48 protein-coding genes (2 of these 48 cut by a window edge) are annotated in these 57671 nt (G+C 37.4%); 14 read left to right on the top strand and 34 right to left on the bottom strand.

What is annotated here, in order from left to right; translation table 11 throughout:
• From AC59HC_RS16375 to AC59HC_RS16360, 4 genes are all read right to left on the bottom strand, one after another.
• Positions 1 to 345, bottom strand: the 5' portion of a protein-coding gene (locus AC59HC_RS16375) for a GxxExxY protein (RefSeq protein ID WP_496559006.1). 42 nt of this gene lie to the left of the window's left edge; 345 of the gene's 387 nt are visible here — the first part of the coding sequence; it begins with the start codon at positions 343 to 345; its stop codon lies off the left edge, out of view.
• A gap of 228 nt (positions 346 to 573) precedes the next feature.
• Entirely contained in the window at positions 574 to 1236 is a 663-nt protein-coding gene (locus AC59HC_RS16370) for a copper homeostasis protein CutC (RefSeq protein WP_496559005.1), read from the bottom strand.
• 14 nt (positions 1237 to 1250) lie between these two features.
• The gene (locus tag AC59HC_RS16365; protein ID WP_496559004.1) at positions 1251 to 1811 is read right to left on the bottom strand and encodes a hypothetical protein; all 561 of its coding nucleotides are present in this window, start codon (positions 1809 to 1811) and stop codon (positions 1251 to 1253) included.
• Positions 1812 to 1894: 83 nt separating this feature from the next.
• Entirely contained in the window at positions 1895 to 2890 is a 996-nt protein-coding gene (locus AC59HC_RS16360) for an isoaspartyl peptidase/L-asparaginase family protein (protein WP_496559003.1), read from the bottom strand.
• A 148-nt stretch (positions 2891 to 3038) separates the two neighbouring features.
• Between AC59HC_RS16360 and AC59HC_RS16355 the strand changes: the two genes are divergently transcribed.
• From AC59HC_RS16355 to AC59HC_RS16340, 4 genes are all read left to right on the top strand, one after another.
• Complete coding sequence (locus AC59HC_RS16355; RefSeq protein ID WP_227943543.1) at positions 3039 to 3617, top strand: Crp/Fnr family transcriptional regulator; 579 nt, start codon at positions 3039 to 3041, stop codon at positions 3615 to 3617.
• A 226-nt stretch (positions 3618 to 3843) separates the two neighbouring features.
• Positions 3844 to 4209, top strand: a complete 366-nt coding sequence (locus AC59HC_RS16350; RefSeq protein WP_496559002.1) for a DUF3302 domain-containing protein — start codon at positions 3844 to 3846, stop codon at positions 4207 to 4209.
• A gap of 5 nt (positions 4210 to 4214) precedes the next feature.
• The gene (locus AC59HC_RS16345; RefSeq protein WP_202838487.1) at positions 4215 to 5372 is read left to right on the top strand and encodes an HlyD family secretion protein; all 1158 of its coding nucleotides are present in this window, start codon (positions 4215 to 4217) and stop codon (positions 5370 to 5372) included.
• A 22-nt stretch (positions 5373 to 5394) separates the two neighbouring features.
• A complete protein-coding gene (locus AC59HC_RS16340) occupies positions 5395 to 6774 on the top strand; it encodes a TolC family protein (RefSeq protein ID WP_496559001.1) in 1380 nt (459 codons plus the stop codon).
• Between the two features lie 59 nt (positions 6775 to 6833).
• Here the strand turns inward: AC59HC_RS16340 and AC59HC_RS16335 are convergent, their stop codons facing one another.
• From AC59HC_RS16335 to AC59HC_RS16310, 6 genes are all read right to left on the bottom strand, one after another.
• Positions 6834 to 7313 (bottom strand): DUF6691 family protein, encoded by a 480-nt coding sequence (locus tag AC59HC_RS16335; RefSeq protein WP_062671036.1) that lies wholly within the window; start codon positions 7311 to 7313, stop codon positions 6834 to 6836.
• Positions 7314 to 7339: 26 nt separating this feature from the next.
• Positions 7340 to 7903, bottom strand: coding sequence for a YeeE/YedE family protein (locus AC59HC_RS16330; RefSeq protein WP_202838490.1), 564 nt, complete (start codon positions 7901 to 7903; stop codon positions 7340 to 7342).
• 5 nt (positions 7904 to 7908) lie between these two features.
• Positions 7909 to 9324 (bottom strand): MBL fold metallo-hydrolase, encoded by a 1416-nt coding sequence (locus tag AC59HC_RS16325; protein WP_202838491.1) that lies wholly within the window; start codon positions 9322 to 9324, stop codon positions 7909 to 7911.
• Positions 9325 to 9408: 84 nt separating this feature from the next.
• Positions 9409 to 10203, bottom strand: a complete 795-nt coding sequence (locus tag AC59HC_RS16320) for a sulfite exporter TauE/SafE family protein (protein WP_202838492.1) — start codon at positions 10201 to 10203, stop codon at positions 9409 to 9411.
• Positions 10204 to 10457: 254 nt separating this feature from the next.
• A complete protein-coding gene (locus AC59HC_RS16315; RefSeq protein WP_110009478.1) occupies positions 10458 to 11099 on the bottom strand; it encodes a Crp/Fnr family transcriptional regulator in 642 nt (213 codons plus the stop codon).
• A 9-nt stretch (positions 11100 to 11108) separates the two neighbouring features.
• Positions 11109 to 13331 (bottom strand): glycoside hydrolase family 20 protein, encoded by a 2223-nt coding sequence (locus AC59HC_RS16310; protein WP_238349566.1) that lies wholly within the window; start codon positions 13329 to 13331, stop codon positions 11109 to 11111.
• A gap of 269 nt (positions 13332 to 13600) precedes the next feature.
• Between AC59HC_RS16310 and AC59HC_RS16305 the strand changes: the two genes are divergently transcribed.
• Positions 13601 to 14410, top strand: coding sequence for a DUF4197 domain-containing protein (locus AC59HC_RS16305; protein WP_202838494.1), 810 nt, complete (start codon positions 13601 to 13603; stop codon positions 14408 to 14410).
• A gap of 592 nt (positions 14411 to 15002) precedes the next feature.
• Here AC59HC_RS16305 and AC59HC_RS16300 read toward each other — a convergent pair.
• The gene (locus AC59HC_RS16300; protein WP_002980639.1) at positions 15003 to 15656 is read right to left on the bottom strand and encodes a CoA transferase subunit B; all 654 of its coding nucleotides are present in this window, start codon (positions 15654 to 15656) and stop codon (positions 15003 to 15005) included.
• Positions 15657 to 15780: 124 nt separating this feature from the next.
• Here AC59HC_RS16300 and AC59HC_RS16295 point away from each other — a divergent pair, with 124 nt between their 5' ends.
• Complete coding sequence (locus AC59HC_RS16295) at positions 15781 to 17583, top strand: ABC transporter ATP-binding protein (protein ID WP_280212410.1); 1803 nt, start codon at positions 15781 to 15783, stop codon at positions 17581 to 17583.
• Between the two features lie 48 nt (positions 17584 to 17631).
• Here the strand turns inward: AC59HC_RS16295 and AC59HC_RS16290 are convergent, their stop codons facing one another.
• Positions 17632 to 18333: a CoA transferase subunit A gene (locus tag AC59HC_RS16290; RefSeq protein WP_047376945.1), complete on the bottom strand. Its 702-nt coding sequence runs from the start codon at positions 18331 to 18333 to the stop codon at positions 17632 to 17634.
• A gap of 380 nt (positions 18334 to 18713) precedes the next feature.
• Here AC59HC_RS16290 and AC59HC_RS16285 point away from each other — a divergent pair, with 380 nt between their 5' ends.
• Positions 18714 to 20255: a toxin-antitoxin system YwqK family antitoxin gene (locus tag AC59HC_RS16285; RefSeq protein WP_496559000.1), complete on the top strand. Its 1542-nt coding sequence runs from the start codon at positions 18714 to 18716 to the stop codon at positions 20253 to 20255.
• A 173-nt stretch (positions 20256 to 20428) separates the two neighbouring features.
• Here the strand turns inward: AC59HC_RS16285 and AC59HC_RS16280 are convergent, their stop codons facing one another.
• Complete coding sequence (locus AC59HC_RS16280; RefSeq protein ID WP_496558999.1) at positions 20429 to 23167, bottom strand: fibronectin type III domain-containing protein; 2739 nt, start codon at positions 23165 to 23167, stop codon at positions 20429 to 20431.
• 293 nt (positions 23168 to 23460) lie between these two features.
• Between AC59HC_RS16280 and rplS the strand changes: the two genes are divergently transcribed.
• Positions 23461 to 23817: a 50S ribosomal protein L19 gene (gene rplS, locus AC59HC_RS16275; protein WP_002980648.1), complete on the top strand. Its 357-nt coding sequence runs from the start codon at positions 23461 to 23463 to the stop codon at positions 23815 to 23817.
• A 70-nt stretch (positions 23818 to 23887) separates the two neighbouring features.
• Here rplS and AC59HC_RS16270 read toward each other — a convergent pair whose 3' ends face one another.
• A complete protein-coding gene (locus AC59HC_RS16270; RefSeq protein WP_343643950.1) occupies positions 23888 to 24355 on the bottom strand; it encodes an SRPBCC family protein in 468 nt (155 codons plus the stop codon).
• A 132-nt stretch (positions 24356 to 24487) separates the two neighbouring features.
• The gene (locus AC59HC_RS16265; protein ID WP_343643949.1) at positions 24488 to 25270 is read right to left on the bottom strand and encodes an AraC family transcriptional regulator; all 783 of its coding nucleotides are present in this window, start codon (positions 25268 to 25270) and stop codon (positions 24488 to 24490) included.
• A gap of 75 nt (positions 25271 to 25345) precedes the next feature.
• On the opposite strand from AC59HC_RS16265, the gene AC59HC_RS16260 reads away from it, so the two are divergent.
• Positions 25346 to 26488 carry a multidrug effflux MFS transporter gene (locus AC59HC_RS16260; protein ID WP_343643948.1) on the top strand — a complete coding sequence of 381 codons (1143 nt, stop codon included), beginning with the start codon at positions 25346 to 25348 and terminating at the stop codon, positions 26486 to 26488.
• A gap of 136 nt (positions 26489 to 26624) precedes the next feature.
• On the opposite strand, the gene AC59HC_RS16255 is transcribed toward AC59HC_RS16260, so the two are convergent.
• The 4 genes from AC59HC_RS16255 to rpsA form a co-directional block, all read right to left on the bottom strand.
• Positions 26625 to 27617: an alpha/beta fold hydrolase gene (locus AC59HC_RS16255; RefSeq protein ID WP_496558998.1), complete on the bottom strand. Its 993-nt coding sequence runs from the start codon at positions 27615 to 27617 to the stop codon at positions 26625 to 26627.
• A gap of 88 nt (positions 27618 to 27705) precedes the next feature.
• Positions 27706 to 28683 carry an EamA family transporter gene (locus AC59HC_RS16250; protein WP_202838502.1) on the bottom strand — a complete coding sequence of 326 codons (978 nt, stop codon included), beginning with the start codon at positions 28681 to 28683 and terminating at the stop codon, positions 27706 to 27708.
• Between the two features lie 128 nt (positions 28684 to 28811).
• Entirely contained in the window at positions 28812 to 31439 is a 2628-nt protein-coding gene (locus tag AC59HC_RS16245) for a T9SS-dependent M36 family metallopeptidase (protein ID WP_238349567.1), read from the bottom strand.
• Between the two features lie 387 nt (positions 31440 to 31826).
• A complete protein-coding gene (gene rpsA / locus AC59HC_RS16240; RefSeq protein ID WP_137905342.1) occupies positions 31827 to 33617 on the bottom strand; it encodes a 30S ribosomal protein S1 in 1791 nt (596 codons plus the stop codon).
• A 475-nt stretch (positions 33618 to 34092) separates the two neighbouring features.
• Between rpsA and AC59HC_RS16235 the strand changes: the two genes are divergently transcribed.
• Positions 34093 to 35400 (top strand): DEAD/DEAH box helicase, encoded by a 1308-nt coding sequence (locus AC59HC_RS16235; protein WP_496559014.1) that lies wholly within the window; start codon positions 34093 to 34095, stop codon positions 35398 to 35400.
• Between the two features lie 78 nt (positions 35401 to 35478).
• Here the strand turns inward: AC59HC_RS16235 and AC59HC_RS16230 are convergent, their stop codons facing one another.
• Complete coding sequence (locus tag AC59HC_RS16230) at positions 35479 to 36372, bottom strand: SMP-30/gluconolactonase/LRE family protein (protein WP_137905343.1); 894 nt, start codon at positions 36370 to 36372, stop codon at positions 35479 to 35481.
• Positions 36373 to 36626: 254 nt separating this feature from the next.
• Between AC59HC_RS16230 and ccoG the strand changes: the two genes are divergently transcribed.
• Positions 36627 to 38069, top strand: coding sequence for a cytochrome c oxidase accessory protein CcoG (gene ccoG, locus AC59HC_RS16225; RefSeq protein WP_202838505.1), 1443 nt, complete (start codon positions 36627 to 36629; stop codon positions 38067 to 38069).
• A gap of 171 nt (positions 38070 to 38240) precedes the next feature.
• Here the strand turns inward: ccoG and AC59HC_RS16220 are convergent, their stop codons facing one another.
• The gene (locus tag AC59HC_RS16220) at positions 38241 to 39122 is read right to left on the bottom strand and encodes an AraC family transcriptional regulator (protein WP_496558997.1); all 882 of its coding nucleotides are present in this window, start codon (positions 39120 to 39122) and stop codon (positions 38241 to 38243) included.
• Positions 39123 to 39325: 203 nt separating this feature from the next.
• Here AC59HC_RS16220 and AC59HC_RS16215 point away from each other — a divergent pair, with 203 nt between their 5' ends.
• Complete coding sequence (locus AC59HC_RS16215; RefSeq protein WP_062671077.1) at positions 39326 to 39670, top strand: MerR family transcriptional regulator; 345 nt, start codon at positions 39326 to 39328, stop codon at positions 39668 to 39670.
• A 106-nt stretch (positions 39671 to 39776) separates the two neighbouring features.
• On the opposite strand, the gene AC59HC_RS16210 is transcribed toward AC59HC_RS16215, so the two are convergent.
• Positions 39777 to 40001, bottom strand: a complete 225-nt coding sequence (locus tag AC59HC_RS16210; protein WP_496558996.1) for a hypothetical protein — start codon at positions 39999 to 40001, stop codon at positions 39777 to 39779.
• A 240-nt stretch (positions 40002 to 40241) separates the two neighbouring features.
• Here AC59HC_RS16210 and AC59HC_RS16205 point away from each other — a divergent pair, with 240 nt between their 5' ends.
• On the top strand, positions 40242 to 41498 hold the full coding sequence (locus AC59HC_RS16205) for a helix-hairpin-helix domain-containing protein (protein ID WP_496558995.1): 1257 nt from the start codon (positions 40242 to 40244) through the stop codon (positions 41496 to 41498).
• Between the two features lie 78 nt (positions 41499 to 41576).
• On the opposite strand, the gene AC59HC_RS16200 is transcribed toward AC59HC_RS16205, so the two are convergent.
• From AC59HC_RS16200 to AC59HC_RS16170, 7 genes are all read right to left on the bottom strand, one after another.
• Positions 41577 to 42788 carry a YncE family protein gene (locus AC59HC_RS16200; protein WP_202838509.1) on the bottom strand — a complete coding sequence of 404 codons (1212 nt, stop codon included), beginning with the start codon at positions 42786 to 42788 and terminating at the stop codon, positions 41577 to 41579.
• Between the two features lie 180 nt (positions 42789 to 42968).
• Entirely contained in the window at positions 42969 to 43691 is a 723-nt protein-coding gene (rluF, locus tag AC59HC_RS16195; RefSeq protein ID WP_110009312.1) for a 23S rRNA pseudouridine(2604) synthase RluF, read from the bottom strand.
• A complete protein-coding gene (locus tag AC59HC_RS16190) occupies positions 43691 to 44185 on the bottom strand; it encodes a hypothetical protein (RefSeq protein ID WP_202838510.1) in 495 nt (164 codons plus the stop codon). Before AC59HC_RS16190 ends, rluF begins: the two co-directional genes overlap by 1 nt.
• An 80-nt stretch (positions 44186 to 44265) precedes the next feature.
• Positions 44266 to 44964 (bottom strand): tRNA pseudouridine(55) synthase TruB, encoded by a 699-nt coding sequence (gene truB / locus AC59HC_RS16185; protein WP_110009310.1) that lies wholly within the window; start codon positions 44962 to 44964, stop codon positions 44266 to 44268.
• Positions 44965 to 44984: 20 nt separating this feature from the next.
• Positions 44985 to 45803 (bottom strand): undecaprenyl-diphosphate phosphatase, encoded by an 819-nt coding sequence (locus tag AC59HC_RS16180; protein WP_202838511.1) that lies wholly within the window; start codon positions 45801 to 45803, stop codon positions 44985 to 44987.
• Between the two features lie 111 nt (positions 45804 to 45914).
• Positions 45915 to 46211: a DUF3098 domain-containing protein gene (locus AC59HC_RS16175; protein WP_110009308.1), complete on the bottom strand. Its 297-nt coding sequence runs from the start codon at positions 46209 to 46211 to the stop codon at positions 45915 to 45917.
• A 2-nt stretch (positions 46212 to 46213) separates the two neighbouring features.
• Positions 46214 to 47113, bottom strand: a complete 900-nt coding sequence (locus AC59HC_RS16170) for a cell division protein FtsX (RefSeq protein ID WP_110009307.1) — start codon at positions 47111 to 47113, stop codon at positions 46214 to 46216.
• Positions 47114 to 47204: 91 nt separating this feature from the next.
• On the opposite strand from AC59HC_RS16170, the gene rsmA reads away from it, so the two are divergent.
• The gene (gene rsmA, locus AC59HC_RS16165) at positions 47205 to 47975 is read left to right on the top strand and encodes a 16S rRNA (adenine(1518)-N(6)/adenine(1519)-N(6))-dimethyltransferase RsmA (protein ID WP_110009306.1); all 771 of its coding nucleotides are present in this window, start codon (positions 47205 to 47207) and stop codon (positions 47973 to 47975) included.
• Between the two features lie 127 nt (positions 47976 to 48102).
• Here rsmA and AC59HC_RS16160 read toward each other — a convergent pair whose 3' ends face one another.
• From AC59HC_RS16160 to AC59HC_RS16140, 5 genes are all read right to left on the bottom strand, one after another.
• Entirely contained in the window at positions 48103 to 50460 is a 2358-nt protein-coding gene (locus AC59HC_RS16160) for a choice-of-anchor L domain-containing protein (RefSeq protein WP_202838512.1), read from the bottom strand.
• A 288-nt stretch (positions 50461 to 50748) separates the two neighbouring features.
• Positions 50749 to 54333 carry a choice-of-anchor L domain-containing protein gene (locus tag AC59HC_RS16155; RefSeq protein WP_496558994.1) on the bottom strand — a complete coding sequence of 1195 codons (3585 nt, stop codon included), beginning with the start codon at positions 54331 to 54333 and terminating at the stop codon, positions 50749 to 50751.
• A 168-nt stretch (positions 54334 to 54501) separates the two neighbouring features.
• Positions 54502 to 56862: a choice-of-anchor L domain-containing protein gene (locus tag AC59HC_RS16150; RefSeq protein WP_202838514.1), complete on the bottom strand. Its 2361-nt coding sequence runs from the start codon at positions 56860 to 56862 to the stop codon at positions 54502 to 54504.
• Between the two features lie 194 nt (positions 56863 to 57056).
• Positions 57057 to 57623, bottom strand: a complete 567-nt coding sequence (locus tag AC59HC_RS16145) for a DUF1003 domain-containing protein (RefSeq protein WP_202838515.1) — start codon at positions 57621 to 57623, stop codon at positions 57057 to 57059.
• 11 nt (positions 57624 to 57634) lie between these two features.
• Positions 57635 to 57671 carry the end of a TIGR02757 family protein gene (locus tag AC59HC_RS16140; RefSeq protein WP_395972929.1) on the bottom strand. The gene runs 734 nt beyond the window's last position, so 37 of the gene's 771 nt are visible here — the last part of the coding sequence; the start codon falls outside the window, past its right edge; it ends in the stop codon at positions 57635 to 57637.

Below are 57671 nucleotides of genomic sequence, written 5' to 3'. Positions count from 1 at the left end.
TTTAATAAGTTCATTATTAAAATTAATAAGCAATCCCAATTTTATGTTAGTCTGTTTGAGATAAGTCAATACTTGTGAGTGAAAAATAGGATGTAACTCCGATACAGATTTCACTTCTACAATAACTTTATCTTCTACAATCAAATCAATTCTGTATGCATTTTCTATGTATACTTCTTTATACCTTAAAGGTAAAGATAGTTGTTGTTTAATATTGAGTCCCAACATTTTTAATTCATAAACTAAAGCAGTTTCATATGCATTTTCTAAAAGACCAACTCCTAAGTTCTTATGCACTTCTATTGCTGCTCCTATTATTTTGTAGGATAATTCGTTTTCTGTCATTCATTTGTGTGTTTTTATTTTTATTGTGTAGTTTTTAAACGCAAAGGTTCATATTTGGCTCTATAATATTTTAAGGAAGCGAAGATGGAATCGATTTTCAATCGATTGGATGAAGCTATTATTTTCAAGCTTAATCAGCGGCTTTGCCGCAATACTTTGCTCACTCAATATATAATACATTTTATTTTTTAAACTTTGCGTTTAAATTAACAATCATAATCTAACTAATTATTTACTTTTCAATGCAACCACTTCATCCGGGTTGGCAAAAGCCCCACCATCCGTAATGGCTGAAGAATGGAAGTAACCCGCATGGGTAAATGCTCTAATCTCTTCAATATTAGATGAACGCAGACCTCCTCCGACAAGGATTTCTATTCTTCCGTTGGATAATTCAACAAGCTTTTTCAGATTCTCTTTTCCTTCAGATACATTGGGTTTCTGACCGGAGGTAAGAATGGTTGTAAAACCACATTCGATTACTTTTTCCAGAGATTCTTCCAGACTTGCAGCACGATCAAAAGCACGGTGAAAAGTACATGGAAGCGGTTTTGCCAATTCGACTAAAACTTTATTCTGCTCTATATTAATCTCATCATTTTCATCCAGGATACCGAATACAAAACCATCTGCATGTAAAGATTTTAAATGAACCAAATCATTTTTCATCTGCTCAAATTCCGAATCAGAATAGGTAAAATCTCCACCTCTCGGACGGATCATCACAAAAATCGGGATTGTAATTTTTTCACGAAGCTTCTTCATCGTTTCGAAATCCGGAGTAGTTCCGCCTTCACTGAGTCCATCACATAATTCTATTCTGTCTGCCCCGTTTTCAAAAGCGATAATCGCTGATTCAGGATTAAAACAAGCTATTTCTATTTTTGACATTGTATTGTATCTATTTAATTTGATTTTGGTTCGTCCTGCAGTACATCTGCAATCAAAAAAGAACCGTTTTCTTTTACTACTTTTATTACTGACGGATATTCTGCTTTAAAATTTTTGTCTGTTAGCACTACATTGAAGAGATATTCATCTGTTGAGGAGAGTTCTAAATCACAGCTTCCAACTTCAATTTTATCCCAATCCTGTGCTGCAATCAGGAAGCCCGCTCCAACACCTGCTTTACTTACATCAAATCTGGTTTTCCATTTATCCTGAAATTCTTTTTCAGTAAGGCCTCCGCTTACATCCAGGTCAACATTCATTGCATCCATTTTATAATCGAAGTAGTCTTTGGTTGTGATTTTCCGCATATTCTTTTCTTCGCTTCCGATATCGGCTTTAAAGTAATCTACAATACTCTTTTCCAGCCATTTCTTAGCATCTTCTGCCTCATTGGACTCATTATGCAAAACTACTTTTTCTTTTATTGGCTGGATTTCACCATCTTTTTTTATCTCCTTCTTTTCTTCCTTACAAGCAATAAAGAGTAATAAGGAAGCAATAATCGTTTTTTTCATATTTGTTTTATGTTTTAGCTAAAGCCAATGGGTATCTTTTATTTGTTTAAATGGGCTGAAGCCCATTTCTATTGAATTTTTAATTATTTCAAAGCAAATTCAGGCTTTTCAAGGCGGTTTCCTTTCTGATCGTACACCGCAAAGTTGAATCCATCCTGAATACAGTAAGCCCCATATTCTCCCTGTTTATTGATGGCAATAAAACCTACCTGGATATCTTTCAGATTTTTATTTCTTCGCTGATTGATTTTTACAATTCTCTCTACAGCTTCTTTACAGGCTTCCTGAGGATTTCTGCCCTGTCTCATCAACTCAACCACAAGATGGGTTCCCACGGTTCTTATCACTTCTTCACCATGACCTGTTGCGGTAGCTGCTCCCACTTCATTATCTACAAACAGACCTGCTCCGATGATTGGCGAATCTCCTACTCTGCCATGCATTTTAAAAGCCATTCCACTCGTCGTACAGGCACCGGAAAGATTTCCTTGGGCATCCAAAGCAATCATTCCTATGGTATCATGGTTTTCAATATTGGCAATGGGTTTATATTGGCTGGTCTTTAACCATTCTTTCCATTCTTTTTCTGATTCGGGAGTAAGAAGATTCTCTTTTTTAAAACCTTGTGAAAGGGCAAACTGCAATGCACCGTCCCCAACCAGCATAACGTGTGGTGTCTTTTCCATGACAGCTCTGGCTACAGAAATAGGATTTTTAACATATTCCAGACATGCTACGGAACCGATATTATAATTCTCATCCATGATACAGGCATCCAGCGTCACTCTTCCGTCTCTGTCCGGACGGCCTCCATATCCTACACTTCTTTCTTTGGGATCTAGTTCTACAAGACGTACTCCCTTTTCTACGGCATCCAAAGCCCGTCCTCCTTTTCCAAGGATGGTCCAGGCTTCTTCATTGGCTTTTAATCCGAAATTCCAGGTGGAAAGAACGATAGGTTTATTGATGACTTTTTTACTTTCAGGTCGTTCTGCGGCCATTAGTTCTAAAGGGTTAATGGTAAGTGCTGCGGTTGCAATTCCCAGTTTTTTGATAAAACTTCTTCGGTTATTGTTCATTGGATGTAAGAATTATTTAATACAAAGCAAATATCTTAAAAAAATCCGTTGTAAATCTTATGGTTTTCTCACTATTTTTCTTTACTATTTTTTATTATTTTTATAATGGTTATTTTAATTAATATATATGTTTAAAACCTTTAGAAAAATGGATTGCTTTAAGGAATTATCGGATGAAGAAATCCAGGTCCTTGCAAGCATCAGTACTCCTAAGCTTCTTCGGAAAAAAGAAAAACTGTTAGAGCCAGGTCAGCCGTTTAACCATTTATTTATATTGACCAATGGTCTTTTGAGATTTTTCTTTGATGATGAAAACGGAGTTGAAATTAATACTTTTCTGCCCTCAGAAAAAGAGGTTGCCTTTCTGGAGAGTCCGGAATCTTATTCTGCTGAAGGGACTAAAAAGTATACCATACAAGCCGTGATTGATTCTCAGATTATTCTTTTTAACAAAGGTGAATTTGAGCAGACTGCCTTTCAGCATAAAGGAATTTACAATTTGTATTTGAAATCGTTGAAACAGATTATCAGCATTTTATCAGCACGCACAGAGCAGTTCTGCAGGAGTTCGCCGCTTTCCCGTTATGAAGATTTTCTGAACAGCCATCCGTTTGTCTGCCAAAATGCCAACAGAAAATACATTGCTAATTTTCTGGGCATTACACCCAATTCCCTTTCCCGTATTACTGCCAGGGACAATAAAAAAAAGAATCAAGGAAAAAAATAACTTAAGAATATTTTTAATTGTTGCATTCAGTATAATTTTGTCCGGTCAAAAACTTGTTCTTCACCACTAAAAAAACCAAATGAAAAAAAATATAATCATCTCCAAAGCATTCCATCTTATAGAATAGTCTTTACCTCTTAACAGGATTAATATGTGATTGCCCGGATATTCATCGGGATCTGAATCTGTATTTTCTTAAGTCAAAATTTTATTACCATATATATTTATGCAAAGAATAACCACCATTCTCTGCCTGTTACTGGCATGCAATTTTGCTCAGGCATCTACAGGCAATCTTGAAGACAAAATAGCCGATGGAGCTTCCTGGCTAATACTAGTTGTATTGCCAGTTGCCGGAATTTATCTCTTCTGGAAGGTTCATATTTATCCGGAAAAGGTAGCAGAAAAGAAAAATCATCCTCAACTGAACGCTATCAAAAGCATGTGCCTTCTTTCTCTGGTCTTTGGCGGCCTTTTATGGCCAGTTGCCTTAATCTGGGCCAACTATGATTATGGAAATCAAACGACTCCTGAAAAGGAAACAGACAACACAAATTTACCTGAAGAAGAATTTAAACCCATCAAAAATTAAAAGACATGCTGGAATTACTAGTCGCAATATATGCCGGGATTTGCTGGCTTCTCATTAAAAAATTAAAATTGATCCCGTGGACATTTACCACACAGGTAATAGTGTATTCACTGCCTATTTTCGGATCTATCGCCTTGATATTGAGTTTAAATTATTACTGTCCCATTACCTCTGACGTAAAGGTAGGAAACAGAAGTGTGGATATCACCACACAGGTTTTGGGAAAGGTAAAAAAAGTATATGTAAGTACCAACCAGGAAGTAAAAAAGGGAGATACTTTATTTATGCTTGACAGGGAGCCCTATTTACAGGAAATTAAATCACTGGAAGCTAAACTGAGCAGTATGAAAGCCACGGTACATTCTTATGATGCAGACATTTCGGCCTCCAGAAAAAATATTACGGCATTACAGTCACAGCTTGATCTTGCCAACAAAAGAGTATCTCAATATCAGGAGCTTGTACAGGCTGGAGCTGCCAACAAATTTGATCTTGAACAGGCGATAACCAATGTACGTGATCTGCAATCCCGAATCAGTGCTGCACAGTCACAACAGCAGTCTTTGGAAACAAAATCCAATGCTTCTTATGGTGGAGAAAATTCATCAGTGTCTGAGATCCAGGCTAAGCTGGAACAGGCTAAATGGAATCTCTCCCAAACCGTTGTTCTGGCACCTACGGATGGTGTGATTCCGAATGTTCAGCTGAATGAGGGAGCAATTATGGCACCCTTCAAATCTGCATTTGTTCTGATTCAGAAACAGCAGTCAGTCATTGGATTTTTTGCTCAGAATGAGCTTGAAACCGTAAAAAAAGGAGATGAAGTGGAACTTGCACTTAAAACCGAGCCGGGAAAAGTGGTAAAGGCCAAACTTGAATACGTCATCGATGCTACCAGCCAGGGGATCATGAATAATGCAGGAGGAATGCTGGGCGGAAATGGTTCTACAGCCGGACTTCCTGATACGGCAAGACAATTGCCGGAAACCGATGGAAAGCTTATTGCCAAATTTGTACTGGAAGATAATCAGAAACAGCTTACAGTGGGAGCAAGAGGAACTGCGGTTATTTATTCTGATCATATTAAACCTCTTCATCTTATCAGAAAAGTAATGGTGCGTATCAACAGCAAAATCAACTTCCTGATTCCTAAACTTCATTAACATGTATAAAAAGTTAATTTTAGTGAGCATACTTGCTGGATCTTTAAGCTCCTGCATCGGTTATAAAGAAGCTACGAAGGAAAATATAGATCAGCTTAAAGAAAAGAGTGAAATTGCTTCTCATATACAAATTCCTGATGACTGGATTTTTGACAGAAAGGCTGGATCAAAATCAATTTCCTACGACTGGATCAATGATCTTAAAACCTCACAGCTGGAAGCCCTGGTTAAAGAAGGAATGTTATACAATGCAGATCTTATTATTGCCAGAGAGAAGCTTAACCAGATTGAGCTGGCAATGGAAATTGCCGGAAGCGACCTTTATCCAAGCGTAAGTGCTGTAGCCAACACTTCGAATAATCTGGTTAGTGGCAGCCAGGTTCAGCGCCTTGCGTTAAAAGCCAATTGGGAAATTGACCTTTGGGGTAAAAATAAATCTTCACAGATGGCCAGCACCAGCAGCTATTTTTCTGCAAAACATCAGAATACACTGCTGCATCAGTCTATTGCAGGAATGATTGCCAAAGCTTATTTTCTGAATATTGCAGGAAACATTCAGGAAAATAAGATTGAAAGCTATATTCAGAAGACCAAAGACCTGGAAAAGCTCTACATCATTCAAAAGAAAGTTGGAACGGCAAATGCTATTGATGTGTCCAATATTTCTGCTGAAATTATTTCCCTGCAGGGTTATCTTGAAAAGATTAAAAATGCCAATATGCAGTCGAGAAGGTCGCTGGAACTTCTTACCGGAAAGTATCCGGAGGGAAAACTGGCAACCCAGAATTTCTTTAATTCTGTAAAAAGCAGTATTCCTGCATCTTTTCCTCTGGAGCTTCTTGAAAACAGATCAGACATACAGGCGAGTCATTTCCAGATCGAAAAAGCTTTTTATGAAGTACAGGAAGCTAAAGCGGCAAGACTTCCATCATTAAATATAAGCTCATCGCTTGGGAGTGCAGGAAGTAATGTGGAATCTATTAATTCTTTATTTTCCAACCCTTTAATAAAAGTGGGCGGAGGATTAGTTTCTCCTCTATTCAATGGTGGAAAGCTTAAAAAGAATGTAGAAGTAAAAAATTCTCAGCAGAAACAAGTCGTTGAAGAATATTCTAAAGCTGTTCTGAATGCATTGAACGAAGTGGAATCTTCTTTAGCAAATCTCCGTTCTATTGAAAAACAGATGACTTATACAACTAATGCTGTCAATGAACTGAAAAACAATATTTCTCTTACTGAAAAACAAATAAAGGTCGGTACCAGCAACAGTTTTGTACTGATTCGTAAACAAAGGGACCTATTGAAAAATGAAATGAACCTCATCAATCTGGAACTTCAGTACAGAATAGAGCGTATAAATCTTTATATGGCTTTAGGTGCGGAGAACTTCATTTATTCATAATTTTTATACTTGAGAGACTGCAGATTTTTTCTGCAGTCTTTTTTATAATTTATCTGATATTAATGAGGCAGTTTATCTCTGAAATATCCATATACCCATGTTCCGGCAATTGCACTTAACAAAGTAACAGATACTGCTAAAGCTCCTGTTCCAATCTGAGCAAAAAGAGGCCCTGGACAGGCTCCGGTAATGGCCCAGCCAAAACCAAATATCAATCCTCCATAGATCTGACCTCTATTAAACTTTTTAGGTGCCAGAGTAATAGGTTCCCCATCAATTGATTTTACCTTAAATTTTTTAATCAGCCACACTGAAATCATTCCTACCAATACGGCACTTCCAATGATTCCGTACATATGGAAAGACTGCAGACGGAACATTTCCTGTATCCTGAACCAGCTGATCACTTCTGCTTTCACAAAAATAATCCCGAAAATAATTCCAGCGGCGAGGTATTTCAGATTGTGATACCATGGATGGTTAGCCGTACTTTCGTTTACACAAGTGGTATATATATTTTGTTCTTTTTCTTTGATCATAATGTAATTCTCTTTTTAAATTATACTTATAGGGAAAGGATGATAGGCAAAATAAGGTTAGCCATTAAAAAGCCACCGATCATAAAACAGACTGTTGCCACCAAAGAAGGCCACTGTAAGTTGGAAAGTCCCATGATTGCATGTCCGCTGGTGCATCCTCCTGCGTATCTTGTTCCGAAACCAACCAAAAACCCACCCACTACCATCATAATAAATCCTCTAAGGGTCAACAGGCTTTCGAAATTCATCAGTTGTAACGGGACCAGATTGTTGTAAGCTGTAATTCCGTAGCCCGCCAGCTCAGCTTTCAGATTGGGATTCACTGTTATTTCATTAGGGTTCACCAAAAAATGGACAGCAATCAGTCCTCCGAAGAAAATTCCCAGGACAAAAAACAGATTCCAGGCTTCTTTTTTCCAGTCGTATCTGAAAAAATTCACATTGGCAGGGACACAGGCGGCACAGATATGCCTCAGTGAGGAACTGATTCCAAAGGATTTATTTCCCATAATCAATAAGGCTGGCACGGTAAGCCCGATCAACGGACCTGCAATATACCATGGCCAGGGTTCTTTTATAATCTCCAACATCTTTTTTATTTATTTAAAATTTTAGTCTGACATACAAAATCACTTTTCGGAATATCTGTAGACGCAATGGCTTTAAAACCTCCTTCAATTTCTGAAAAATTCCTGTAGCCTCTTGCCTGAAGGATACTCGCTGCCATTGTACTTCTGTAACCGCTACCACAATGCATGTAGAAATGTTCTGTTGGTTTTATCTTATGAATCCAATCATTGATATAGGCCAGAGGTTTGCTGTAAGCTTCATTAATATGTTCTGCATTGTATTCACTTTCTTTTCTTATATCAATAATTTTCGCTTCTTTTCCTTTGATTTCACTTTCAAACTGTTCTGCAGAGATGCGATTGACAAGGTCTGTTTCCTTTCCGCTTTTTTTCCAGCTTTCAAAACCTCCGTCCAGAAAACCTAAAATATGATCGAATCCTACTCTGCTCAAACGGGTTACCGCTTCTTCTTCATATCCTTTTTCAGTAACCAGTAGAATAGGCTGGCTGACATCAGCAATTAAAGCGCCTACCCACGGGGCAAAATCACCATCCAATCCTATATTGATAGACTGTGGGATAAAACCTTTGGCAAATTCACGGTTGGATCTTACATCTAAAATCAAAGCACCTGAGGCTTCAGCAATTTCCTCAAACTGTTCAGGAGAAAGAGCGTGCAACCCTTTTGAAAGTACTTCATCAAAACTACTGTACCCTTTTTTATTCATCATCACATTCATTCCGAAATAAGCTGGTGGAGGTAAAAGACCATCCGTTACTTCTTTTATAAAGCTCTGTCTGTCCTTTTGATTCAGGGCATAATTGGTTCTTTTTTGATTCCCCAAAGTATCTACTGTTTCTTTCTGCATATTTTTACCGCAGGCTGAACCGGCTCCATGAGCTGGATACACCGTAATATCATTATCTAAAGGCAAAATCTTATTGTATAGACTATCATATAAGAGTCCCGCCAGCTCTTCCTGCGTCATATTGGCTCCTTTCTGTGCGAGATCAGGACGCCCCACATCCCCGAGGAATAAGGTATCACCACTAAAAAGGGCCTTTTCAACACCGTTTTCGTCAATCAACAGAAAGCATGTGCTTTCAAGAGTGTGTCCCGGCGTGTGAAGAACCTTAATTTTAATGTCTCCGATTTCAAATATCTGTTCATCCTCTACAATGATGGCATCAAACTCCGGATGGGCTGTCGGACCATAAACAATCGGAGCTCCCGTTTTATGGCTTAAATCCAGATGTCCGCTTACGAAATCTGCGTGAAAATGGGTTTCAAAGATGTATTTCAATTTTACTCCATCTTCTTTCAGTCTGTTGATATAAGGCTGTGTTTCTCTTAAAGGATCAATAATAGCAGCTTCTCCTGCTGAGGTAATATAGTAAGCACCCTGAGCAAGACATCCTGTATAAATCTGTTCTATTTTCATTGTATTTTATTCTTTATTCTGTTATCTGATACAAATTTCCTGCTTTGCTTTTTCCTGTACAGCTACTTTTGTTACACAAGAAAATTAAAGAAAGACTTCTTTCGTAATGATATAAATACCCATGATCAGGATAAACCACCCAAATGCAGGTTTCAGTTTTTTGCCGTCTATCTTTTTTGATAGTTTTGAGCCCATTATAATTCCTGCAACAGCAATCACCGTAATAGAAACCAGCAGTTTCCATTCTATTTTCACCTGGTTTACTGAAGAGAGGAAACCGATTAAAGAATTGAAAGAAATAATCACTAAGGAAGTTCCTATTGCAGTTTTCATGGGCACTTTTAATAGATTCACTAATGCCGGAATGATCATAAAACCGCCTCCAGCTCCCACCAGTCCCGTTAAAATACCAACTATTGAACCCTGTCCGGCTGCCAGAAAAAAATTATTTTCATCCTGAATGTTTTCTAAAGTTTCTTTTGAGGAATTGCTTTTAATCATTTTATAGGAAGCAAGAATCATCAAACAGGCAAAAACCAGTAATAAAAAAATGTTCCTGGTAATGGTAAAATTGTGTATTTGAAGTATTTCTACAGGAATCAGAGGAAGAATATATTGTCTTGTCAGAAAAATCGAGATTACCGAAGGTATTCCGAACACCAGCGCCATTTTAAAATTGACCAGTCCTTTTTTAAAATACGATGCAGAACCTGCAATACTGCTCATCCCCACTATAAAGAGGGAATATTCTGTTGCCAGAAAAGCATCGATCCCAAAGAGATAAACGAGTACAGGAACCGTGAGAATACTTCCTCCTCCTCCGATTAACCCCAGAGAAATACCTATTAAAACTGCCGCTGTATATCCTATAATTTCCATTTCTATTCAAATAATTCTGATGCAAAAATGGGAATATGAATGAAAGTCTACAGCTACTTTTGTTACATAAGGAGATTTTTAAACACGAATAATTTCACAAAGGACACAAAGAATTTAGCGTAATTCTGCTTCTTTGAGATTGCTTCACCTTTGGTTCGCAATGACTTTAACTACCCCGTCAAAAATTCTTTGAACTTTTGCCACCCTTCCAAGAAAGGGAAATATGAGTATTTTTGATTAAATTGAGAGAGAATTTATGAGTTCAGGGCTTTCAGGAGGGTAATTTTATTTCTGCCTAACATGAGTTTTCCGTCTTCTTCCAGTTGCTTCAAAAGTCTTGACACCACTACTCTTGCGGTTCCCAGCTCATTGGCAAGCTGCTCATGAGTGGTATGAATCGTTTCAGAGCCGGTGAGTTCAGATTTTTTCTGCAATAGGTTGAGAAGTCTTTCGTCTACTTTTTTGAAAGCGATGGCATTGATGATATCTAATAGCTCTTCAAATCTTTTATGATACAGTCTGAAGATATAATCCAGCCATTCCGGATGATCTTTGATGAATAAAGATACTTTGTCTACGGGTAAGAAAAGTATTTCTGCATCCTCTTCTATCTCTGCTTTTACAATGCTTTTTTCATTATGCATACCGCCCAGAAAAGACATGATACAGCTTTCTCCGGCTTTGATGTAGTATAATAAAATTTCACGTCCGTCTTCTTCTGTTCTGATCACTTTCAGCATTCCTTTCATCACAATAGGAATGGAACGGATGGAAGCATTTTCATCTAGAATAATATCTCCTTGATGGTAATTCTTCGTTATACCATATTGATACAGTTTTTCTACCAATTCTGGTGATGATGAGAATTCTGAAGAAAGTATCGTGTCGTTCTGCATTTTTTTATTCTAATTTACGCCAATTTCATCAACAAACAACCATGCTTTGGAATCTGCACCAGGATTTCCTGCCGGAATAATGCCTGCATTTTCAATAGTTACTTTCAGGTATTTCGCGTTCTGCGTTCCTACATTCACTTTGATTTTTCCGCCGGCCTTCTGAATTTCAGGCGTGCCGATCTCTTTAATCAGTTTGAAGTTCTTATTATCATCAGAAACAAAAATCTTTGCAGATTTAGCCAGATGAATCCAGCTTCCTTTATTTTCAAGGGTATTGAAATACACTTCTGAAAAAGTTGTTTTCTGCCCCAAATCTATTGTTGCCACTACATCTTTTCCCTGAAAGCCCAGCCATGTTTTACCCAGTTGTTTTACATTTCCGATAATACCATCTACTAAGGTGAAAGCACCTCCAAAAGAATAGTTTTCGCTAGGTTGTTGTTCTAAAGTTATCTTTTTTCCGGTAGTCTTTGAAATGGTAAATTGCTGTGTAGACACGGCACTTTTCAACTGCCCCTCTTCAAAATAAGCTGATTTAATGGTTAAAGAATTAGGAATCTCAACTGCCGTCTGATACGTTTTAGAATTGATGGAAGGGTTCGTTCCATCCAGCGTATATCGGATACCGTTTGAATTCTGCGAAGTAGACAGTTCATAAGCAATTCCGTTATTGGAAGGAATTACTTTTCCGGTGATGTTATAAATGCTTCTGGCATAGTTGACCTTCATACCATCCAGAACTTTAAACTGGTTAATCACTCTGTTTTCAAATTCTTTATAGTTTTTAGGATCTGAGGTTCCCCATCCCACTTCAGAAAGTGCCATTAATCTTGGGAAAATCATGTACTGTACCTGCTTAAAATCTAAAATATATTCTGTCCACAGATTCGCCTGAACACCCATGATGTACTTAGCCTGCTCTGTATTCAGTTCGGAAGGAACAGGATTGTAAGCGTATACTTTTTCTAAGGGCGTAAATCCTCCAAAAGCATTAGGTTCAGACTGTGGATCTCCCTGATAATGGTCAAAATAACAGTAGGCACCAGGAGTCATTACGGCAAAGTGTTTTGATTTTGCAGCTTCAATACCTCCATTCACGCCTGTCCAGCTCATCACAGCAGCGTTAGGAGCTAATCCGCCTTCTAAAATCTCGTCCCAGCCTATGATTTTTCGCCCTTTACTGTTAACATATTTTTCAATCCGATGAATAAAGTAGCTCTGTAAGCCGTGTTCATCTTTTAAATTATTTTTCTTAATCAGCTCCTGGCAGTGTGCACATTCCTTCCATCTTGTTTTCGGGCACTCATCACCTCCAATATGAATGTATCGGGAAGGGAATAATTGGATTACCTCATCAAGAACATTTTCAAGAAACGTAAAAGTTTCATCTTTCGGGCAGAAAACATCATCAAAAACGCCCCATTTTGTAGCAGGTTCAAAAGGACCTTTGGTACATGCCAGTTCAGGATATGCAGACAGTGCGGCCAAAGCATGCCCAGGCATTTCAATTTCAGGGACCACAGTAATGTGTCTGTCCTGAGCATATTTCACCACGTCTTTTATTTGTTCCTGTGTATAAAAATAAGGACCGTAAGGTTTTCCATCAAACGTGTTATCCACATAGGCTCCAATCATGGATTCTTTACGTTTTGAACCGATCTGAGTAAGTTTAGGATATTTTTTGATTTCAATCCTCCATCCCTGATCATCCGTTAAATGCCAATGGAAAGTGTTCAGTTTATACATTGCCAGATAATCTATATACTGCTTCACTTCATCTACTGTGAAAAAGTGGCGGCAGACATCCAGATGCATTCCTCTCCATGCAAATTTCGGCTGGTCTTCGATTTTCATAGCCGGAATATTCTTTCCTTCTTTACACTGTTCAATAAGCTGGATCAAAGTTTGAAGAGCCAGAAAGTATCCTTGTTTAGTGTAAGACTTTATATGTATCTGTTTTGGAGAAATTTCTATGGAGTAATACTCTTTTTTCTGTTCAGAATCTGTTCCTGATGCCTGAGGAATTATAGAATTCGTTAAATGAATCTCACCACCCTTCTTAGCATATTGAAATTCCACCTGAGAACCTATTCTCTTTTTGAAATATTCTGTTTCCTCTTTTGGCAGATCACCACTTAATACGAAAGCTTTTGGTATTGCAAATTCACCCTGTAAAAGTTGAACTTTTTGAGGATAAGGGATTAGATTTAATTTATTTTGGGCAAAAATCATGTTTGAAATCAATACAAAGAGTACTAGAAAAGTCCGTATCATGAGATGGGGTTAAGGTTTGAGCTAAGATAATTATTTTTCAAAACTCTTTGAGCCTTTTTAAAAACAAATTAAATACCCAATTTCAGACTCCTGTAAAATGAATAATTTACAGTTTGCAATCATTCTATATAGATATTATTCTATTAAATATGGGATATTGTGGTTTGCTTTTTGATCAATTTAGTCGACTTAAAAAAATTAAAGGTTTAAATTTGTAAAAAAAGAAGATGAAAAAAAATATTTTTCTGGCAGCCACTTTATTATTTTCTTTATCAGCTCAGGCACAAATTTTTGATATTATAAAATCTGCTGTTAAAGACAAAACAGGTGTAGATCTTAATGCTCCTGTTAAAAATAATGGTACGGTAACTTCTACTAAGACGACGACTACCACTTCAGGTAATTCATCTGCCAATATTGGAAACCTTACTTCAAGTCAGATTTCTTCAGGATTAAAAGAGGCCTTAAGTATGGGCGTAACGGATGGAGTAAAAAAACTAGCGGTAACGGATGGTTTTTTCAAGAATGAAGCCGTAAAGATTTTAATGCCTGAAAAATTAAGAAAAATTGATACAACACTACGTTCCATCGGAATGGGAAGCCTTGCTGACGAAGGCGTAAAATTGTTAAACAGAGCTGCTGAAGATGCCGTAACAGAAGCTGCACCTATTTTTACAAATGCTATTACTTCTATGACGATTACAGATGCCAAAAACATTTTATTAGGGAGTAATAACGCCGCAACAAGTTATCTTCAGGGAAAAACCCAGACTCAGCTGTTCAATGCCTTTCAACCCAAAGTAAAAGCTTCTTTAGGGAAAGTAGGTGCTGACACCCTTTGGAAAAACCTGATTTCAAAATACAATACGTTTACCGGACAGGCTGTTACTACAGATCTTAACGAATATGTTACTACAGAAACCATTAATGGAGTTTTTAAAATGGTAGCAGATAAGGAAAGCGGAATCAGAAATACACCTGCCATGAGAACTACAAGTATTTTGCAGAAGGTTTTTGGAGCGCAGGATGGGAAATAAATAAGATTAGACTAAATATACAAAAGCTGTTTCATGATGAAGCAGTTTTTTTATGTTTAATTTCTTTTGTCTTGAAACAAAAGAAACAAAAGTTCAAGACCTGGACCTCTCCGCTAAAAATAAGTCCTGTTCTCTAAAAATTCTAAACTTGCGCGAATCATTATTTCTTTATCGGTTCTGATTTTGCCTCGCGCTTCGGACAGGAGAATTTTCTTAACGTTCACAGGATTTATTTTTTTTGACGCTGCGAGTTCCGATGTCGGAGTTAAAGTCAGCTATATAACTATTTGTCTGGACCTTAATGATAATAACAATGTTTTTTGTTGACCTGATTTCTTTTGTCCTAAAACAAAAGAAACAAAAATTCAAGACCTGGAGCTCTCCACTAAAAATAAATCCTGTTCTCTAAAAATTCTAAACTTGCGCGAAATCATTATTTCTTTATCGGTTCTGATTTTGCCTCGCGCTTCGGACAAAAGAATTTTCTTAACGTTCACAGGACTTATTTTTTTGACACTGCGAGTTCCGATGTCGTCTTTAAAAAGTTTCGGCCTCACTTTGTGAGGCCGAAACTTTATATTGTTATTCAGAATTAGAACTGCATTTCAGGAATTTCCCCTTCGATGATAAGATCTGCTTCTGTTGCTTTAATAATATCTTCTACTGAAACGCCTGGTGCTCTTTCTACCAGCTTGAATCCTGCCGGAGTTACATCCAGAACGGCTAACTCAGTAACTACTTTTTTCACACAGTTTACCCCTGTTAGAGGTAGTGTACATTTTTTTAGGATTTTGCTTTCTCCTGCCTTGTTTACGTGCATCATGGCTACGATAATATTTTCAGCAGAAGCAACAAGATCCATGGCACCCCCCATTCCTTTCACCATTTTTCCGGGAATTTTCCAGTTGGCAATATCTCCGTTTTCCGAAACTTCCATTGCTCCAAGAATGGTAAGGTCTACTTTCTGACCACGAATCATCCCGAAACTGAAGGCTGAATCAAAAAATGAACCTCCTTCCAGAATAGTAATAGTCTGTTTTCCGGCATTGATGATATCAGCATCTTCTTCTCCTTCGAAAGGAAAAGGCCCCATACCCAATACTCCGTTTTCACTCTGGAATTCTACGGAAATACCTTCCGGAACATAGTTGGCAACCAAAGTAGGAATTCCAATTCCCAGGTTTACATAATAACGATCTTTCAGTTCTTTTGAAATTCTTTTGGCAATTTGTTCTTTTGTAAGCATAATAAAAACTTAGACTGCAATTTAATTATTTTCACTTGAATACAAAAGAGCTTTGTTGTATTCAACAATTAACACTGTTAGTTAAAATAATATCTGTAATTTTGTTCTATTATTTTTTAATAGAATGAAAATACTTTTTAGATATCTAAAACCTTATCAGTGGCTGATAATCATCTCTTTATTTTTGGCTACTGTCAATCAGGTTTTTTCTTTATTTGCTCCGGCGATCACAGGAAATATCCTTGATCAGCTGGTTACCCATCCCAACTTTTTTGATAAAGAAAAGCTATTGCCCAGAAGCCTGAATGAATATTTATACGGAAGTTCTGTATATCATGGGGCTTTTTACTTCTTGGGGCTTCTTATCGGAACTGCAATGGTGAGCAGAATTGCCAAAGCTTTTCAGGATTATGTAGTCAGTGTGATTACTCAAAAGTTTGGAGCGAAAATATTTACAGACGGTTTAAAACACTCTATGGCACTTCCCTACCAGGAATTTGAAGACCAGAGAAGCGGTGAAACGCTGTCTATTTTAACAAAAGTAAGAGAAGATACTGTAAAATTCATCACGAATTTCATTAATATTTTCTTCGGAATTCTCGTCAGTATTATTTTCGTTTCCGTGTATGCGATCCGTTTACACTGGTCTATTATGCCGGTTTATATCTGCGGGATTTTCTTTATTGCCATTGTCACCAATTTATTGAGCAAGAGAATCAAAGTGATCCAGAAAAATATTGTGACTGAAACCACCGCTTTAGCCGGAAGTACCACTGAAAGTCTTAGAAACATTGAAATTGTTAAAAGTTTAGGATTAACCAATCAGGAGGTAATCCGTTTAAATAACAATACGTATAAGATTCTTGGCCTTGAACTGAGAAAGGTAAAAAGCATCCGTTCTTTGAGCTTTATTCAGGGAACAATGGTCAATTTTCTTCAGCAGATGATTACGTTGACTTTATTGTATTTAATTTTTAAAAATATTGTTACTCCAGGTCAGTATTTATCTCTGATGTTTTATGGTTTCTTTATTTTCGGGCCAATGCAGGAAATTGGGAACATTATTATTTCTTATCGTGAGGCAGAAGCTTCTCTTCAGAATTTTGACCGTTTGATGAAAAAAGAAGTGGAAGAAAAGCCGCTTCACCCGAAACAAATCGGGGCTATTGAAGAACTGGAATTCAAACATGTTTCATTCAAGCATCAGTCTGCGCAGTATAAAGCTTTAAATAATATTTCTTTTGATCTTAAAAACGGTGAGACCATTGCTTTTGTAGGACCGAGCGGTTCCGGAAAAAGTACCCTGGTAAAACTGCTGGTTGGCTTGTACAGACCTCAGGAAGGAAATATTTTTTACAACGGTATCAATGGAAAGGAATTTGATTTTGATGAGCTGAGAAACCAGATTGGTTTTGTAACACAGGATACCCAGTTATTTGCAGGAACTATTAAAGAAAACCTTCTTTTCGTTAACCCTTCAGCTACTGAAGAGGAACTGGCAATTGCTTTACAGAAATCAAGCTGTACAGCATTATTGGAAAGGGCTGAGAAAGGAATTGAAACCGTTATCGGTGAAGGAGGTCTGAAACTGAGTGGCGGTGAAAAACAAAGAATTGCCATTGCAAGAGCTCTTTTAAGAAAACCTCATCTTTTGATTTTTGATGAAGCTACTTCTGCACTGGACAGTATTACCGAAGAAGAAATCACTACGACGATCAAAGAAATTTCGAAAGAAAGGGAACAGATCACCGTCCTGATTGCCCACCGTTTAAGTACTATTATGCATGCTGATAAAATTTATGTTCTTGAGCGCGGACAGATTGTAGAAACAGGTTCCCACGCCAATCTCATTGACGAAAAAGGACTCTACTACGCCATGTGGAGACAACAGATCGGAGAAAGAAAAACGCTTACTCCTCAAGCATAAAAAAAGCGCTGAATGCATGTTCAGCGCTTTTTATTGTATTGTTTGAACTTATTCTTTAGTTCTTACGGTTCTCTGCTCAATTCTTTTTTCAAATTTTTCTCCCTGGAAAATTCTTTGAATCATGATTCCCGGAATATGAATTTCGTTCGGATCTAATTGTCCCGGTTCTACCAGTTCTTCCACTTCAGCAATGGTAATCTTTGCAGCACCAGCCATTGGATGGTTGAAGTTTCTTGCTGATCCTTTAAAGATAAGGTTTCCTGCATGATCGCCTTTCCATGCTTTTACGATAGAAAAGTCTGCATCGTATGCATGCTCCAGAATATGAGGTTTTCCTTTGAATTCTTTTACCTCTTTCCCTTCTGCAACTTCAGTTCCGTAACCTGCCGGTGTATAAAAAGCTGGAATTCCTGCCTGGGCAGCTCTGCACTTTTCAGCTAAAGTTCCCTGAGGAGTTAGTTCTACATCCAATTCACCTGAAAGCATCTGTCTTTCAAACTCAGCATTTTCTCCTACATAAGAAGAGATCATTTTTTTAATCTGTCTTTTGTGAAGCAATAGTCCTAATCCGAAATCATCTACTCCTGCATTATTTGAAATGCAAGTAAGATCTTTCACATCGCTTTCTACCAAAGCATTGATTGAGTTTTCAGGAATACCACAAAGTCCGAATCCGCCAAGCATCAGTGTCATTCCATCATTAATTCCTTCGATGGCCTCCTTTGCATTTTTTACTCTTTTATCTATCATGAAATATTAGATTTTTCTGTTGGCTAAATTTAATAAATTTTCTTGTATATCCTATGAGTGGAAAGATTACTGAATTTAATACATTTTTAAAAATCGATCTGAAACTTTTAAAAACATCATAATCAAAACATTATATCAAAAACTGAACAAGTCTGTTCATTTTTTATCTTATTTCTCATCAATTTCATCTATATTTGCCCTCTCAAAGCCGGAAATACTGTTTTTCAGTTCCGACGGAAATTTAAACACAACTTTAATGTAGAAATTATTTTATGGCAGATTACTACTGTCCTCATCACTTCTTTTGATCTCTATGAAGGTCTCTTTCAATATCTGCCATCTCACTAATCATATAAAAATATCAAAGCTTACATAAAAACATGAAAAAATTATTTACCTCAGCATTACTTGCACTGGTACTCAGCATCAATGTATGCGCACAGGAAAAAACGTATTTCGATGAAAACTGGGAAAAAACTACTCAGGACAATATGGAATATTACCGTGAAACGACTCCTAAAGGAAAGCTTACTCTTATCAAAGATTTCTATAAGGACGGAAAACTTCAAATGGAAGGACTGGCTTCAGACACCACTCCCAACAGTGAGATTTTTGAGGGAAAAGTAACCTGGTATACTGAAGAAGGAAAGGTTCTGAATTTTGCCACCTATTCCAAAGGACAGCAGATTGGCCCGGCACAGACTTATGATATGAATGGCAGGCTGACAGAAGATGTGGTATATAAAGCTGACGGAAGTTTTTCAGGAAAGATGTTCAGTTATAAGGATGCTGAGGATGGAATGGACTTTAACATTGTGGTGGATTACGAAAACTCTACACCTGTAAAAACAACCGTTTATGATGATGACATTAAAGGGATCAGAAATGAAACCATCATTGATAAGGACAGCAACACTGAAACAAAATATTACGGTGAAAAAGGAAAATATCTGGGCAGCAACACTACCTCCGGTTCGGGTGAAAATATGGTGGTAGATTACTATTCCAGTCCCATGAGGATCTCTAAGATAGAAAAATACAGAAAGGACGGCAGTGTAAAAGAAGGCGTCATTTATAGCAAAAGCGGAAAGATCTTACAGGAACAGAAAATGAATAAAAAAGATGGCTATAAAACCACTTATGATGAGTCGGGTAAAAAAATAGCCCATCTGGTATACCAATATGATAAGGAAAATGATGTTTATAATCCAATGGACGGGGATGATTACCATCTGGCTTATGAATATTCACAGATTTCCTCTATTGATACTTATGAAAAAGGCTCAAAGGTAACCAGTAAATATTTTGATGAAGACGGAAAGTTATCCTCAGAGCAATTTTTAAAAGATGATCTTATCCAGGAAATTAAATATTATTCCCCGGATGGAAAGCTAAAATCTACATTAACATACAAAGATGGTATCCCTTATAATGGTACTACCTATGAAGGCTTTAATGAAACAGTTTATAAGGAAGGTATTATTGTAAACATCAAAAACTTTTTTGAAGGTGACAATACGAAGCTAAGTTTTGAAAAAAAGCTGAACGCCAAACAAACAGGCTATGATGCAACTGTTTATGACCCCAAAGGCACTATTTTATATACATTTACACAACCGATCAGTGAAGATGGGGATGATTATTCCTTTACAGCACAAATCACACAGTATGTAAAGGGGAAGCCTGCCAATAAGTCTTCTGTAAAAGCAGGTGTTATTCAAAGCGGAAAAATCAGAATAAAAACATGGGATGGAGCTAAAGAACTTGAACGCAGCGGGAAATGGATCTTGTTAAAGCTTTATAATATGGATGGGAAGCTCATTCAGGAAACTAAAACACTGGCCGATACTCAGGAGGAAAATGCTTCTGCTGAAAACCCGACGCTGATTAACGAGGATGATCTGCATCATTTATTTGACTAATTACCACAACTATATATCAAAGACGGTTTCATTTTTTTGGAACCGTTTTTTGTTTAACCACAAACGGGCACAGATTTTCACAGATAATTATGGAAAATTATACTTTTTACATCCATAAAAAAGAGGCTATCATTGCTGACAGCCTCTTCATTATAATTGTGTTTTAATTTACTTTACTGAATAATCAGCTTTAAAGTAAACAGTTTTCTTCCGTATACTTTTACATAGTAAACGCCTGCCGGAAGATTTTCATTCACCAAAGAGAAACGTTGGTTATTGATATTTTTCGATACATACAGTAATTCTCCCGAAGCTGAAACCAGCTCGATTTTTTCAATCGGGTAATCACTTTTAATAAAAGTAGGCTGTCCCGGTTTGGTTGGGTTCGGATACAATACTACATTTTTTTCTGTACTTCTGGTTTCTTCAGTTCCCAAAGTAGGTGAAGTTACCTGGAACTGTACCCTGTTTGAAACTTCTGTGTAGGAATCATTGGTAAACATGACCATGTAGTAATTTCCAGGTGTTGCAGGTACTGCTGTTCCCTGAATAGTTTTTGTTCCCTGAGTTATTCCGTCAAAATAGGTATAAGAAACAAAATTATCATCCGGTGTCTGAACACTTTGAGGATAGATTCCCAACCAGTCTTTGATGATTCCCGGAGAATCCGTCCATGAAGCCGTAATATTTTCACCCAAGGTATAAACAGGTTTGTTGATCCAAAGATCTGTAACGATATCTCCTACTTTGAAGAATACCTTCTCCCCGATTCCGTTATATCCGTCTTCCAATAAATACTGAGCATAATAATACCCTTTTGGAAGTCCTGTGAAATTTAATGTTCCTGATGCAGTTGTTACATAGCTCCATTTGATAGAAGGTGTGGTTCCCGGGGTCTGGCCCATTTTATAAATTCCGATCCAGTCTTTCTGTAAGTTGGGTCCGTTTGTAAAATTAATAGTAACGGTTCCTCCTACAGGATACGTATCAGCAGTAGTCTGCAGCTGTACTTTCGGTCCTACATAGAAATTTTTTCTTGGGGCGATTTCCGTATACCCGTTGTTGGCAAAAAATCCTGCAAAATATTGACCTTTAGCAGCCAGACCATTATTGAAGGTTACTGTTCCAGCAATCTGACCATTCGTATAAATATACCCTTGAGAAGTTGTAGAAGCCGGAGTCTGTCCTTTTTTATAAATTCCTACCCAATCCTGCTGATTTCCGGGACCTCCTGTAAATGTAGCTGTGATAGCTTCATTCTGAGCGTATTCAGTTTTGTTTAAAGTAAATGTAGGATTTGACACTACACTTCCTGTAATTTCGAACTGCTTCACATTACTCCACTCACTCCATTCAAGGTTCCTGTCTCTGTAACGTGTTTTTACATAATAGATTCCGTTGGGGATAGAATTCGCTGCCAATGTTGCTTTGGTGATGTCTACTCCATCATTCAGGTTTTTGGTTTTATCAGGAGTTCCGTTTCCATCTTTTCCGAACCAGTTTTCAAAATCACGGTAAAATTCTTTTTCAATTACAGAAAAGTTTGAGGTTTTACTGATCTGGAACTGTGTTGTATTTAAAAGCTCTCCGTTGGAAGATGAAAATGCACTTCCATTCAATGTTAATGGTAAAGTAATTGGCCCTGAGAAAGTATTTGTAATGGATGGTTTTGCCGGCTTGGGCTGATTTTTATATCTGTGGAAAGAATCTACCAATACATTGTTTTTCTTATTGTAAATTCCACCGATCGAATAACATTCGACATCCACTTTTCCGGTTGGGACATCTACTTCCACAATCTGATAGGTCCAGTCTGTCAATGTTTTCTGAACATCATCAAAATCCTGTTCATTAGACATTCCCCAATACTGATCCCATGCTGTTCCTCCGGAAATAATCTGGTAATTCGGTGTGTTTTTAAGCTGACCTCTGTGGTATAAATGATGGTGGGCTCCCACGTGCATTAAATATTTATCAGAAGTTACCAGAAGCGGTACTGCATTTTCTCTTACCCATGTAGAAATATCTCCCACATACTGCTCAGCCTGATAAGGTCTGTGGCTTAAAGAAATAATCCAGTCTACCGTAGAATCATTATTGGCTGCTGTCAAAATCTGCTGAAGCCACGTTTGCTGTGCAGATCCGGTATGTTCGGAACTTAAACTTACAAATAATACATTTCCTGCCTGCTGGGCATAATAATTTTCATTTCCTGAGCTTATCCCTTTATAACTGATTTCATCAATATAAAAATGAGCATAGTAAGAATTCATTCCCATCGTTCCGTAGGTTTCATGGTTTCCTACCGTTGTCTGAATAGGCAGATAAGGTGATAATTTGATATTCTTTTTAAAGTGGACATTTTCATAGTGATCCAATGTACCTACGTCTACCTGGTCGCCCACCATAAAAGTAAGCGCAATATTATCTGACGGATCTAAAGCAGCTCCGAATTTTTCCTTGAGTTTTTTATACGCATTCAATGTAAGCGTATCATATCTCGGTTCTGCTTTGATCTGGTTGTCCCCCATAATAAGGAAACGGATCTTTCCATTGGCAGTTACCGCCTGTCCCGGTAAAGGAAGTGTTCTGAAATTATAAACAGCAGACTCGCTTGTTCCGGTTTTGATCTTATAATAATATTTGGTATTCGGCTGAAGGTTGGTAATCTTTGCCGTGTGATAATAATAGTTGTTGTTGTATCCGGTATCCGAGAAGATATTGGTAGTTCCTGTTACCGTCACATTTAAATTTGTTGGAGAATTTCCGTAGATTACTGTTGTTTCATTATTGGAAGCTGTTTTCCAATTGACGATCATAGAATTCGGAGTCGGGTTTTGTAAATAAGGGAACAAAACCTGTCCGAAAGCCATCTGGACCGCGAAACAAAAAAAGAAGAAATAATGTTTCATAATAGCTTTAGTTTTAAAATAACATATAGTTTTAAGTTGTGAATCAGGAATTTAAAAAACCGTTATCCGGATTTTTACTTCGGGCAAAAGTAGAATTCCCATATAAACTCTGTCTGATGGGATTTTAAAGAAACCGTTAATTTTTTAGCAAAACCGGAATGAAAAAATTATAGTTTTTAGTACATTAAATATTTGGCATATTCAAAAACTATTTTGTACATTTGCAACCTGTTATTCAACCTCTGACGAAGAACGTGTAAGTTGCTTAGCTTTAACATTTTATTTTATTAATAATGGATTTATTAAAGTACGTACAAGACAAGTACATTGCGAAAAAAGAATTCCCTGAATTCAAAGCAGGTGATACAATTACTGTGTATTACGAAATTAAAGAAGGACAAAAGACCAGAACTCAGTTCTTCAAAGGAACAGTTATCCAATTAAGAGGTACTGGTTCTACAAAAACTTTCACTATCAGAAAAATGAGTGGTGATGTAGGTGTAGAAAGAGTATTCCCTATTAACATGCCTGCACTTCAAAAAATTGAAGTTGATAGAAGAGGTAGAGTTAGAAGAGCTAGAATTTACTACTTCAGAGACCTTAGAGGTAAGAAAGCAAGAATCAAAGACGCTGCTTACAAGAAGAAATAATTCAGACAACAATACATACAAAAAGAGGCTGTTTACTTATAAACAGTCTCTTTTTTTTGTATAAATATTTTTACTTTTTATAGGGAGCTCCTTCTCCGGTTTCCAGAATTTTTTTCAGGCTGCCGAGAAATTGCAGCCAGCCATTGGAGCAGATCTCATAGCATTCAATAGCCGGGTTCAGGCCGATATGGGTAAGTTTTATCTGAGTGCTTTCTTTATTTTTTTCTATTTGCCAGACAATTGTTGTCCCGATCCATTCTGTCTGGTTCTTTAATTCAGGAAGGGCAATCAATGAGTCTTCAACCAGCCAGACAATTTTTGTATTGGCAGTTAATTCTTTCACACGCATTGTTTTATGGATGTTATCTCCAAATCTTATGGTAAAAAGATTTCCAGCCTCTGAAGATGAACCTTCAAACATTTCAGTCCACCAAAGGGGAATTTCATCTGTTAAAGCCCGATATACTTTATCTGCCGTGGTGTTGACCTCAAGTATATGTACGTAGTTCTCAACACTATTTGTATTAATCGTTTTCATAAAATTATTGTATTGGTAGTACAATTTTATGAAATCTACTATGAATCAGACTTTTCATAAGACAAGAAATATTGTATGACACCAACCTTGTCAAGGTTAACAATCGTACTTTTTATCAGCTGTACAAAAGGACTATTCATTCTTCATGAGATACTGCAAAGGTGTGGAGCCTGTCTGCTTTTTGAAAAATTCAATAAAAGCACTGTCTGATGAAAAGTCCAGGATATAGGACACCTCTCCTATTGAATTTCCTTCCACCAAAAGTTCAATTGATCGCTGCAACCGCCACTGCTGCCTCCAATCCTGATACGACAATCCCGTTTCTTTTTTAAAAATACGGCTGATCGTTTTCTCCACCGCTCCTGTTTTTTCTGCAAAATCTTTCAGCATTGGAGGCATAGATTTCCGCAGTGTCCATTCTTCAGCTATTTTCGTAAAACGCTTATCCTGCGGCATTGTAAGTTCCAGTTTTTCTTCCGGAGCTTTACTCAATTCATCCCAGAATACTTTTAAAAGATTAGTTTGATCCTGTCTCAACCCTGACCATTCCCAGGAACAAATTCTTTCAATAATTTCTTTTAACAAAGCGTTGACATGAAGAACTTTCAGATCGGGATTCATATATCTTTGGGAATATTTTTCATCAAAATAAATGGATCTGTAGGCCACAATATTTCTGAAATTCACACGATGAACTTCATGGGCAGGAATCCAAAGCATTCTGAACGGAGGGAGAACCAGCTGCCTGTCGGAAGTCGTTACAGTCATACAGCCTGATGGCGCATACAACAGCTGAGATTTCGTTGTATGAAAATGAAAACCGGAGTCATGCATCACCATATCAGAGGTTATTCCAACTACTTTTTCAGGGATTGAATCAGCATCAAAGATGTCGTTTTGTTCCAGTACAGCCATGTCCTATTTTTGATATTTTTTGTTTTTATATCATTATAAATATACATTGATTTTTTGGAAACTTTGCAGAAAAAAATGAAAAGGACAAATCCTATCTGGCTGCTGACCCTGCTTGTGATGCTTCCGCAGTTTGTGGAAACGATCTACAGTCCTGTTTTGCCAATAGTACAGGAACAGTTTGGAGTACATGAAGAAACAGTTACCTTAACAATCAGTTTATATTTTATCGCATTTGCACTGGGTGTGGCATTTTGGGGCGTGCAATGCGACAGGATCGGAAGGAAAAAATCATTAGAATATGGTCTCATTACCTATGGAGCTGGAACGTTGGCTGCTGTTTTCGCTCCTGATTTTATGGTTCTTCTGGGTGCAAGGATTATTTCTGCATTCGGAATTTCGGTGGGTTCCATCGTAACACAAACCATTTTAAGAGATACTTTTGACAAAGATAATCTCAGCAAAGTATTTTCCTGGATCGGAATCGGCTTGTCTATCAGTCCGGTAATCGGAATGGTTACAGGTTCAATACTGGCTTCCTCCGGCGGACATCAGAGCGTATTTATTACACTGTGTATCCTGAGTATACTTTTTTTGATACTTTCCAGACAGAAAATTTCTGAAACTCATCATGTAAAGAAATCCATCAACTTAAAAACATTGATCATCTTATTGAAACGGATGCTGCATGATCAGGGCATCATCAAGTGCTGCTTACTGATTATGAGCTTTAATGTCTTGTTATTTTCATACTATTCACTGGCTCCGTTTATTTTTAAAGAAAATCATTATTCCTCTTATGTTTTCGGGTACAGCAGTATGATACTGGCTGGCGGTACCTTCGCGGGAGCAAAGCTTAACAGATTTTTGTTATTGAAGAATGTACGGTCTGAATATTTAGTTAAAGCAAGTATATTCTCAGCATTGGCTGCCTCTGTTTTTGTCTGGATTCTAACAGGTACAGGAATTTATTTTGTAATTCCCTATTTCTTTATTGTGATGGCATTCAGCATTGCGATTCCCAATATTTTAAGCACTGCATTGATCCATTATAAAAATGAAACAGGAAGCGCCGGGGCTTTATTAGGATTAATATATTATGTTCTGATAGGTTTAGGATTGGTGAGTATTGGACTGATACAAAATCTGGGAATTGCGTGTGTCCTGTTTTCTGGAATTGGAGTTTGTACTTTATTGCTGTTTGGGAACAAAAAGAATTGATTTTGAAACATTAAGTTAATAAGAATAGTTAAGTTTCATCAAAGATGAAAAATTAAGCAAAATGTTTATAAAGCTTATGATTTTTACTCACTTGCAAAAACTTAATGTTTCAAATATTTTATATTTTAAAATTAATCTATTGTATAAAATCATACAGTGCTTCAAAAAATTTAGTGTAGACCTCGATATGCGGAAGATGCCCTACATTTTCAATCTCGACAAGCTTTGAACCCGCAATTTCACGTTGGGTTTTCTTTCCCAATTCCTGATATTGCCCCATTTTAGGTTGAAGTTCTTTAGGAGCTCTGTCCTTTCCTATTGCGGTTCTGTCTCTTGTTCCAATAATAAGCAAGGTAGGAACTTTTATATTTTTAAATTCATAACATACCGGCTGATTGTAAATCATATCCGAAGTAAGCGCTGCGTCCCATGCAACCTGAGGATAATCTTTATGAAGTGTCCATCCCGCAATTAAGTCCAGCCAGGGCTGATATTCTTCTTTCCATTTGTTGTCATAATAGAATTTCAGCTGATAATTTTTATAGGTTTCGGCTGTATTTTTAAGTTCAGACTGATAAGCCTGGTCAATAGTCTGGTAGGCTGCAAAAGTTTTATAATCTTCCAGTCCGATCGGGTTTTCGAGAATCAGTTTCTGTACTTTTTCAGGATATAATAACGTAAATCTGGTGGCCACCATTCCTCCCATTGAATGTCCAAGTACGATGGTTTTGTCAATTTTCAGTTCATCCAGAACCGCTTTTGTATTTTCTGCAAGCTGTGAAAAAGAAAATTGGTAAGCATGAGGCTTTGAAGACTTTCCAAATCCTATCTGATCAGGAATCACTACCCGGAAACCTTTAGCAGAAAGGTCTTTTGCTGTTCTCTCCCAGTACGCTCCATTAAAGTTTTTACCGTGGAGAAGCATGACCGTTTTTCCGTTGGGTTTTTGCGGCTTTACATCCATATAAGCCATTTTCAAATCTTCACCCTGAGACTTGAAATTAAGAAAATGAACTTCGTAAGGATATTGATAATCAGACAGCATTGCATCCAGAGGTTTTACCTGTGAAAATATAAAACCGGAGACCGTTAAAGCAAAAGCGGACATTATATTTCTGAAATGTTTCATAAAACGTTTATTTAAAGATTAAAATTAAAAAAACCGCTCCAAAAGGAACGGTTTTAACTGTTATTTTTAGTTAATATTTTTCAGACCATTATGCCATTGAAACTTCTTTTTCCTGTTTTGAAGGTAAATTCATTAAAACAATTGCAAAAAGAATCAAGGCAATACCTACCCACTGAATGAAAAATACTTTCTCTCCCAGCAAAACGAAAGCCATGGTTACGGAAACCGGAAGTTCCAGTGATGAAACGATACTTCCAAGGCCCAATCCTGCATTGGGAAACCCAACATTGAATAAGATAGGCGGAATAATAGTTCCAAAAAGCGCCAGTACAAATCCATACGTGAGAAATATTGAATAATTAAATGAATGGATATGTTCTGTATTATCAGTAAAATTCAGGTATAATGATTTTAAGCCATCAAAATACATAGGCCCTATCTGGGCAAAGAATAAGAATGCAAAAACGACAACTGAACCACCCGCCAGCATAATAATACTCTTTCGGAAAACCGGAAGATGAGTAGCCAGCGTATTAGAGGTGAACATTGTTAAAGTATATGAAGCGGCTGCCATTAGCCCCCAGAATACTCCGTGCCAGTCCAGCTCTATTTCCATATTAATAAGATTGGTTGCCAGAACCGTTCCCAACAAAACGATAACCACAGAAACCACTTTTCTTGTGTTGGGAAGTTTTTTAGTTAGAATACTTTCTACCACCACACTGAACCACACCGACTGCATCAATAATACAATAGCAATGGAAACATTGATATATTGCACGGCAATATAGTAGAATAAACTTGTTCCGCCCAAAGAAGTTCCTGCAAGCAAGAGCATTCTTACTTCTTTAGAACTGGGCACCGATAATTTCTGTTTTGAGGTTAGGGTCTGAATAAAGTTCAGGATCAAAAGTCCCGTCAAACCTAATACGAATTGGGAAGTAGTTACTTCTGAGGTTGTAAAGCCATCATGATAAGCCATTTTTACAAAAGTGGCCAACATACCGTATATACTAGCTCCAATCCCTACAAATAAAACACCTTTTAGTATATTTTTCTTCTTCATAATTTTTTTAACAGCCTGCAAAGGTACAACATATAAATTAAATCATTCAGCAGTGTCATGGTGATAGATAAATAAAATCGCCACAAGCAAAGCTTGTGGCGATTTTTGAGATTGATTATAAAAGTAAATTATTTCTTAACCATTACTTTAGATGCAGCTTCAAAACCTAGTCCTTTGATTTTAACCATATAAGTTCCGTTGACAAGGTTGCTTGTAGAAATTGCTTTCTTGGCATCCGGTGAGATTTTATCTTCTGAAGAAACCAGTTTACCAGACATATCATACAATTCTACGCTTACTTTTCCAAGAGTATTGCTTGGGAATTTAATATAGAATTCATCTTTGGCCGGGTTTGGATAGATAGAAATGTTGTTGTTCTTATCTGCCTTTACATCATTGGTAGCCAATAAACATGCTTCCGGAACGTTAAAGTCCTGAACCTGATCATTAATATTATTTTTAGCTCCTGCTGATGCATTCACTCCTAAACCTCTTCTTGCAAAAACTCCCCAGATCATACATTTATCCTGTCCCTGAGTTGTTGCCATCTCAGCTGCCAATATTGCATTTCTTCCATCAATAAAGCTAGGATTACAGCCCTGAAGTTTAAGAGCGTCTGTTACTAACTGTAATACTTTTGTGCTTCCGTTAGGGGTTGTTGACAGTACATCTGAAGCATAACCGTATTTTTCAACATATTTCCAGTGAAGATCCCATAACATGGTTGCCCAGACAAAACCAATAGAGTGTACATCCGGAACAATTGCTGATCCGTTATTGTATTCCATTCCGTTGGTATTTCCGTATGTAAATCCGTTAACCGTCATGTTGGTAGAATATTTTGCAGGTCTGATACCACCACCTGTTATAGGCTGACCTATTGCATAAGTACCAGTACCTCTCGCTACTGTAGCATCGTCTCCTGCTTTGTTTGTCAGCATTAAAGCAAAGAAATCAGACCATCCTTCTCCCATCTGTTCCTTACTCACGCCTGAATTCAGACAGTTGTATCCGGTACCGGTCATTCTGTTGGATATTCCGTGACCGTATTCATGGGTTACGATTCCGTTATCAAAACTTCCGTCAGGAGTCTGGTTTCCTTTTAGAGTAACATTTACTGTTGTACTTGCTGCAAGGTGAGTTTTGATATATTCCCCTTCTGCATTGGTAATCAATACTGAAGGGATTGTAATTGTAGGGTCATTACCCGCCATATTTCCCAGAGTAGAGCCATTGGTCACGTTATTATATATAATGGCCGCTTTAGCTCCGGCATCCTGAAGATTTTTCACTTTTACAGCAAAAGCACATGTTCCTCTCTCAACAAGTCCTATTTTATTAGTCAATGAGCTTGCAGGTAAAGCCGTACATCCGTCTAAAACTGATGAAAGTGCAACATCTCCTGTCAGGCCGTTCATTGGTAGTGGATTACCGAACTGTGCAGTTCCTGCTCCCGGTGTTCGGGAAACAGCAACACTTGGTGCATTATAGAAAAATACTCTTCCAACCGGAGACCAGAGATACATTTGCATTCTTCCATTATAACCATCCTGCCCTGAAGAGAAATTCGCATTATTTAATCCGCTTCCATCCTGCGCCTCTGCATATACAGAATCATCATCTCCTCCAACAGGTCCGTTACCAAAATTGTTCTGCTGGAAATTTCTGGCAGATTCTGTAAATCCAAATTTATAGAAAACGTCGTGAATTCTGTTATTCAGATAAAATAAATTTGTAATAGCAGCATTTCTGTTATTTAACGGAGTTTCATTGATGTTAAAAGGGAAATCAAAATTTCTTGTTGCTCCTCCGTCTGCCGGAGTTCCTGTAAGATAATCAGGTGCAGTTAAAGCAGTTCCAGCCGAATCTTCATAGGCAAAAACGTTATTTCCTCTTGTAATCGTGTAATGATTGGTTCCGTCAGAATGCCATCCTTCAGGAGAAGCACTCAGGATCCAGGGGTTGGTAATAATAGATCTTGAACCAAAAGTTGGTGCTTCAATAGGTAATGGAAATACATTATATGATGCATTATCCGGTAGAAGTAACGGAATATTATTCTGTGCTAGGTTATTCTGAGGTCCCACCAGGGTATTTTCAAAGTGATCGGCATGGCTATATTCCGCATCTGATGAATAAGCATCGTGATGAAAATTACAGGATAACGTAAGATTACTTTTTAACAGGATATTTCCATTATTGGCATCTACTACAATATTCCAGTAATTGGGAGACTTTGGCTCCATTAAGGTATATTCATATGCCAAACGGAGGTTTCCGCTTTCATCATTTGCGTATACCAATCTTTGATTGGCTGAAGTCGCTTTCTTCTGAGTTTTTTCAAGATACTCAAGAATAGTGAAGTTTGCTATCTCAGGATTTTTCAGATCTTCAGCAATCTTCTGAAGCGCTGTACTTTTACTGATTGCAGCTGTACCAGATGTAGATGCAGTATAATCTTTTACAAAATTATCGGTGTAGTAAACAATTTTATTGTCCTGAATCAATGCTGTTCCTACAGAGCTGTATATTGGCAAACCATTATACGTCTGTAAAAATTTAACAACATTACCATTCAATGATTTTGACAGATCTACATTATCAATAATGATATTATTAAGATCAGACTTTTTATATTCCCTGATTTTATTTTGAGAAATATAATCTTTAATGAGTTTTTCATTATCCTGTCCGAATAATATTGCCGGAAATGCAGAAAATACTGCAAATAAAATAGGTAAAGCTTTGTTTTTCATATCCATTATTAAAGGCGCTAATCTACAAATAATTCACATAACTTTAATACTTTTTATATTAAAAATTAAACATAAATCAAGACAAATAAAGAAAAAACACTTTGAAATCAATTTACATATTTCTCAATCATTAGAACCCTGCATTATATTTATGCGTACCACATTATGTTTACCACATGTTTAATTCTTTTTCATACAAACATTTTCTTTTTATAAGTCATTTTAATGAATATAAATTTCTGTCCCACAGAAATCTGCTTTTACTGTTTTTTTACCCGATAGTTTTGTTTTTTACTGTCTTATTACACTTTTTTATATTCCTTCCCGTATAGCCATAAAAAAAGCCGCTCATTTGAGCGGCTCTTATGTATTATAATGGTTCAAAGATTATTTACCTTCTTCCATTTTTCTTTTCAACTCTGCTAATGCGTCGATGTCTCCAAGAGTAGATCTTTCTTCGTTGTTAGAAGAAGAAGTTACGTTTCTAGAAGAAGCTTCTTTTACGTTTTTCTTCTCTTCGTCTCTGAAGATACCTGTGTGAGATACTACTACTCTCTTGAATTCTTTGTTGAATTCGATTACTTTGAACTGAGCCTCTTCACCTTTTTTGATTTTAGATCCATCTTCTTTCTCTAATAATCTTGAAGGGCAGAAAGCTTCAACCTCAGCATCCTCGAATTGAACAGAAGCTCCTTTATCGTGAACTTCTACAGCTTTACCAGCGTGGATAGTTCCTTCAGCATATTTAGTTTCGAATTTATCCCATGGGTTTTCAGTCAATTGCTTGTGACCTAGAGATAATCTTCTAGCCTGAATATCTAATTCAAGAACTACAACATCTAATTTATCACCTACTGCGCAGAACTCAGATGGGTGCTTGATTTTCTTAGTCCAAGAAAGATCAGAGATATAGATTAATCCGTCGATACCTTCTTCTAACTCTACGAATACACCAAAGTTAGTGAAGTTTCTTACAGTTCCTACATGCTGAGATCCTACCGGATACTTAGCTTCGATGTTTTCCCATGGATCTTTAGACAATTGCTTGATACCAAGAGAAATTTTTCTTTCTTCTCTGTCTAAAGTTAATACTTCAGCTTCTACTTCATCACCTACTTTTACAAAATCTCCAGCAGATCTTAAGTGAGTAGACCAAGACATTTCAGAAACGTGGATTAATCCTTCAACACCTGGAGCGATTTCTACGAATGCACCATAGTCAGCAAGAACTACTACTTTTCCTTTTACTTTGTCACCTACTTTCAAGTCAGCAGAAAGAGCATCCCAAGGATGAGCTTCTAATTGCTTCATACCTAATTGGATTCTTGTTTTCTCATCATCGAAATCAAGGATTACAACTTTTACAGTTTGTCCGTCCTCAAGGATTTCAGATGGGTGGTTCACTCTAGACCAAGAAAGGTCTGTAATGTGGATCAATCCATCTACACCACCTAAGTCAATGAATACACCGTAAGAAGTGATGTTCTTAACAGTACCTTCAAGAACCTGTCCTTTTTCAAGCTGAGCGATGATTTCTTTTTTCTGACCTTCGATATCTGCTTCGATCAATGCTTTGTGAGATACCACTACGTTTTTGAACTCAGGGTTGATTTTCACAACTTTGAACTCCATAGTTTTTCCTACGAACTGATCGTAATCTTTAATTGGCTTAACGTCAATTTGAGAACCAGGTAAGAATGCTTCGATTCCGTGAACGTCAACGATCATACCACCTTTAGTTCTTGATTTAACAAAACCGTTAACGATTTCTCCAGTTTCGTGAAGTTCGTTTACTTTATCCCAAGCTTTAAGCGTTCTCGCTTTTCTGTGAGATAACTGTAATTGTCCAGTTTTGTCTTCTCTCTTGTCAACCATTACTTCTACCTCGTCACCTACTTTCAGGCCTTGGTTGTAACGGAATTCGTTTAGAGAGATAACACCTTCAGATTTGAAGTTGATGTCTACGATAGCTTCTTTATCAGTTAATCTTACAACTTTACCAATTAGAACGTCGTTATCGTCTAAGTTGTTTAATGATCCGTTGTAGATTTCTTCTAAATCGCTTTTTTCTTTTCTCGCATCTGCATCAAGACCTGATTCGAATGAATCCCAATCAAATTGTTCTGGTGCTACATTTTGGTTTAATAAAACCTCTGCTGAATTTGTCTCTTTTGACATTTTCTAATAAATTTGTATTCCTTCTTTTTTAACGGTTTGAATAAATGCAGATTAAAAAATACGGAAGTAATTAATTTTAAGTAATTTACTCTTCAAACCTTTTCGCCACAAAAGTGGGTGCAAAGATATGAATTTTATTTAAAATAAGCAATAGATTTTGCCAGGCTAATATTTAACTTATATATTTAAAAATCAACACCTTGATTAAAAGGATGCTTCGACTGAGCTCAGTATGACATTCTAATACTAACCGTCTTACATTCAGAATTAAGCAATATCCGATGTCATAATGACCATACACTGAAAATTTACAAGAGGCATCAATAAGCAGAAGACAAAAATGAGATTCTTCATTTCGCTGCGCTTCATTCAGAATGACAGTAAGACAGAATTAAAGAAGGACCACACTTTCCAATCCTTCTCAAACTCTCCTACTCTCAAATCCTCAAACTCCAAAATTCACTACCTTTGCAGCATGGAATTACAGCCGATCTATCAAAAACTGCAGATTCAGGATATGAATCAGATGCAGAAATCTACTTATAAAGCGTCTGAAAGCAATACAGACATTGTCTTACTCTCTCCTACAGGATCCGGGAAAACGCTGGCCTTTTTATTTCCTGTTCTCAGAAATCTGAAAAAAAATGTTCAGGGTGTTCAGGCTTTGATACTGGTTCCGGCAAGGGAACTTGCTTTACAGATTGAGCAGGTTTTTAAATCCATGGGAACAGATTTTAAAGTTTCTGTATGCTATGGAGGACATGACAAAAAAATTGAGGTTAATAATTTAATTGAAGCTCCGGCTGTATTGATCGGAACTCCGGGAAGAGTTGTTTACCACTTGAGAAATAATAATTTTGATCCGAAAACAATTAAGACTCTGGTTCTTGATGAATTCGACAAAGCTCTGGAACTGGGTTTTCATGATGATATGGAATTCATTTCCAATTCTTTAAAAGAACTTTCTCAGAGAATTTTAACATCTGCCACAGCTATGGATGAAATTCCCACGTTTACAGGCTTAAAAGATGAAAAAGTAATCAATTTCCTTAAAGAAAATGATGTAAAACCGGATCTCCAGCTGAGAAAAGTGATGACTATTCCGGAGGAAAAACTGGATACACTTTTCAATCTGGTTTGTAAAATCGGAAACAAAAGAACCCTGATCTTCTGCAACCACCGTGATGCTGTAGACCGTATCTCTGAACTTCTTCATCAGATGGGAATAGACAGAGAAACCTTCCATGGCGGTATGGAACAGGATGAAAGAGAACGTGCGCTGCTGAAATTCCGTAATGATTCTGCAAGAATTCTTATTACTACGGATCTTGCTGCCCGCGGACTTGATATTCCTGAGGTAGAATCGATTGTTCATTATCAGCTTCCTCCAAAAGAAGATGCTTTCATCCACAGAAACGGACGTACCGCAAGAATGAACGCCAAAGGTTTTGTCTACCTGATCATGACTGAAGAGGAAAACTTCCCGTTCATTAAAAACAATACTCCTGAAGAAAACGTTGCCGGATTCACTAAAGTTCCGCAAAAAACACCTTTCCAGACGGTTTACATCAGTGCAGGAAAAAAGGATAAAGTAAACAAAGTGGATATTGTAGGATATCTGCTAAAGAAAGGAGAGCTTCAAAAAGAAGATGTGGGAATTATCGAAGTAAAAGATACGACATCATATGTTGCCGTCTCCAGAAATAAAGTAAATGCCCTTTTAAGAAAGCTTCAGAACGAAAAACTGAAAGGTAAGAAAGTAAAAATGGAGATTGCTTATTAGACCTCTCACTCTACACTTTATTGTCATTGCGAGGAGCACAGCAACGAAGCAATCTGCCCTCCCCGCAATGACATAATATTATTTAATTCCTTTCACTCTCAGAGGGAAAGTATACACTGACCTGGAGGCAGTAATGAAAAGAATATCATTGTTTTTACCGCCAAAAGTGACATTGGAAGTCCAGTCTTCAGGAATCGGGATGTGATAGATCTTCTTCCCGGAGCTGTTGAAAACATGCACTCCTTTTCCTGTCAGGTACAGGTTTCCGTGTTTATCCATCGTCATGCCATCTGACCCCATTTCACAGAACAGTTTTTTCTCAGATAATTTTCCTTCTCCCAATATATCATAAACGTAGGTTTTTCCGGCATCAATATCAGATAAGTACAATTTCTTTAGTTTTTCACTCCCAACAATACCATTGGGTTGGGTGAAAGTTTCTAATTGGGTAACTTTTCCCGATTTATCTCTGTAATAAAGACTTTTATGTTGAATTTCCTGTTTAAAACCAACCCAGTAATCTCTTTCATACAAAGGATCTGTAAAGTACATTCCTCCAAATTCATCATTCCAGACATCATTGGGGCCGTTCAGCCTTTTTCCTTCGAAACCTTTTAGCAGAACTTCTACTTTTTTGTCTTTGGATATCTTCCATATCTCACCCTGATCGTCCGAACAGGTAATCAAATACCCATCTTTGTCAAAGTGTGTTCCGTTTGCCCTTCCTGTTTTATTCAAAAACTCTATCACCTGATTGGTTTTCCAGTCCCAATAATAAATCTTATCATTAGGCTGATCGGTGAAATAAACATTCCCTTCTTTATCTGCTGATGGTCCTTCTGTGAAACTGAACTTGTCCGAAACCTTTTCCGGCTGCACTCCCTCATAAAACATTTTACTATAATTTACTGATTGACAGTTTACCAATGCGAAAACCAAACCAATCATACCTATTTTAAGTATATTCTTCATGCTTCATTTTTAAAGTTGCAATTTACGATATGACCTAGAGGTTTCAAAATATTTTCCCGTTTTGATACAATAAAAACAACAGATACAAAATGTCCTAATTATCCTATTTTGGAAGTAGATCATATTAGTAATGAAAAGATATAATCCGGAGCTTTGCAGTAACAGAATCAATCACTTTTTCATGGAACAGTCAATTTGAAAATAAGATTGGTCAGGATGAAAATTGTACTAAAATACTTTTATAGCATATAACAATGAGCGCAGAGTCCAACAATATCAAGTCTTTGGAAATTGAAAATGAAGATTTCAGAAATTCAGTGGGAACCATGGATGAAACCGGTAAAAGGAAGTGGATTTTTCCCAGAAAGCCCAAAGGAAAGTATACCAACTACAGGAATTACACCAGCTATTTTCTTCTTACTTTATTTTTCGGACTGCCGTTTGTAAAGATCAATAATAATCCTTTTCTGCTGATCAATGTCATCGACAGGAAATTCTTTATTCTCGGACAGCCGTTTTACCTGCAGGACTTTTTTATTCTTGCTTTAGGGGCGGTAACCTCCGTCATTTTTGTGATGTTATTTACTGTCGTTTTCGGAAGAATATTCTGTGGGTGGCTATGCCCGCAGACGCTTTTTATGGAAATGGTCTTCCGTAAAATCGAATACTGGATCGAAGGAGACCGGAATAAACAGATGAAGCTGGACAGACAGGAATGGGATGCAGAGAAAATAAGAAAAAGGTTGACGAAATGGTCTGTTTTCCTTTTAATTTCATTGATTATTTCTCATTTTATGTTCATGTATATTGTGGGCTACGAAGAAGTTTTCCGTATTATGAGTGAAGGACCTGAAGCCAACTCACTGAAGTTTATCGTTATGATCTTTTTTACCATGACGTTCTATTTTGTTTTCGCATGGCTTCGTGAGCAGGTTTGTACGCTGGTTTGCCCTTACGGAAGGCTGCAGGGTGTATTGATCGACAAGCAAACGATCAATGTATATTATGATTTTAAAAGAGGGGAAGGCCGTGCAAAATGGAGAAATAATGAAGATAGAAAAGCAGCAGGAAAAGGAGATTGTATAGACTGTAACCAATGTGTTGTGGTATGTCCTACAGGAATCGATATCAGAAACGGACAGCAGCTGGAATGTGTAAACTGTACAGCCTGTATTGATGCCTGCGATGAAGTTATGGAGAAAGTTGGCTTACCTAAAGGATTGGTCCGCTATGCTACGGAAGCAGAAATTGAAAATCAGGACAAATTCCGGTTTACTCCAAGAATGAAAGCCACAACTGTTATCCTTGCCTTGTTGATTGGGTTCCTTGGGTTTTTAATGTATGACCGTGGTTCTATGGAAGCCAAATTCATCAAACCTGCAGGTTCTACATTTTTTATTAAGAACGGTAAAATCACCAATACTTTTATCTATACCCTTCTGAATAAATCAAACGAGAAAAAGATGCTTACCATCAAAGTGATCACTCCAACGAATGCGGAAATTACCTATTTCGGTTCTGAAAAAATTATTTTGAAAGGAGATCAGATCCTGAAAGGAAACATCAACATTTCCTTTCCTGAAGACGAAATTAAATTCTCAAAACAAAATATGGTCATCGGAGTATTTGATGAAAAAGGACAGCTGGTAGATTCGTTTGAAACTACTTTTGAAGGACCGTTTAAGTTGGCTCTTTAGGTGGCAGGTAGCGGGTAATAAGTTATAGGAAGTAGGAAAAGTAGTTGATATTTCCCATTCCCCTCCTCTGGAGGAGGTGGCAAAAATTCAAAGAATTTTTGACGGGGTGGTTTTCCAACACATTTCCCCAAACTTTAAACTGTGAACCTTAAACTTTGAACTTTGAACTCATTAAGCCTTATATTTCCTCATAAACTGCGTGGGAGTCATTCCGGAGCTTTTCCGGAATACTCTTACAAAGTAGGAATATTCTTCGTATCCCAGTCTAAAGGCAATTTCCACCAAACTCTCGTCGAGATACATGAGCATTCTTTTGGCTTCCAGCACTACTCTTTCGGTGATCACATCAGTCGCTGTTTTTTGAACAACAGTCTGGGCAATCCTGTTCAGATGTTTGGATGAAATACCTAACAAAGAGGCATAATGCGTAATGGACTTGTGTTTTGTGAAGTTTTGTTCAATCAGATTTTCAAAATCCTGATAATGTTTAAAATAAGAAAGTCCGGCAGCAGAATCCATTGTATCAAAATCTTTTGAAAACAATCTCGCAGCATTAATAAAAATCTGAGACATTAATGATAAAATCAGGCCTTCTTTCATGATTTTTTTAGCCTGATGTTCTTCTCCCAGTTCTTTAAATAAACTCATGTTTTTCTTCAATTCCTGAGCGTTTAATTGTAGTTTTCGCGGGAATGATACGGACCCGAAAAACGGAAAATTTCTGAGTTTCTGATTCACATAATGCATTTCATAAAATTCCTGGGAACAAAAGAAAATGTAACCGTCTATATCTTCCGAAAGCTCCCAGCTGTGAATCTGCCCCGGTGACAAGAAGAAAAGACTTCCTTCAGAGACTTCATATCTTTGAAAATCGATCTCATGCACTCCTGTTCCTTTGGTAAAGAGAACAGCTGCATAGAAATCATGTCTGTGAGGCTTCTCTATATGATGATGTCCCAGCACCAAATGACTCTTCATGGTGTTAAAATAAAAATCTGAAGTATTTTTACCCGCCTGGAAAAGATCTATATGAAGAACGGAGATCGGATTCATTGATAAATATCTTAAGGATTCACAAATTTAGATAAAAAGAACCGGTAATAGCTGCTCTTCTTCTCTGTGATGACCAAATGGCTGTTTTGTGATGATTTTACATCTTTATTTTTCCTTTAAAACAAAGTCTGACCGCACTTTTTACAATATATTTTGGATCAAACTTTAAAAAATTTTTATCTTTGAAGTTTAGGAGTTGTAAAATGAAAATAAATTTACCTGATAAGCTGTATTATTCTATAGGAGAAGTTGCGAAAGCATTCGATGTAAACACTTCATTAATACGTTACTGGGAACAGGAATTCCCGATTATCAAGCCTAAAAAAAACAGAAAAGGGAACCGGTATTTCACTCCTGAAGACATTAAAAATCTTCAGATGATCTACCATCTCGTAAAAGAAAAAGGATATACCCTTGACGGAGCCCGTATCGCTCTGACCACCAACAGTAAAATTTCCGAAACCATTACTCTGATCGACCGCCTGGAGTTTGTAAAAGCTGAACTGATCAAGCTGAAAGAGTCTTTAGGAGAACGGGAAGAGGATTAAATGCTTTGAAAATATAAAACCTCCGCTGCAATGAATTGCAGCGGAGGTTTTTATTGATAGTAACACATGGCAAAACCAATGATTCATTATTGCTTTTTGTCCAAAATTATTCTTCTTTCTTAAAACTCACCACCAGATATTCTCCGTTTGAACAGTATTTCTTACAGCTGTCATCTTTAAAGTTTTCAGGCTTTTTGGTGTACTCTTCAATATACCTCGCACTTTCAGCTGTATCAGCCGGAACTATAACAATATGGTAATTGTCAGCCACTATACTATCGGCTTTTTTTAATGCCTCTTCCTTGTATTTCAATGCTTCAGTGTAATTCATATTCATGATCAATTAATAAGGTTAATAAGTATGATGAAAAAATTACAAAAACCAAGCCGTTTGAAGAAATGCTATATAAAAAGCAATCAAGAATTTCAGTATCAATTACGAAATTATATCGCATAAAAGACAATATTCCCTTCACCTTTTAAACCATAAAACACTTTCTCTTTATCATCTTTAACCATTTCATTATCAGCTATTGCAGTGCTTTATTTTTATTAATACGTTTACTGTGTGATGAGAAAAAACTATTACCGGAAACTGGCATTGATGGTCACATTGCTGACTGTTTTTTTAGCCTATCAGAAATACATCAGTCGTGAAAAAGAACCTTTTCCTGAAGTTACCTTTATCAAAGATTCTTCAATACGGGATCTATCAGATTTTGATCCTAATATCCTGGACAAAGAACAGTGGCTGAAACTTGGATTTTCAGAGAAACAAACTGCTACCATCCTTAAGTATAAAGATATGGTAGGAGGAAAATTTACTTCAAAAGAGCAGTTGAAAAAGTGTTATGCTATTTCCGAAGAGAAATTCAGTGAACTTGCCTCATTCATTTTACTTCCTGAAGTAACAGGAAAAAAGGATCCAAAAGGATTTCCTTCCTACGGAAAGAAAGAAATTCTGGTTTCAGCGAAATTCAATCCTGATCGGTTTTCTGTTCACGACTGGCTTAAGATGGGTTTCAGTGAAAAGCAGGCAGAAGCTATTATAAAGTATAAAAATTATCTAGGGGGAAGTTTTATCAGTAAGGAAAAGTTTAAAGAATGCTTCATCATTTCCCCGGAGAATTACAACAAAATCGAACCTTATCTTTTGCTGCCGGCAAAAACTCCGGAAAACTTCAGGAATTTTGCGAAGGATAATACTGTGAAATCCAGGATTCAATATCATATTTTTGATCCTAATCAACTGGACTTAGAGGGCTGGAAAACAATAGGATTCTCAGAAAAACAAGCAATCACAATCCTCAATTACCGGAACCGCAATTTAAGAGGAAGCTTTAAAAGCCTGGACGATCTGCAGAAATGTTTTGTGATTTCTGCTGAGAAATTTCAGGAAATGAAACCTTATATCAAACTTCAGGAAAAACAGCAGGAAAAAACAGACTTTTCAAAAACAGACCTTAATACCATTACGTTTAAACAGCTTATAGAATTCGGACTGGATGAAAAAAGTGCAGGTTCAATCATTGGTTTCAGAAAGAAACTGGGAGGCTTTATGAATAAGCAGCAAATTCTAAGTACTTACAACATCGATCAGGACCTGGTTCAGAAACTGATTTCAATAGCGCCATTGAATACATCAGATGTTCCCCGGTACTCATTAGTAAATGCACCGGAGGAATGGCTTAAAAATCATCCTTATTTCAAGTACTCAGCAGATAAAATCATATTCTACAGGATTAGTAATCCAGATGATAAAAAAATATGGAAACTTTTAAAACTGAAACCTGAGTATGAAGAAAGAATGAAATTATATGTAAAATAACGTGACAACAAGAAGTTGACATAAACTCTTCCAAAATAATATTCCGGAAGAGTTATACTGTAAATAATGTCCTACATTTTAGTGATGCATATAACTGCCTGGTCCGTTAGTTCCTTCAATAGATTCCGGTAGAATTCCATATTTATTCCTTAAATCTACTGTTCCTAATTTTTTCCCGGAATTAATATCAATGATACTAATCGTACCGGAATTTAAGTTAGGAAGATCCAATAGATTATTCTGTACTGCTACAACATCTTTTCCTGACTTGGTTTTAAAGAAAGCCATATGATGCGCCCCTCTGTCAGCTTCAAAAGTCTTCAAAAGCTTTAGCTGGGGAAGATTATTTATATCAAAAACAAGCACTCTTCCAGGATCTGCAAAACTTACATAGAGCTTGTTTGTATCATCAATATACATTTCAAGCGCCCAGCCTAATCCTTGTGTACTTCCGTCAAAAATCTTGGTAAAAGCATCATATTTTTTGGTTGCGGTATTGTATGGGGCAATCCAGATATCACCGCCAAGCATTGTTGTAGCAAGTGCATATTGTGGAAATTTTCCGCGAAGTAACAACACCTCAACCGGAGCGGACAAATCTGCTGGTGAGTCTGCTACCTGGTATGTTTCCTTGATTTCATAGGTATTCAGATCTAACAAAGTACAGGTATTTCCCATTCCTGTCGTAAGATCAGGGTGAATGGTAGAAGTCACCATCATTAATCCTTTTTCCTCATTAACGGAAATGCCATGCGGATACATGATAAACTTACCGGGATTAACCTGAATGGGAGCTTTAATCGTTTTGATAAGCTGATTATTATTAGCATTAAAAACGCCAATACTTCCGTCTTTCGGACCTCCTGCCCCACCCATAAAGGTCATAAAATATCTACCGTCATTTGTGAAAAACAAGTTTTCACCTACTGTATTTTCACCCGTATCAATAGGAGTTGCACTGATTAATTTCGGCTGTCCGTATTGGTCTTTATCCGTTTTTATTTCATAGAGATAACTGCCTCCCAAAGCAGTGGTGAACATTTTTTTTGCATCCAGATTGTAATAAATATGATGGGGCAATACCCCATTACCCAATTCAAGCTTACTGCTGATGTTTCCAAAATTCGGAGCTTCAGGATCAAGTTCTATAACGGCTATTCCGTCTGATGACCCTTTTATGCTTCTGTAATCAATGTAAAACGAGGTATTATGAGGATGATCGGGATTGTGGTTCTCATTCAGGCAACCCGTGGATATTACCAGAATAACAAACAAGAACACTGAATTCATTTTTAATTTCATGGTTTTGTGATTATCATTGTTAGTATTATAAATATAAAACATTTCCAATGAAAACAAAAATATATTACACTAATATGTGAAAAATAATAAATGACATTAAAAATAATGCTTCCTGTAGTTAATACAAGGAAGCATGAAATTAAAACCGTTAAAGTATCTTGGATATTTTTAATCAAATGTTTTACTGGAATCTACCAGCAAAGAGTTTAAGGTATTAAGCTCCTCATCAGTCATATCTCTCCATTTCCCTATCGGCAGATCAAGTTTGATATTCATAATACGGATTCTCTTGAGTTTTTTAACTTCATACCCCAGATATTCGCACATTCTCCGGATCTGTCTGTTCAGTCCCTGGGTAAGGATAATTCTGAAATTCATTTCATCAATCTTCTCTACCTCACATTTTTTAGTCACAGTATCAAGGATAGGAACTCCATTTCTCATTTTCTCCAGGAATTTTGGAGTGATCGGCTTATCTACACGAACCAGATATTCCTTCTCGTGATTATTTCGAGCTCTCAGGATTTTATTGACAATATCACCGTCACTCGTTAAGAGAATAAGCCCTTCACTAGGTTTATCCAGTCTTCCGATAGGAAAAATTCTTTTCGGGTGGTTGATATAATCTACGATATTATTTTTTTCACGTTTGGTATCGGTAGTACAAACGATTCCTACCGGTTTATTAAAAACGATATACACAGGTTTTTCCTGAGGCTCTCTGATGGGTTTTCCGTCTACTTCTACGAGATCCTCATCAGAAACTTTGGTTCCCAATTCAGGAATTTTCCCGTTTATCTTAATTCTGCCTTCCTCCAAAAGTTTATCTGCTGCTCTTCTCGAACAGTACCCTGCTTCTGATAAATATTTATTAATACGTGTCTTTTCCATTAGTCTTTTCCGTAACCGGTATAATTTTTATTGCTGAAAAGGGTAATTCCATAGCTCAGCCCTATGAAAAAACCGTCAGCTCCGTCTTTCAGCCGATGTGATTCAAAAACAATTCCTCCTTCCTGGCTCAATCTTTTTGAATAGGAAACCTGCATTCCCAGTCTCCCGCCCCAGAATTCAGTATCTGAAACAGCAGAGTGATTAAGCTGTTTTCCATAATTAATATCGATATAAAAAGGTCTTTCGCCCGGAGAAAAAATAATCTTTGGTTGAATAACCCAATAAATCAGATGATAATTATCCTGGATAAAACTATATTTAAATCCTGTTCCCAATGCAAAGTTAGGAAGAAAATTATATCCACCCACAGCAGTAATCCCATAAGTAAGATTTCCTAATGAAGATCTGTTTTCAATATACTGCGAATTGCTGGTCTGGTTCTTCTTATTAATATTAAATCCTACATTCAGAGAAGGATTGAAGTAAAAATCCATTTTTGATTTTCCAGTTTCTGTATCCTGAGAAAATGCTTTACAAAAAGAAAATATTAATAAGAAAATGGATAATTTTATTTTCATAGGCTTTCGAATCTGTACTCGTTATTCAGGAACTGATCTGTAGCATCTTCAATGGCATAATCACCAATTTTGGTACGTCTCAGCTGTGTCAGATAAGCTCCTACTCCCAGTTCCTGCCCGATATCATGAGCCAGACTTCTGATGTATGTTCCTTTTGAACAGCCTACCATGAAACTCACCAAAGGAAAATCGATTTTTATGTCTTTGATATAATGGATGGTTGTTTTTCTTGCCTTCATTTCCACTTCTTCACCTGCTCTGGCAAGATTGTAAGCTCTTTCGCCATCAATTTTAATCGCTGAATAAACGGGTGGTTTCTGTTCAATTTCCCCAACAAATTTTTCCAGCACTTCTTTTACCTGTTCTTCAGTAATATGAGAGATATCCTGGTGAAGAATTTCAGGTTTTTCGGTATCATAGGATTCTGTTTGCACACCGATCTTGATCTCTGTCCAGTATTCTTTGGGAGCATCCTGAATTTCAGGAATTTTCTTTGTAAATTTTCCACAGCAGACAATAAGAAGCCCGGTTGCTCTTGGATCTAAGGTTCCGGCGTGTCCGATTTTAAATTTCTTGGGAAGATCAAATTCCCTTTTAAGTTTATATTTCATTTTATTGACAGCCTGGAAGGAAGTCCAGTCCAAAGGTTTGTCCAATAAAAAAATGTATCCTGATTTCAGTTCTTCAGCAGTCATGAATGAGTATAAAAGATTTCTTATTTAAAGAAATAGAAATAAATCAACAGAGCTATTCCTACAAAAATACGGTACCAGCCCCAAGGTTTGAATCCATATTTGTTAAGCACACCAATAAATGCTTTAATGGCAATAAGTGCTACAATAAATGCAACGATATTTCCAATTACAAAGATCATAATATGATCCTGTGAAGACATAATCATTTCATATCCTTTCTGCGGATTTGCGGTTTCTTTTCCCCAGGTCTTAACAAAAACTGAGTATACCGTTACTGCCAGCATTGTAGGAACTGCAAGGAAAAAAGAAAATTCTGCAGCAGCCTTTCTGGTAAGGCCTTGTGCCATTCCTCCAATAATAGAGGCCGCACTACGGCTTGTTCCCGGCATCATCGCAAGACACTGCCAGAAACCAATGGTAACAGCATTTCTTACGGTAATTCCTTTTTCATCATCAATTTTAGGATTCCTGAACCATTTATCTGCAAACAATAAAACTACACCACCCAACACCAATACAGAAGAGATCGCAATCTGGTTCCCAAGAACGGCTTCAATTTTATCATCGAATAAATACCCCAACACCAAAGCCGGAACTACAGCAAATGCAAGTTTAAAATAAAACTGAATATTATTTAAGTCAAAAAACTTTTTCCAGTATGCCACTACGACAGATAGAATAGCTCCAAACTGAATAGACACCTGAAACATTTTTAAAAATTCTGTTTCTTCCAACCCCATAAGATTCGCAGTAAATCCCATATGTGCTGTAGAGGAAATCGGAAGATATTCCGTCAACCCTTCTACAATGGCAATAATAATTGCTTTGATTAAATCCATATTCTTTTAAAAATTAAAAAGATTAAAAGATTTAAGAATTAGAAAAATCAGCTCATTGGCTTACATCTTTCAATTCTTAAATTTTTTAATCCTTAAATAAAATTATTTTATTTATTTTCTTTTTAAGATCGCGTACACTTCTATTGCAAATCCTATAACAACAAACAAAGGTGCTATTCTGATTCTTCTGATAGAAAAGATCCCGTCATTCCATGAGTTAGGATCAAATTTCCCGTCTACTGTATTGGCATCAGGTCCCATCATAAGTAGAAATCCTACTACAATGAAGGCTAGTCCGATCAGCATCCATTTGAAATTCTGCTGTCCGAAATAGAAAGCGTTTTCCTGTGGTACTTCAGCTTCATGCCCGTAGTCTGAAGCAGAAAATTTATTTGTTTTTTTGCTCATTATTAAGAGTAATATAAATCGTCAACGTTTGATTTCAAGAACCTCCATGTAGCGAAAATGGTACTTAAGACAGAAATAAAAATTCCAACACCCAGTACCAGGATTACTAACCAGAAGTACTGGTTGTTGTCCTGTACGAAAGCAGAACCAATCTGACTTGTGAAATAATACCAGACTCCGCCCAAAGCAAGAAGACCTATAACAGAACCGATAGCTCCTAAAATAATAGCTTCCACAATGAAAGGTTTAAGGATAAATCTTCTTTTCGCCCCTACCAGCTGCATAGTTTTAATAATAAATCTCTTCGAGAATATTTTGAGACGGATAGAGTTGTTGATCAATACAACAGCCAATATCAGGAACAGAACCGAAAATCCTAAGATCCATTTCAGGATTCTGCTCAGGTTATTGTAGACATCTACCATCAGAGTACTGTCATTTTTAACATCAATAATTCCGGGAACGGATTTGATTTCTTTAATAGCTTCATCAATTTTTGCTGGATCTACGAACTCCGGCTTTAAAGCCACTTCAATAGAAGAAGGGAAAATATTTTCCTCAAACAATGCATCACTGTCGATTCCCATACTTTTCTTGGCTTCTTTTGCCGCCATTTCTCTTGAAATATAAGTCGCTTTTTTTACAGGAGCTAATAACTGTACCTTTTTAAAAGTTTCTTCCTCAAGTTTTGCAATTTTTACAGAATCTTTAGCGTCATAGTTTTCATCAAAGTAGGCATTCACTACCAACTGTTCTTTGATATAGTCAGAATACTTCTGGGCATTAATCAGAATAAGCCCCATTAATCCTAACAAAAATAACACTAAGGCAATACTTATCACTACTGTAATATTGCTGGACCGAAGCCTTTTCTTATTAAATTCATCTACAGATTTAGCCATTAATATTAAAATTTTTGGCTAAAATAGAAAAAATCTTCCGAAATTTGGGACGAAATAAAGAAAATCACTGTTAATAAAATCATAAAAAACTTTGAGTGTAAAAGCAAAAAAACATCTTGGACAGCACTTCCTGACAGATGAAAATATCGCAAGAAAAATCGTAGAAGGTCTTAGTTTTGAGAGCTATAACAACATCATGGAAGTAGGTCCCGGAATGGGCGTTCTTACCAAATATCTTCTTGAAAAGGATCAGAACATTTACCTTGCAGAAATAGACACGGAATCTATAGAATATCTGAAAAACAACTATGCAAAAGTAACTGAAGAAACTTTTGTAGGTGATTTTCTGAAGCAGGATTTCAGTTTTATCAAGGATGATCAGATTGCGATCATTGGTAATTTCCCTTATAACATTTCGTCACAGATTCTGTTTCAGATTGTAGACCATTACCAGCTGATCCCGGAAATGGTAGGAATGTTCCAGAAAGAGGTAGCGGAAAGAACGGCGGCTGTTCCGAGAACTAAAGATTATGGTATTCTTTCTGTTCTGATACAGGCTTATTATGATGTATCTTATATGTTTACGGTACATGAAAATGTCTTCAATCCTCCTCCAAAAGTAAAATCGGGAGTCATCAGGCTTACAAGAAACCCTAAAGAAGGGCTTGCGGGCAATGAAGTACTGTTTAAACAGATCGTGAAAACAGGTTTCAACCAAAGAAGAAAAAAGCTTTCCAATGCTTTAAAAACACTCAATATTCCTGAAGCCTTGAAAGGGCACGAATTTTTAGATAAGAGAGCAGAAGAACTTAGTGTAGCAGATTTTATACACTTTGCCAATCTGTGGAAAGAAAATCAATAAAACAATCATTATAAAGCTTCCTTACCGGGAGCTTTTTTGCTGAATACATTACAATACACTGTCCGTTAAAAGCAGAAAGCCTTTCAAATAAATTCGAAAGGCTTTCTTTTATATTACATTATCAATTTTAGTTTCTGTTTTTCAGCATGATCCATCCTGACCAGTTCATCTGAGCTTTTGATTTCGGATATTCAAAATTGAACTTATACCAGTATGTTGCTGTAGGAAGTCTCTTACCACTTACCGTTCCGTCCCAGACTGGATTTTCTTTTGAGAACCTGAACATTTCCACTCCATATCTGTCATAGATAGAACCCGTAAAGTTTTTAAAGTCTCCAAGAGCCTTAAGATCCAATACATCGTTAATTCCATCTTCGTTTGGCGTAATGATATTGTTGATCTGCAATGTAAAGAATTCAAGAGATCCCACACAATGCGTACCTACTCTTCTTACCAAAACAGTATAGTTTGTATTGTCTAAAAGATTCGTAAATACATTTGAATCCTGCCATGTGATACCACCATCAAGAGAATATTCCAAAGTGCTTGGTGTATTGTTCATTGGCGGGTTTTCAGCTGTAATTGTTACTGTTTTTTTGATGCTTTCATAATTTAATGCAGTAACAAAAGGAGTTGCTGCCCCCATTACTTTGGCTTCAAAAACTTTCTTACAGATACCATTATCAATTTCTACTGAGTAGATTCCCCATTGGTCTACATCAATTTTCCGTGTTGTAGCACCTGTACTCCAAAGATATTTATAACCATCACCGGCTCCTGCATCCAGAGTGACAACATCACCGACACACATTTCAACGTCTTTTAATGTAGAGGTAATTTCCGGTGTCACTTCAATTCTGATCGTTGCCGGATTAAGAGATTTACATCCTTTTGCTCCAATTGCATATACTGTAAATGTTGTAGTCTGATATAGAGTAACCGTCTGCATATTCCCTGTTCCCATGAAATTGCTCCAAAGATACGTATCTCCTCCTTCAGCCGTAAGGGTTACAGATTCTCCCGGACAGATTTTTATTCTCGAAGATTTCACTTTAGCGGTTGGTGTTGCTTCTTTCTGCAATGTCAATTCTACAATTTTGCTACAGAATCCTCCATTGGAAACAAGAACATACAGAATCTGGCCATCGTTACCATTATAATTTAAAGGTGTCTGGATATAGTTGTTATTCTGTGCAACAGCATCCGCCTGATTTTCATAAAATTTAAAGATAGCTCCAGGCGTTGGGCTGATGGTAGGCATAATTGTACTTAAATCGAAAGTAGTAATATCCGGTGTGGTACAAAGCAGTAATGTAGCATCCTGAGCCTGAGGTGTTGTTCCTCCGTGAATCTGGATTGAAGCTTTACCCGGACATGGATTACCAGGAACACTTACTTCGATTGTATAAGTACCAGGCTGTATTGCAGTAATGGTATTGGTTGTAGCATTCGGGATTGGTGCTCCATTAAAGAACCACTGGTATACAAGGTTAGGATCATTTACAGAAGCTGTAATGACCTGAGGTACATTATCACATACATTAATATCTGAAGGCAGTTTTGTTCCTGCAGGATCTAAAAGGTCTACCCCGATATTGAAAGATCCTCCTTCAAGGAATACAGCAGAATCATAACTATGGTCACTGTAATCAGCAATTACCATTTTGAAATGGTATTCCTGTCCTGCCACTACTGTTGCTGTAGCAGTCAATGGAATTGTTCTTCCGTTAAAGTTGGTTTCAACGTTACCTGTGTTGTAACCGGCAAAATACTGCTCGTTTACCGCACCACAACTGGTTCCGATTGCAGGGTGGATATTGGTAATACTTACCGGACCTGCACCTCCCGGAAGTACAGCCATATTCACATAAGGTCCACCTGAAGTAGGTCTCAACAAGATGGCAAATGCATCTGCAAAGGTACAAGGGAAAGATCCAGTATATTCTTCTGATGCAATAAGGTAATTAAATTTGATCTGAGAAGTTGTTGGAACGAAGTCAAACTCCAAAAGAACGGCATCATTCAGTCTGCTTTCCACAACCCCGATTACCTGTGCAAGATCAGCATCTGAACCTCCACCGTTAACATCACTCAAACCGCCTTCAAAAGTATTACCAGCTCTTCTTGCATACCCTGTGGAAAGAATAAGCCCGTCTTTAAAAGGGAAATTGGTTGCAGCCTTATGAAAATATCCCCATGCTCTGTTTGCCTCACTTGCAGCGTGGTTAGGAGTAATTTTTACATTGGTTACATTGGGAGTAAGGCAGGTATTGGTCCCGGAGGAGATCAATACATCTTTAACCATTTTTTCAATAGTGTAAGCGGTTTCAGGATACTGCGGAGCATTCACATCAATAAAAGCACCAGCTCTTGCAGACAGATTTGAGGGTGTTTCTTTGGCGTGTTTTCGTGGTGGCAGGTTTTGTGAAAATAAAAAAGTCGAGATGACTAAAAAAAATAAACAAAGCGGTAGATATCTTCTCATAATATTTTTGTTTCAACAAATTTAATTTTTTTTTAAATATCTCATATACATATTTGCATTTTTTACTATAAAAAAACAAAACAAAAAGCATTTACAGTAAATTTTCATTAATCAATCCCTATCCGGACAAATCATACCTGTTGTACCAACATCGTATTACAAATAATTTTAACATATTTTCCACTTATTTTACATAATTCACAAAAGACGATTAAATATATTCATCAAATCAAAAAAAAATCTTTCATTACTGAAAGATTTTTTGATCAATTTTTATTTTTATAAAATCTAGTTTCTGTTCTTCAGGAGAATCCATCCTGAACGCTGTTCCATTTTCTTACTGGCTGGATTTTCCCATTGTACCCTGTACCAATAAGTAGCAGTAGGAAGATTAATTCCCTTTAAAGATCCTGTCCAGATAACATTTCCTTTACTTGCTTTGAATACTTCTGCACCGTACCGGTCGAAAATAGAAGCTGCGAAGTCTTTGTATCCGCTGATTCCGGTGAAATCAATAGTATCATTGATACCATCCATATTAGGGGTAATAGCGTTGCTGATAATGAATGTAAAATAATCCAGCGAAGTACCGCATTTAGCACCTTTCACTCTTACCATTACAGTATACATGGTATTGTTCAAAATACCTGTAAACACATTCGATTCGTGCCATGTCAATCCTCCATCGATGGAATATTCTAAAACTCCGCCTGTAGGGTTACTTGCCGTAAGCGTAAGAATATGATTATCATACACAATATTGGTAAACTGCGGCAGATCAGGATTAATAAGCTGTGCCGAAAAAGTTTTGGAACAAACCCCATTACTGATTGTCACAGAATATGTTCCGGGAATATTAGTTGTTATGGTTTGAGTAGTGGCTCCCGTGCTCCATACATAAGTATAGTTTGGTCCTGAACCGGCATCCAGTGTTCCTTTATCTCCGGCACAGACAAATACATCTTTTAATGTAGAAACGATTGCAGGAACTACTTCAATAGTAACTTTAGCCGGATTCACAGAGCTACATCCGTTTCCTCCCAATGCATATACTGAATATTCTGTTGTTGCTGTAGGAGTAACTACCTGAGTGTTTCCGTTTCCTGTGAGGCCTATCCAGTTATATGTAATTCCACCTGTAGCAGTCAATGTTACAGATTCACCTTCACAAATTTTCAGCTTAGAGGCTGTAAGGCCTGCAATTGGCGGACCTACCTGAACAGTAACTGACGCTGGTGTGGCAGAAATACATCCGTTAGCTCCAACGGCAAATACCGTATATACAGTAGTTGTGGTAGGCGAAACAACCTGGGTGTTTCCATTTCCTGTAAGGCCATTCCCCCAGTTATAGGTTACCCCTCCGGAAGCCGTTAATGTTACGGATTCTCCTACACAAATACGGGGTTGTGATGAAACTAATGCAGCAACAGGCTGTACTTTATCTTCCTGAACGTTTACCGTGGAAGTAAATGTACAGCTCAGATTTCCTGGCTGTGAAACATTCGTCACTGTTAAAGTATAGGTTCCGCCGGCGCTTACCACAGGGGTAAGTGTATTAGCTCCTGAGACAATAGTACCTCCGGTGGTTGTCCATGCAATGGTAGATCCTACCGGTACAACAGATGCTGATGCATTGATGGTAACCTGTGGTGTTGTACAGGTAATTGTTTGTGGTGCAGCAATGGTAAGCGTAGTTTGAGCCGTGCTTAATAACTGCAGAGATACTACATAGCTGCAGCCTCCATTACTTACCAGTACATAAATAGTCTGGCTTCCTCCCGGCGGCGTATATGTTGTAGGTGCTGCAATAAAGTTTCCGTTAGCAGCATTGGCATCAGCCTGACTGACGTAGTAAGTAAAAGTAACTCCTGCAGTTGTGGTGATCTGGGGCTGGGCTTCCGTAAGATTATAAGTTAATCCCGGCTGATAACATTTATGAAGTGTTGCATTTTGCGCTGTGAAAGGTTCTGAAACTTCTATCGTTATCGTTGCAGGGTTTTGAGAAACACAGCCATTTGCTCCTACTGCTGTTACGGTATAAGTGGTGGTGGCAGTAGGTGAAACAACCTGTGTACTTCCGTTTCCTGTAAGGCCATTACCCCAGTTATAGGTAGCTCCACCTGAAGCGGTAAGTGTTACAGAATCTCCTTTACAGATTTTTATTTTGCTTGCTGTAAGCCCGGTAACCGGCGGAGCACTGTTTCCTGTCACGGTTACAGTTCCTACCGCTGTACAGCTGATATTTCCTGGCTGATACACTTTTGTGATGGTTAAAGTATAAGTTCCTGCAGCATTAATCACAGGATTTAAAGTCGTTGCTCCTGAAACAATATTCCCTCCCGTAGTCGTCCAGTTGAAAGTAGCTCCTGCCGGATAAACGGAAGCTGATGCATCCAGCGTGGTCTGAGAATTGTTACAGGTAAGCACTGCCGGAGGGGCAATGGTAGGTATCATCTGTGGAGCTTTTACCAGTTGGAGTTGTGCTACTTTTGCACAGAAACCGTTGGCTACTCTTACATACACCGTTCCACCCGCACTCTGATGAGCTGTTGGATTAGGGATTGTATTGGCATTTCCTGCATTGGCATCCGCCAATGTGGTATAGTAGGTAAACACAGCTCCCGGAGTAGTACTTATAGAAGCTTGTGCTGATGTTAAATTAAAAGTTGCATTTCCGGCAGCATAACAGGCTGTTAATGTAGCATTCTGTACTGTAGGAGATGTTCCGCCAACTACTGTAATAGTAGCTTCCCCCGGACAGGTATTCCCCTGGATGAAAACCTTAACGGTGTATACCCCTGGTGCTGTTGCCGTGTAACTTGCATTGGTAGCTCCTGCAATCGGAGTAGTACCCTGATACCACTGATACGTTATATTAGGTCCCTGCACAGAGGCTGTAAAAGTCTGTGGAGTATTATCACACATATTAACAGAGTCAGGAAGCTGCACGCCAGCCGGATCCAGGATTTTCACCCCGATATCAAATGACCCTGCTTCAAGAAATACTGCTGAATCAAAGTTGGGATCCTGATAATCCGCAAGCACAATTTTAAAATGGTAGGTTTGCCCGGGGATTACAGTTGCTTTGGCAGTAAGAGGAATGGTACGTCCGTTGAAATTGGTTTCAATCTGAGCGGTATTGGTTCCTCCGTAATAGGCTTCATTCTTAGGCCCGCAGTTTTGATATTGCGGGTGTATATTCGTTACACTTACAGGTCCTGCTCCTCCCGGAAGCACTGCAAGATTGGTATAAGTAGGATCTGTTGATTTTTTTAACAGCAGGGCAAAACCGTCTGTGATGGTACATGGAAAGTTTTGCTGGTATTCTTTAGAAGCAAATAAATATCTGAATGAAATTTCAGTAGAGGCAGCCACAAAGTCAAATTCTATAGAGGTGGCATTCGTGAGGTTATTATTACCGATTCCCAACGCATTCGCAAGATCTATATCACCTCCGGTTCCAAGATCATCACTTAAAGTTCCCTGAAGAGTGTTCCCTGCTTTATTGGCATATCCGGTAGAAAGGATAATCCCTTTGCTGAAAGGAAAATTGGTATTTGATTTATTAAAATATCCCCAGCTTCGGTTCTGGTTGGTAGCGGCCAGGTTGGGGGAAACGGTTACATTGCTTACACTTGAGCTGGTACAGGTGGAACCTCCGGATATAAGAACATCATTGATCAGCTGAGTAATAGGATAGCCGGATTCCGGGTAACTTGGTGCATTCACATCTATAAAGGCACCTGCTCTCAAAGAAGCAGCAGTAGGTTTTGATGCTATTTCTACCCTTCCTTTATTTTGAGCCAAAATAAAGTTTCCCATGAAAGCTAAAAATAACGCTAAAAATAAATTTCCTATCCTCCTATTTAACATTTTATATTATTTTAAACAAAAATACTATTTTTTTTAATTGAAATTCAAGTTAACACAATTTACATTATTACTAACGCAAATTTATTTATGTTAGAATATCAACTTTGTTTATTTTAAAATAATAAAAAAAGACTGACAAAATAGTCAGTCTTTCAGTTATAGTTCAAATTATTCTATATTTTTAAGCAATATCCAGCCTGTTTTCACAGTAAGTTCCTTGCTCGCAGGATCTTCGAAGGTTACCTGATACCAATATGTTGAAGTAGGAAGCTTTTTACCTTGGAAATATCCGTCCCAATACGGTCTGGTCTTCGCTGCTTTAAACACTTCTCTTCCATATCGGTCGAAAACCTGTCCGCTGAAGTCTTTATAATTAACCACACCACTGAAATCTATGGTATCATTAATATTATCCCCGTTTGGAGTAATTACATTTTTCATGACGAATGTAAAGAATTCAAGGAAACCGACACAGCTTGTAAATTTAACTCTTACCCTGATCGAAATGATTTTATTTTTAGGGACATTATTAAATACATTGGAAGACTGCCATGTAACTCCGTTATCTACTGAATATTCCAGGATACCGTTACTTGGATTATTTGCTGTAACGATCATGGTTCCACTCTCATTATAATCCACTTTTATCACTTCCGGAATTACAGCTTTAATCACCTGAGTTTCGAACTCTTTTGAACAAACCCCGTTACTGATTACTACTGAATACTCCCCAGGAGTACCTACTGTAATGCTCTGACTCGTTTCACCAGTACTCCACTGATAGGTATATCCTGGTCCTGAACCAGCATCCAGAATAATTTTATCTCCCTGACAGATATGGCCTCCTTTTAAATTTGAAACAATAGCCGGTACTACTTCAATGGTAATACGTGCCGGCTGAAGAGATTTACATCCCTGTGCTCCGATAGCATATACTGTGTAAGTGGTAGTCTGAGTTGGGCTTACCGTTCTGATTCCGCCGGTAGCGGCTGCTGAATCACTCCATTCATAGGTTACACCGCCGGTAGCGGTTAACAATACGGATTCTCCGGCACAGATTTTCAATCTTGGTGCTGTAACCAATGCTGTTGGTGTTTCTTCTTTTCTTAACGTTAAGGTTGCAATTTTACTACAGAAAGCACCATTGGAAACCAGAACATATAATATCTGTCCATCTGTTCCTGTATAATTGGTAAGATTGGTGATATAACTGTTATTTTGAGCCTGCGCATCAGCCTGATTTGCATAAAAACGGAATACCGCTCCCTGCGTTGTACTGATCAGAGGTTTTGCTGTTTCCAGATTAAAACTGGTAATTGCTGGTGTGGTACAGAGCTTAAGTTCAGCATTTTGTACAGTAGGGCTTGTTCCTCCAATAATGGTAATAGTAGCTTCGCCAGGACACTGATTTCCCGGAACCATTACTTTTACCGTATAAACTCCCGCCTGGGTAGCTACATACACGGCACTGGTTGCCCCCGGAATGGCCACTCCGTCTTTGTACCATTGATAAGTCATGCCCGGAATTGCTGCCACCTGTGCTTTCAATTGTTTTGGAGTATTATCACACATGTTGATACTGCCCGGCAGCACTACTCCTGCTTCATCTACAATTTTAATTCCTACGTCAAAAGATCCACCCTCTAAGAAAACTGCAGAGTCATGAGAAGGATCTTTTGCATCAGCCAATACCATTTTGAAATGATAGGTCTGCCCTGGAATTACATCTGCAACAGCTGTCAGAGGTGTTGTTCTTCCATAGTAATTAATAACCAGATGCGGATTGGCCAAAGCCCCGAAATAATTAGCATTGATAGGCCCACAGCTGAATCCGTTTCCTGCAGGAACGATGTTGGTTGCGCTTACAGGTCCGGCACCTCCCGGCAGTACAGCCAGATTGGTATAAGTAGGATCTCCCACTTTTTTCAGCAAAAGGGCAAAGGCATCGGAATACCCGTCACAAGGATAGTTGGAAGTATATTCATCTGAAACGAAGATATAATTAAATTTCACCTGATTGGAATTCGGAACGAAATCAAATTCAAGAGCCACGGCATCCGTTAAGCTAACGGTAGCTCCGGTAGCGGCTACAAGATCTGCATCACTTCCTGTTCCTACTGATTGTCCTACAGCTGACACATAGCTATTACCGGCTTCTGAAGCGTATCCTGTAGTAAGGACGATACCATCGGTAAAAGGAAAGCTGGTAGTTCCTTTATGAAAATATCCCCAGAATCTGTTGCTGTTAGTCACATCATGATTCGGAGATACGGTAACGTTGGTTACATTGGCTGTTGTACAGTTGGTACCGCCATTGATCAGAATATTCTTTACCAACTGCTCCGGTGTATAATTGGAAGGTGTATATGGAGGTACATTCACATCAATGAATGCTCCAGCTCTAAGACTGGCCGCAGAAGGTTTTATTTTTTCGGACTTCCTGACGGGTCTCGTCTGAGAAAATGTGGAAGCAGAAATCAATAAAAAAGAAAAAAGGAAAAAATAGTTTTTTAGTCTATAAATTAACATTTTGTTTTCATTTGTTCAAATGTAGCAAAAATAATTATACTAATTCCCCCTTAACCACTACTATTTTATAATTCATCGTGTACATTCACAATAAATTTTTCTTATCGTTACATTTTCCATAAATCATTAAACCGAACAATTCAGACATAAAAAAACAGACTAAGAGGTTTAGTCTGTTTCCATTTTTAATAAACTTATTCCGTCTGTTTATCATCTTTTTTCAGCTGATCTATTTCATTTTGTAACTGCGAGATAATATCCTTTAAAGCTTTAATTTCATTTTTGTTGGAGCTTACATTGCTCTTGAGCATTACATTTTTCGCTCTTTCATTGTGGTCTTCCTCATCCTCTTCTTCGTTGATCTCTTCAATATCCTCACTGATTTCCTCAATGTCTTCCTGGATATCTTCAATATCCTCATTGATCTCTTCAATGTCTTCGCTGATTTCTTCAAGATCTTCCTGAATGTCTTCGATATCTTCGCTGATCTCCTCAATGTCCTCCTGGATATCTTCAATTTTCTCGTGGCTTTTATTCACAGACATCTGAATGAAGATTGCCAGATAAATAGCTTCCAGGGAAAGTACGGTCGTAAGAATCAGAAGCATTTTATCAAAATCAACGATATTCAGCATCGGAAGTAAAAACGAGGTAAGGAACAGCAGAGTATGAACAATCAGGGACTGAATAGATCCGATCCATGAGGTAATGCTGTCTGCAATTTTCTCAAGAACTTCTGTTTTTTCGTTATATTTTTTCATCCTTTCTATTTTTACAACAGTTCTTTTGTTACTCCTAATCCAAACAAT

Source organism: Chryseobacterium sp. DZ-32 (genome assembly GCF_059587025.1).
Note: the sequence above shows the minus strand (reverse complement) of the source record. Positions and strands in the feature narration are given on the sequence as shown.

Coding starts and splice junctions, on each gene's coding strand:
- AC59HC_RS16370 (WP_496559005.1), bottom strand. CDS start 1,236: ATGTCAAAAATAGAAATAGCTTGTTTTAATCCTGAATCAGCGATTATC.
- AC59HC_RS16365 (WP_496559004.1), bottom strand. CDS start 1,811: ATGAAAAAAACGATTATTGCTTCCTTATTACTCTTTATTGCTTGTAAG.
- AC59HC_RS16360 (WP_496559003.1), bottom strand. CDS start 2,890: ATGAACAATAACCGAAGAAGTTTTATCAAAAAACTGGGAATTGCAACC.
- AC59HC_RS16355 (WP_227943543.1), top strand. CDS start 3,039: ATGGATTGCTTTAAGGAATTATCGGATGAAGAAATCCAGGTCCTTGCA.
- AC59HC_RS16350 (WP_496559002.1), top strand. CDS start 3,844: ATGCAAAGAATAACCACCATTCTCTGCCTGTTACTGGCATGCAATTTT.
- AC59HC_RS16345 (WP_202838487.1), top strand. CDS start 4,215: ATGCTGGAATTACTAGTCGCAATATATGCCGGGATTTGCTGGCTTCTC.
- AC59HC_RS16335 (WP_062671036.1), bottom strand. CDS start 7,313: ATGATCAAAGAAAAAGAACAAAATATATATACCACTTGTGTAAACGAA.
- AC59HC_RS16330 (WP_202838490.1), bottom strand. CDS start 7,903: ATGTTGGAGATTATAAAAGAACCCTGGCCATGGTATATTGCAGGTCCG.
- AC59HC_RS16325 (WP_202838491.1), bottom strand. CDS start 9,324: ATGAAAATAGAACAGATTTATACAGGATGTCTTGCTCAGGGTGCTTAC.
- AC59HC_RS16320 (WP_202838492.1), bottom strand. CDS start 10,203: ATGGAAATTATAGGATATACAGCGGCAGTTTTAATAGGTATTTCTCTG.
- AC59HC_RS16315 (WP_110009478.1), bottom strand. CDS start 11,099: ATGCAGAACGACACGATACTTTCTTCAGAATTCTCATCATCACCAGAA.
- AC59HC_RS16310 (WP_238349566.1), bottom strand. CDS start 13,331: ATGATTTTTGCCCAAAATAAATTAAATCTAATCCCTTATCCTCAAAAA.
- AC59HC_RS16305 (WP_202838494.1), top strand. CDS start 13,601: ATGAAAAAAAATATTTTTCTGGCAGCCACTTTATTATTTTCTTTATCA.
- AC59HC_RS16300 (WP_002980639.1), bottom strand. CDS start 15,656: ATGCTTACAAAAGAACAAATTGCCAAAAGAATTTCAAAAGAACTGAAA.
- AC59HC_RS16295 (WP_280212410.1), top strand. CDS start 15,781: ATGAAAATACTTTTTAGATATCTAAAACCTTATCAGTGGCTGATAATC.
- AC59HC_RS16290 (WP_047376945.1), bottom strand. CDS start 18,333: ATGATAGATAAAAGAGTAAAAAATGCAAAGGAGGCCATCGAAGGAATT.
- AC59HC_RS16285 (WP_496559000.1), top strand. CDS start 18,714: ATGAAAAAATTATTTACCTCAGCATTACTTGCACTGGTACTCAGCATC.
- AC59HC_RS16280 (WP_496558999.1), bottom strand. CDS start 23,167: ATGAAACATTATTTCTTCTTTTTTTGTTTCGCGGTCCAGATGGCTTTC.
- rplS (WP_002980648.1), top strand. CDS start 23,461: ATGGATTTATTAAAGTACGTACAAGACAAGTACATTGCGAAAAAAGAA.
- AC59HC_RS16270 (WP_343643950.1), bottom strand. CDS start 24,355: ATGAAAACGATTAATACAAATAGTGTTGAGAACTACGTACATATACTT.
- AC59HC_RS16265 (WP_343643949.1), bottom strand. CDS start 25,270: ATGGCTGTACTGGAACAAAACGACATCTTTGATGCTGATTCAATCCCT.
- AC59HC_RS16260 (WP_343643948.1), top strand. CDS start 25,346: ATGAAAAGGACAAATCCTATCTGGCTGCTGACCCTGCTTGTGATGCTT.
- AC59HC_RS16255 (WP_496558998.1), bottom strand. CDS start 27,617: ATGAAACATTTCAGAAATATAATGTCCGCTTTTGCTTTAACGGTCTCC.
- AC59HC_RS16250 (WP_202838502.1), bottom strand. CDS start 28,683: ATGAAGAAGAAAAATATACTAAAAGGTGTTTTATTTGTAGGGATTGGA.
- AC59HC_RS16245 (WP_238349567.1), bottom strand. CDS start 31,439: ATGAAAAACAAAGCTTTACCTATTTTATTTGCAGTATTTTCTGCATTT.
- rpsA (WP_137905342.1), bottom strand. CDS start 33,617: ATGTCAAAAGAGACAAATTCAGCAGAGGTTTTATTAAACCAAAATGTA.
- AC59HC_RS16235 (WP_496559014.1), top strand. CDS start 34,093: ATGGAATTACAGCCGATCTATCAAAAACTGCAGATTCAGGATATGAAT.
- AC59HC_RS16230 (WP_137905343.1), bottom strand. CDS start 36,372: ATGAAGAATATACTTAAAATAGGTATGATTGGTTTGGTTTTCGCATTG.
- ccoG (WP_202838505.1), top strand. CDS start 36,627: ATGAGCGCAGAGTCCAACAATATCAAGTCTTTGGAAATTGAAAATGAA.
- AC59HC_RS16220 (WP_496558997.1), bottom strand. CDS start 39,122: ATGAATCCGATCTCCGTTCTTCATATAGATCTTTTCCAGGCGGGTAAA.
- AC59HC_RS16215 (WP_062671077.1), top strand. CDS start 39,326: ATGAAAATAAATTTACCTGATAAGCTGTATTATTCTATAGGAGAAGTT.
- AC59HC_RS16210 (WP_496558996.1), bottom strand. CDS start 40,001: ATGAATTACACTGAAGCATTGAAATACAAGGAAGAGGCATTAAAAAAA.
- AC59HC_RS16205 (WP_496558995.1), top strand. CDS start 40,242: ATGAGAAAAAACTATTACCGGAAACTGGCATTGATGGTCACATTGCTG.
- AC59HC_RS16200 (WP_202838509.1), bottom strand. CDS start 42,788: ATGAATTCAGTGTTCTTGTTTGTTATTCTGGTAATATCCACGGGTTGC.
- rluF (WP_110009312.1), bottom strand. CDS start 43,691: ATGGAAAAGACACGTATTAATAAATATTTATCAGAAGCAGGGTACTGT.
- AC59HC_RS16190 (WP_202838510.1), bottom strand. CDS start 44,185: ATGGATTTTTACTTCAATCCTTCTCTGAATGTAGGATTTAATATTAAT.
- truB (WP_110009310.1), bottom strand. CDS start 44,964: ATGACTGCTGAAGAACTGAAATCAGGATACATTTTTTTATTGGACAAA.
- AC59HC_RS16180 (WP_202838511.1), bottom strand. CDS start 45,803: ATGGATTTAATCAAAGCAATTATTATTGCCATTGTAGAAGGGTTGACG.
- AC59HC_RS16175 (WP_110009308.1), bottom strand. CDS start 46,211: ATGAGCAAAAAAACAAATAAATTTTCTGCTTCAGACTACGGGCATGAA.
- AC59HC_RS16170 (WP_110009307.1), bottom strand. CDS start 47,113: ATGGCTAAATCTGTAGATGAATTTAATAAGAAAAGGCTTCGGTCCAGC.
- AC59HC_RS16160 (WP_202838512.1), bottom strand. CDS start 50,460: ATGAGAAGATATCTACCGCTTTGTTTATTTTTTTTAGTCATCTCGACT.
- AC59HC_RS16155 (WP_496558994.1), bottom strand. CDS start 54,333: ATGTTAAATAGGAGGATAGGAAATTTATTTTTAGCGTTATTTTTAGCT.
- AC59HC_RS16150 (WP_202838514.1), bottom strand. CDS start 56,862: ATGTTAATTTATAGACTAAAAAACTATTTTTTCCTTTTTTCTTTTTTA.
- AC59HC_RS16145 (WP_202838515.1), bottom strand. CDS start 57,623: ATGAAAAAATATAACGAAAAAACAGAAGTTCTTGAGAAAATTGCAGAC.